A 55,981-nucleotide genomic window follows, 5' to 3' on the forward strand; every position below is an offset into this window, starting at 1 on the left:
CCGACGCTCTGCGGATAGTAGACGGGGATGTGCTTGTAGACGGCGGCCTTGCCGAGGCTCATGAAGAAGCCGAGCACGACAGTGACAGCGATGAAGGCGAGCGGGCCGATCTCGAAATGGAAGGGGATCGGCCCGCTGATGCCGCGCACGACGTAGTCTGCCGAGGGGAGAGACAGAACGAGAGTCGCGACGGCACAAACGCTGAAGGTCGAGTAGAGCACGGTGCGGGCGCCGATGCGGTCGGAAAGCACGCCGCCATAGGCGCGGAAGATGCTGGCGGGGATCGAATAGGCGGCACCGATCATGCCGGCGGTGGCGATGCCGAAGCTGTAGACGCCGATGAGGTAGCGCGGCAGCCAGAGCGACAACGCCACGAACGCGCCGAAGGAGAAGAAGTAGTAGAAGGCGAAGCGCCATACCTGCAGGTTCTTCAGCGGCGCGAATTCCTGCCAGAAGTTTCTCGCGGGCGCGGCCTTGCCGGCGCGGCGTTCGCGGATAACCGGATCGTCGCCGGTCGTGAACCAGAAGACGACGGCCATGACGACCAGCGCCGCCGCCCAGATCAGCGCCACCGACTGCCAGCCCCAGGACAGGAGCACGAAGGGCGCGGCAAATTTCGTCACCGCGGCACCGACATTGCCGACGCCGAAAATGCCGAGCGCGGTGCCTTGTTTTCCGGCCGGGAAGAAACGCGAGACATAGGCGACGCCGACGGCGAAGGAGCCGCCGGCAAGCCCGACACCGAGGGCCGCGATCAGCATCTGCTGATAGGTATTCGCGAAAGCGAGCAGGAAGGTCGCGACCGCCGCGGCGAGCATGGTCATGGTGTAGACCAGGCGGCCGCCATAGCGGTCGGTCCAGACGCCAAGCACCATGCGCACGAGCGAGCCGGTGAGGATCGGCGTTCCGACGAGCAGGCCGAACTCGGTCTCGTTCAGGCCGAGTTCTTGCTTGATGCGCACGCCGATGATGGAAAAGATCGTCCACACCGCAAAGCACACGGTGAAGGCGATGGTGGACATAAGGAGCGCCTGCCGGGAGCTACTGTCCTGGCTGGGCGCGGCTGGGAGGTTTGCGGTCATGGTCGGCTCCGGTTTGCAGCGTGTGGGAGGCGCCGCGTGTTGTGTCGATCAGAGGCGAGGTATCAGCGGGGCGAGCCCGGGACTTGCGCACTCACTTGCGGGCTTTTGCCTTCGGTTTGGTGATTGGCGGGAAACAGCAGGAGCGCGGCTGTGAAGAGCGCCGCCGTCAGCGCGCTGCTCACCAGGAAATCGCGACGGGTGAAATCCTTGAGCGAGAATCCGATCCGTTTGGTCATCGTTGTCTCCGGTCCAAAACGAAAAAGCTGCCGTCCAGGCCTCTCGCGTCCATGGGATCGCGTGGTGACCTGAGCGGCAGCTTTGCCTGTAGCGCCCGCCATTGGACGCCTGTTCCATTGCCCGCGAGGGGCTCGATTATTTCAAAGCACGAAGCGTGCCAGTTTTACGCGGAAGCGGAATTTCAAGGAAAATCAACGCAGTGGGAGCTTTGACCTTCGACCGGGCCGATCGGGAGCGCGGTTAAACATTGATCAACGGCATAGACACGCAGCATAAATTTTGTGCAATGCACAAGAATGGCGCGCAAATGATCAGGCGCGTTTCTGGCCGGCGATGTAGGCGTCGATCCGATCCGGATCAAAGATCTGGCCGTCGAAGAACCCGTCCGGGCCGAGCACAAGGCTCGCACCGGCCGAGCCAACCGGTGTCGCGACCTTCAGCGCGCCCTCGACCTTGGCATTGGCGCCGGGGAGCGCCACGCCAAGCGGCTTCAGCGCCGAGCGATAGAGGTCGGGCCGGTAGCAGTCGCGGGCGATGGCGAGGTTTTGCGGCGTATGCGGCAACTGCCCCCAGCGCACCATCTGCGTATAGAACCAGAGCGCGTGGCTCTTCCACGGGAAATTCGCCGCCTTGTCGAAGGGCAGGAAGAAAGCCTCGACGCGCCGCTCCGCGCCGCCGCCGAGCTGAAGGCGTCCGGTGAGCGCCGGCATCTGGATCGCCTCCGGCTGCCCGAGGAAGGCGGGCCTCGCCATCAGCGCTGCCAGCTCGCCGCGGTTTGCCGGGTCCTGGCACCAGCGGGCGGAATGATGCAGCGCTCTCAGCAGCGCCGCCAGCGCGTCCGGGTTCTGCTGCGCCCACACCTTGCGCACGCCGATCACCTTTTCCGGACTGTTGCGCCACAGCAGCGCCTTGACGGTGACGATACGGCCGGTGCCGGCGGCGACGGCAGCGCTGTTCCAGGGCTCGCCGACGCAATAGCCGTCGATGCGGCCGGCGGCCAACGCGTCGGCCATGAAGGGCGGCGGCACGATGACGATCTCGATGTCGCGGTCGGGATCGATACCGCAGGCGGCGAGCCAATAGCGCAGCTCGTAATTGTGCCCGGAATGCGGGTGAACGACGGCGAATCGCAACGGCTCGCGGCCGGCCCGCTCGCGGATCAGCGCGCCGAGCGCCGCCCCGGCGCGCGCCGGATCGAGGTCGGGCGCGGCGCCATGCGCCTCCATGCCCTCCCACACCGCGTTTGACACCGTGATGCAATTGCCGCCGAGCCCGAGCGAGAAGGGTACGACGGTTTCGGAGGCAAGTGGCGTGAGGCCGAGGCTGCAGGCGAGCGGCATCGGGCCAAGCATGTGGGCGACATCGAAATGGCCGACGGCGATGCGGTCGCGGATATTGGCCCACGAAGTCTCGCGATGCAGATTGAGCTCGACGCCTTCGCGCGCGGCAAAGCCCATCTCGCCGGCCGCGACCAGGACGGCGCTGTCGAAGAGCGGCATGAAGCCGGCGGTGATCTGATGCGCGGCAGTCATGCTCATTCGCCCTCCAGCGGATCCAGCAATCCCGCCGCTGTCACCAGGCTCTGGGCGATCTCGGCGATCTTGCGGTTCTGGTTCATGGCGGTCTTGCGCAGAAGCGCGTAAGCCGCCTCTTCGCTCAAGCCGCGCGACTTCATCAAGATGCCCTTGGCCCGGTCGATGACCTTGCGGCTCTCGAGCTCGCTGCGCGCCTCCTCCAACTCGCGCGCCATGCGCGAGAAAGCGTTGAAGCGGCTGATCGCCATGCCGAGGATCGGCTTGATGCGCTCCTTCCTCAGCCCGTCGACGACATAGGCGGAGACGCCGGCATCGACCGCTGCTTCGATCGAAGCCTGGTCGGAGCGGTCGACGAACATGGCGATCGGCCGTTTCACCGCGCGCGACAGCTGGAACATGTTCTCCAGCATGTCGCGATTGGGGTTTTCGAGGTCGATGACGATGACATCCGGCTCGATCTCGGCGATCCGCCTGGCGATGCCGGCGACGTCATGGACCAAAGTGACGTGCTGATAGCCGGCGTCACGCAATCCCGCCTCGATGATCGAAGCGCGGATGCGGTTCTCGTCGATAACAAGGATGGTCAACGAACCGGCTGGCATGCGCCTATTGTGCAGCCAGGCCGGAATTGTGCAATGCGGCAGTGTGGATGGGCTGCACAATTCGACGCTGGCAAGCTGCAGGGCGCCGATAAAGTCGGTGACCTGTGATGCAACAGAGTGTGCAAGGCCATTCACCTTCTGGTGAATGAGCCAGGCGGCAACGGAACTTTCGTGAATTTGTCTTGTTCATTTCCTGAGCAATTGGCCCGGGAGGACTTCCATATGGAAAATCCGAGATCAACGGCAAAGATAGCCGGCCATCCGATCCATCCAATGCTGGTCACGATCCCGATAGCCTGTTTTGTCGGGGCGCTGCTGACCGACATAACCTATTGGCGGACGGCGGAAATGACATGGGCCAACTTCTCGGCCTGGCTGATTACCGTTGGCGTCATTGTCGGAATCCTGGCGGCGATTGCGGGACTGACCGATTTTCTTTGGGGACGCGAGATACGCGCCCAACCGACCGCCTGGCTGCATATGGGCGGCAATTTTGTGGCGCTGGTGCTTGCCTTCTTCAATATGCTCATCCACACGCGCGACGCCTGGACCTCCGTTGTGCCGACGGGGCTGATCCTGTCGGCGCTGGTGGTGATCATTCTGATCTTCACCGGCTGGCTCGGCTGGGCGCTGGTTTATCGCCATCATGTGGGAGTGGCCGATGAGACAGCTTGATGGATGCGCCAAATGGACAGCGGCGGCGCTGTTATGCGCGGCCGCCTTGGGCGCTGCAGGTTGCAGCGACAATGACAACACGGACCCAAAGGATCAGATCGGTCCAAATCCGAAGCTGCCGGAGATTACCCAGTACCTCTTCCCGCCTATGCACCTGGCTTCGGTGGTTGGCTGGAAGAATGACGAAAAGCCCACGGTCACGAAAGGCCTGCAAATCCAGGCGCTGGCCAAGGGCCTGCAGCATCCGCGCTCGCTTTACATGCTGCCCAATGGCGACATCCTGGTCGTGGAATCGACGGCGCCGCCCGAAGCGACGGCCAAGCGGCCAAAGGATATCGTCATGGATTGGGTCGAATCCTGGGTTACCTCGGGCGGCGACACCGGGCCGAGCAATCGCATCACCTTGCTGCGCGACACCAATGGTGACGGCGTGCCGGAATACCAGGGTGTATTCCTCGACCATCTCAATTCGCCGTTCGGCGTCGCCCTGGTCGGCAACGATCTTTACGTCGCCAACACGGATGCCATCGTGCGCTATCCCTATCAGCCCGGCGACACCAAGATCACCGCGCCGGGCAAGGTGCTGATGGAATTGCCGGGCGGACCGATCGACCACCATTGGACGAAGAGCCTTGTGGCGAGCCCTGACGGTTCGCTGCTCTATGTCGGCGTCGGCTCGAACAGCAATATCACCGAGAACGGCGTCCAGGCCGAAAAAGATCGTGCCGCGATCTGGGAGGTCGATCGCGCCACCGGCCGTGCACGCATCTTCGCCAGCGGACTGCGCAACCCCAACGGCTTGTCGTTCGAGCCGGAAAGCAAGGCTCTTTGGACGGTGGTCAACGAACGCGACGAGCTCGGCCCGAACCTGGTGCCGGACTACATGACCTCGGTCAAGGATGGCGCTTTCTACGGCTGGCCCTACAGCTATTACGGCCAGCATGTCGATCCGCGCGTCATGCCGCAACGACCCGACATGGTGGCGAAAGCCATCGCGCCGGACTACGCGCTGAGCTCGCACGTCGCGCCGCTGGGACTTGCGTTTTACACCGGGACCAGCCTGCCGCAATCCTATCGCGGCGGCGCCTTTGTCGGCGAGCATGGCAGCTGGAACCGCGGTCGCTTCAACGGCTACAAAGTGGTCTTCGTGCCGTTCAGCGGCGGCCATCCGAACGGCACGGCACAGGATGTCGTCACAGGCTTCCTCAATGACAAAGGCGAGGCGCGCGGCAGGCCGGTCGGCGTGGCCGTCGACAAGTCCGGGGCATTGCTGATCGCCGACGATGTGGGCAACACAGTGTGGCGCGTGACCGCGGCAGCACCCGGATCGACTTAGAGCTCTAGAGCCAGCCGAACTATCCTTGGTCCGGCTTATCGGCCGTGCGGCTTCTGCAGCACGTCGAATTGCGGGTTGGTCTCCGAAAAGATCGGCAAGGCTGCTGCTCCCAGCACCGAGGTGTCTTTGCCGGCGGCGCCGACCAGGACGCGCGGTGTGACGCGGGCGCGGGTCGAACTCACCGAGAGATGCAGCGGCTCGAGCCGGTCGGCCAATTCTTCGATGACCGGCAGCGGCATGAAACCGCCCAGAACTATGGTTTCAGGGTCGAGCGCCAGCTCAAGCACATCAATCGCCTGCCGCAGCGGATCGATCGCTCCCGCGATCCAGGATTCGAGCCGGCTGTCGCCGCGGGCCAGCAACTCCTGCAGCAGGTCGGGAGAGGCGTGGTCGGGGTCGGGAAGGTCGAGCTTTTCGTAGGCCGCGCGCAGTGAGACATAGCGCTCAAGGCAACCGCGCTTGCCGCAGTCGCAAGGCAAGCCCTCGGGCTTGACGATGATGTGGCCGATCTCGCCGGCATTGTGGCGGCTGCCCTTGTAGAGATGGCCGTCGAGGAAGAGGCCGGCGCCAAGCCCCGTTCCGATGAACAGGTATACGAAGCTGTCGAGGTTGCGGGCAACGCCGTAGAGCCGTTCGCCGATTGCCGCCGCGGTGGCGTCGTTTTCGACGGTGACGGCGATGCCGGTCAGCCGTTGCAATTCTTCCGCCACAGGAAAATCGTTCCAGCCGGGCAGGGCGGTCGGGCCGACCGAGGTCATGCCCTCGACGCCGAACGGGCCGGGCATCGCCATGCCGATGCCGAAAAGCCGCGTCCGGTCCAGGCCGGAACTGGCGATCAGCTCGCCGGCGACGGCGGCAAGCAAAGGCATCGCCTCGGCAGGCGTCGGCTGGTCGACGCTTTTTTCGACGCGGGCGCGCATGGTGCCGGAGAGGTCGGTAACGATGCCGACGGCAAGCTGGTGGTCAAGCTGCAGGCCGATCGAATAGCCGCCGTCGGGATTGATGGAGTAGGGCACGGCCGGCTGGCCGCGCGCGCCCTTGAGCGTTGCTTGCGGGCGCAGCACCCCGGCCATTTCCAATTCCTCGACGATGTTGGAAATGGTTTGCGACGACAGCGCCGTCAGCCTGGCGATCGCCGCCCGCGACAGCGAGCCGTTGGTGCGGATCGCCTCGATCACCACGCGGCGGTTGTGCGATTTGGCCTGTTCGAGATTGGTGCCGGAGATGGCTTTCTTGAGCGTCATGAGATACTTGCCAGTCACGGCAAGTGTATAAGGCCGCTTTAGAAAATCAAGTTGATTTAATTATGCGGCTGCGAAAGCCGACGATCAACGCCTCCAACCGGCAAGATTGCCCACACCCGGCCCGCCCGCGACCAATTGGGCAGGAACGATCTCGGACCTGACGCATTTTGCTTCGCGTCAGCAGCCGAGGGAATTCATGCGCATTGCCCATGTCGCGCCGCTCTATGAGTCCGTGCCGCCAAGGCTCTATGGCGGCACGGAGCGCATCGTCTTCTATCTCACCGAAGCGCTGGTGGAATTGGGACACGACGTGACGCTGTTCGCGAGCGGCGACAGCGAGACCTCGGCGCGGCTGGTGTCGGGTCGCGACCAGGCGATACGGCTCGACCAGCGGCCGAAGAAATCGGAGATCGCCGCGCATCTTGCGATGCTTGCCGACGTGCGCGAGCGCGCCGGCGAGTTCGATGTCATCCACTTCCACCTCAGCCATTTCCAGCATTTTCCCTTCTTCGAGCACATGGCAGGGCGAACGGTGACGACACCGCACGGCCGGCTCGACTATGTCGATCTCGCGCCGGCCTACAAGCGCTTCCCGCGCTTTCCGATGATCTCGATTTCGCACAGCCAGAAGAAGGGGTTGCCGGAGGCCAATTTCATCGCAACGATCCACCACGGCATCCCGGTCGATGCCTATGCACCGACATATGACGCGCCCGCCGGCGAGCCTTATCTGGCTTTTCTGGGGCGGCTTTCGCGCGACAAGCGGCCCGATCGCGCAATCGAGATCGCGCGCCGTTCGGGACTGAAGCTGAAGCTGGCGGCCAAGATCGGCGATGACGACCGCGCTTATTTCCACGACGAGGTCGAGGCGCTCATCGACGGCGACCGTATCGACTATCTCGGCGAGATTACCGAAGACAAGAAGGCGGCGTTCCTCGGCAACGCGGCAGGTCTGCTCTTTCCCATCGACTGGCCGGAGCCGTTCGGCCTTGCCCCGATCGAGGCCATGGCCTGCGGCACGCCGGTGATCGCCTGGAAGGAAGGCGCTCTGCCGGAGATCATCGACCAGGGCGTGACCGGCTTCGTCGTGGATTCGGTCGACGCCGCCGTGGCGGCGGTACCGTCCCTTGTCCAGCTCGACAGGCGAAATGTCAGGGCGGTCTTCGAAAAGCGGTTTTCGGCCACCAGAATGGCGCGCGACTACCTAGCTGCCTATATGCGGCTGACCGGCGCCAGGGAAGCGAAGGCCTCCTGATCGGCACTGCCTTTGGGGTGGGACAGAAATGAAGAGGTGACGAATGATGGAGCTCGACGAGCGCAAGCTCGATCCCGCCGTGGCCCTTGCCTCGCTGGACGAAACGGCGCCGCGCGAGCCGCACCGGCTGTTCGCGCTCAAGCAAGGCGATTGTTTTACCGTCGCCGATGCCTATGGCGACATCAGGGGCTCCGGCGACGGTTTCTTCCGCGACGACACCCGCATCCTGTCCGAGTTTCGGCTGACCGTCGGCGGCAGGCAGATGTCGCTGCTCGGCGCCTCGCTCAGCCAGGACAATGTGCTGTTCACCTCCAACCTGACCAACCTGCCGATCCAGAGTGCTGCCGGCCGCGACATTCCGCAAGGCGCGATCCACATCGAGCGCGTCAGGCTGATCTGGCAGGACCGGCTGTTCGAGCGCATCACGCTTTCCAACTACAGCCGCGAACATTCGACCATCGTCGTCTCGTTGCATTTCGCCGCCGACTTCCGCGACATGTTCGAAGTGCGTGGCTCGACACGGCCGAAACGCGGAACAACGCATGTGGCTAAGACCGACAAGATGTCGGTGCTGCTTGGCTATGACGGTCTCGACGGGCTGCCGCGGCTGTCGGCGATATCGTTCTCGCAGACGCCCGACCAACTGAGCGACAATCGCGCCGACTTCCTGATCGCGGTGACCAAACGCAGCAGCAAGGTGCTCTATGTCGAGGTCGGTCCGGAGGCTTCCGAAACGCCCAGCCGTGATCGGTTCCGCGCGGCTGCCGCCCGCGCGCGCTTCGGCATGCGCGCCAAGCGCCGGCACGGCGCCACGGTGCGCAGCTCCGGCCGCGTCTTCAACGACTGGGTCGAGCGTGCTCGCGCCGATGTGGCGCTGCTCACCACCGAGCTTTCGACCGGGCCTTATCCTTATGCCGGCATCCCGTGGTTTTCGACAGCCTTCGGCCGCGACGGCGTGATCTCCGGGCTGCAGATGCTGTGGCTCAATCCCGGCCTGGCGCGCGGCGTGCTGGCTTTCCTGGCCGAGCATCAGGCGACCGAGACATCGCCGTTCAGCGATTCCCAGCCGGGCAAGATCATGCACGAGACGCGCAAGGGCGAGATGGCGGCGCTGCTCGAGCTTCCCTTCGGCCGCTATTATGGCGGCGTCGACACGACCCCGCTCTACATCCATCTCGCCTGCGCCTATGCCGACCGAACCGGCGATATGGCTTTCATCGACAAGCTCTGGCCGTCGCTCAAGGCCGCGGCCGAATGGACGGAGGAGGCAAGCCGCGCGACAGGTTTCGTCACTTATCAGCGCGCCGCCGGGTCCGGGCTCGCCAACCAGGGCTGGAAGGACAGTTTCGACTCCGTCTTCCATGCCGACGGCCGCATGCCCAAGGGGCCGATCGCGCTGGTCGAGGTGCAGGGTTATGTCTTTGCAGCATTCCGCGGCCTCGCGGCACTCGCGCGCCGCCGCGGCGAATACGCGCAAGCCGAGCACTGGGAGGGCCGCGCCGAAGAAATACGGATCGCCGTCGAACGTGACTTCTGGATGGATGATCTCAGCTTTTACGCCATTGCCATCGACGGCGAGGGCGAGCCTTGCAAGGTGCGAACTTCCAATGCCGGGCATCTGCTCTATGCAGGCCTGCCTCAGCCGGAGCGGGCGAAAATGGTCGCAGACCAGTTGCTGTCGGCTTCGTTCCATTCGGGCTGGGGGCTGAGGACGCTCGCCGACGACGCGATTTTCTTCAATCCGATGTCTTACCACAACGGCTCGATCTGGCCGCATGACACGGCGCTCTGCGGTGTCGGCCTGGCGCGCTATGGCGAGCGCGACAGTGTGGTGCGGCTGATGAGCGGCACCTTCGAATCGGCCGTGCATTTCAACATGCGGCTGCCGGAACTGTTCTGCGGCTTCACCCGGGCGCCGGGCGAGGCGCCGATCGCCTATCCGGTCGCCTGCCTGCCGCAGGCCTGGTCGGCGGGCTCCTCCTTCATGTTGATGCAGGCCTGCCTCGGCCTGGAAATCGACGGCTGGCAGGGCGAACTCCACGTTACCAGGCCGCGGCTTCCGATCGGCATCGACACGCTCACGCTGCGGCATCTGGCCGTCGGCGACAAGGCGATCGATCTGACTTTCCAGCGCGTCGGCGACCGTGTCGTCGCCTTTCTGTCGGACCGGCATGAGGGCCTCGTGCCGCTGATCGTGCGGACCTAGAACAGACTTCTACAAGGGTACATCCTTCCACCGAAAAATGTCGGAACCCACGACCGGTTTGTGCGTTGCACACTCGAACCGGCGCACCGGTCCGCAGCCGGCAATACGAAAAAACAAAACTAGCGGACAGCCGGAGGCAACCTGGCATTTCAATGACACAATATGGCGTCGACCTTTTGTGGGTCCTTATCCTCGCAAGTCTCGGACTTTCCGCCCTCGCAGTTCTGATCTCCGCATCGCGGCACCGCAGCCAGCAATCAAAAGGCCCTGCGCCCGTCACCGGTGATGATGTCGCGTCGGAAGCCGCACGCAAGGTGCTGCGCGAATTCGAGAAGAACGGGCAATCGGTCGATGCGGCCCTGGTTACATGGTCGCCGGAGACATTGCGCAAGATCCTCGCCGAGGATCTGCCGGATGCTCAGGTCATCATTGTCTCCAACCGCGAGCCCTACATCCACAACGAACGGGACGGCGAGGTCGAATTGGTCGTGCCGGCGAGCGGCCTGGTCTCGGCACTGGAGCCGATCACGCGCGCCTGCGCCGGCACCTGGATCGCCTATGGCGGCGGCAGCGCCGATCGTCTGGTGGTCGATGAGCATGACCGGGTGCAGGTGCCGCCCGGCAACCCGTCCTACACGCTGCGCCGGGTCTGGCTGAGCGAGGAGGAATATCAGGGCTATTATCTGGGTTTCGCCAATGAGGGCCTGTGGCCGCTCTGCCATATCGCCTTCACCCGGCCGATCTTCCGCGAATCCGACTGGGAGGCCTATGAGGCCGCCAACCGCAAATTCGCCGATACAGTGGTTGCCGAGGCGCGCAACGAGCGGCCGATCGTGCTGGTCCAGGATTACCATTTCGCGCTCATGCCGCGCATGATCCGAGAGCGGCTGCCGGAGGCGATCGTCATCACCTTCTGGCACATCCCGTGGCCGAATTCGGAAGTGTTCAGCATCTGCCCCTGGCGTGAACGCATCCTGGATGGCCTGCTCGGCAGCTCGATCATCGGCTTCCATACCCAGTTCCACGCCAACAACTTCACCGAGAGCGTCGACCGCTTCATGGAAAGCCGGATCGAGAGGGCGGATGCCGCCGTATCCTATGGCGGCCAGACGACCCTGGTGCATGCCTATCCGATCTCGATCGAATGGCCGGTCGAACTGCTGAGGAGCTTGCCGCCGATCGAGGCGTGCCGCGCGCGCGTCCGCGAGCGGTTCGGCATTCCGGCGGATGCCAAGCTGTGCGTCGGCGTCGAGCGCCTGGACTATACCAAAGGCATTCTCGACCGCTTCCATGCGCTGGAGGAATTGTTCATCCGCCACCCCGAAATGATCGGCAAGGTGGTGTTCCTGCAGATCGCCGCGCCCAGCCGAGGCACGTTGCCGGCCTACAGGCAGTTGCATGACGAATGCATGCGCTTTGCCGACGAGCTCAACGAGCGCTACGGCAATGGGACCTACCGACCGCTCGTGCTGGTGGCCGAGCATCACGCCCAGAAGGGCGTGTACGAAATCTACCGCGCCGCCGACATCTGCCTGGTCACCAGCCTGCATGACGGCATGAACCTGGTCGCCAAGGAGTTCGTCGCCGCGCGTGACGACGAGCAGGGCGTGCTTCTGCTCAGCACGTTTGCCGGCGCTTCGCGCGAATTGCTCGAGGCGCTGATCGTCAACCCCTACGACGCGGCGATGATGAGCGAGACCATGCTGCAAGCGCTGACCATGGGGGCCGACGAACAGCGCGAGCGCATGCGGCGCATGCGCGAGATCGTTCGCGACAACAATGTCTACCGCTGGGCCGGCAGCATGCTGCTCGATGCGTCGCGGCTGCGCAAGCGCGGCGAACTCGACCGGGTCACGGCATTATCCGACCGGCAGGCCAACACCAATGGCGACAATGTCGTCTCCATATTCGAGCGCAAGCAGGCAGCCGGTTTCCGATGAAAAGCGAGACAGACTTGACGCCACGCCTGCCGGAGGGCCGATGGGCCCTGTTCCTCGACATCGACGGCACGCTGCTGGAGCACGCAGCCCATCCGGACAGCGTGTCCGTCAGCGCTGAGCTTCGCCTGCTTCTGGAGATGATCGAGGCCCGGCTGGGTGGCGCGCTGGCGTTCATCACCGGCCGGTCAATAGCGGCGGTGGATCGGCTGTTCGATCCCCTGAAGCTGCGTATTGCCGGGCTCTACGGATTGGAGCACAGGCTCACCCCGGACGGGGAAATCGAGGCTGCGGACGAGCCTGCCGATATGGCGGCGCTCGCAGACGAGATCGAACTGGAGCTGGCGAGCAAGGCCGTCTATGTCGAGCGCAAAGGCCCGGTGCTTGCCATCCATACGCGGGCGGCGCCGCATCTGCTGGCACGCGCGACGCAGCTGGTCGAGGCAGCGCTTGCCCGCCTGCCAAAGGGGTATCGGGTCATCGCCGGCAATGCGGGCGTCGAGTTGATGCCGCTCGAAGCGGCCAAGGGCGCGGCGATCCGGCGCTTCATGCAGCTTGATCCTTTCACCGGCCGGCGCCCGGTATTCCTCGGCGACGACACTTCCGACGAAAACGGCTTTGAGACCGTCAACGCCGCGGGAGGGATCTCGATCCGGGTCAAGCCGCAGGGCGAGACCACGGCCCGCTTTGCCATCGCCGACGTCATTGGCGCGCTTGCCTGGCTCGAGGCCAATTTCGGCGATGCGGCAGACGAGGCCGGTCGCGACAATCTCGTCGCCTAGAGCAATTCCAGGAAAAAGGGCTGCATCTTGGCCCCATCGTCGAGCGCGGACGTGCCGCTGTTTGAAGTCGCTAGCGTCGAACCAGCGACCATCGAAAATGCCATGGCGCCAAAGCAGATCATCTTGGCATTTATGGTGTAATCTTCCTGTTGCCTTCAGATGGCTCAAGCAACGATCAGAAATCGAACGGCAGGTCCGGATGAATGTTCCAGGTTTTCATGCGAAAGGGATGTGCCAGGCAAAATATTACCATTGAATAACTTCGAATTCCTTCAGAATATTTTCGTATGCAATCTGAATTTCCGTCAATTCCTGTCCGTGGGCTTCGAGCGCATGCGTGACACGGTCTCGCGCTCGGCGCGCTTGGAGCGCATGGGCGGCAGGCCACGGTCGATCAGGTCCATGTCCTCCAGCACCATGTCGCCCATGCGCTTGAAGGCGACGTCGAGGGCGCCGGCACGGTGGGCGGAACGCAGGAAGCCTGGCAGGGTGCGCACGGGATGGTCCTTGGCCAGCGGCTCTTCCGGGAAGACGTCGCTGGCGGCGACGATATGGCCGCTCTTCACCGCCGCCATCAGCGCCGGGAAATCGACAACGCCGGCGCGGCTGAGCAGGATGAAGGCTGCTCCTTTACGCATTTTCGCAAAGGCGTCGGCACCGAGAAAGCCCTGGTTCTCGCTGGTTACCGAGGCGACGACGAAAACGAAGTCGCTGGTCGACAGAACCTCGTCCAGCGAAGCCGGCTCGACGCCATTGTCGACCAGGATCGACGGCGGCAGCCAAGGGTCATAGACCTTTGTGCGCGTGCGGAAACCGCTGAGCAGGCGGTTCAGCGCCCGCCCGAGATCGCCGAAGCCGATGATGCCGACATCGGCGCCGGAGAGCAGTCTCGCCGTTTGGTTGCCGTCGCCGCCCCACAATTCATTGCCTTGCCGGAAGGCGAGGTCGGCATCGACGATATTGCGGGCGAGGTTGAGCGCCATGGCGAGGCCGAGCTCGGCGACCGGCTCGGCAAAGACCAGGCCCGTCGTGACCACATGGATGCCGCGCGCGAACAGCGTCTCATAAGGCATGTTGTTGACGAGGTTGGTCTCGACGTTGAAGAGGCAGCGCAGGGCCTTCAACTTCTCCAGCGTCTCGGCAGCGATCGGCGGCTGGCCGATGATGTAGCGGGCCTCAGCCAGCACTTCTGCCGGCAGATCGGCCAGGTCTTCCGGTGTCGTCTCGACGATGCGATAGTTCTTGCGCAGGCGCGCCAACTGCGGCGGCGTGAAGATCAGGTCGAGCGTGCGGGGTTCGGGTACGCTGATAACCAGCGGCAAGCTGCTGTCGGACATGGTATATTCCTCCCGGCGCCATCCTGACGGCGCCACACACAAACTAATGTTACTCCCGATTAAACGATTTACAACTGCGAAAAATCGATTTATCGATTACATTAGCAAGGCAGCACAGGGTTGCCTGCCCTCGGGAGGAGGAGAATGGCGCAACAGCAAGGCCAGCAGCGGCGTCCGTCGATTCACGACGTGGCAAGCCATGCCGGCGTGTCCGCCGCCACCGTTTCCAAGGTGCTTTCGGGCGTCACCACGGTGAAGCCGGAAAATGCGCAGCGCGTCCTCGATGCCGTTGAACTCCTCGGCTACCGCGTCGATCCGCTCGCCTCCGACATGCGCAGGGCCAAGCGCCGCATCATCGGCGCCATCATGCCGGAGTTCGAAAGCGAATTCTTCGGCCAGATGGTCAGCGAGCTCGAAGGGCTGGCCGAACAGCGCGGCTACACGCTCGTCGCCGCCTCCAGCCGCGAATCGGAAGCGCGCGAGAAGGAGATCCTCGCCCGCATGCATGACTGGCGCGTCGCCGGCGTCGTGCTGGCGCCGGTGCGCAACGAGCACGGGCCGGCAGCCGATTTCATGAAGGCGAACCGCATGACCGGCGTGCTGATCGACCGCGTGCTTGCCGACGATGCCTTCGACACCGTCTCGGCCGACAGCGCCGCCGCAAGTGCGGAAGTGGCGCGCGCGCTGGTCGGCAAGGGACACCGCCACATCCTCGTCGTCGGCCTTGGCCAGCAGGCGGCGACGGTGCGCGCCCGTCTCGAAGGGTTTCGCAACACGGCGCTTCAGCTTGCGCCGGACATCCGCATCGACGTCGTGCTTTGCGAAAGCGACGTCGAGCCTTTGCGGACGCTGCTTCGCGACTATTTCACCAAGGCCGCGGATGGCGGCGAACGCCCGACGGCGGTCTATTCGCTGTTCCTGAAAGGCACGCTGGTGGCGCTATCGGAGTTCCGGCGGCGCGGCTGGCATTGCCCGGACGATATCTCGCTGGTCGGCTTCGATGACGCCGAATGGATGCAGGTGACATGGCCGGCGATCGCCGCCGTGGTGCAGCCGGTACGCGACATCGCCGGCAATGCGATGGAGGTCTTGTTTCGCAGGATCGAAGGCGAGGGCGGCCCGCCAAGGGCGCGGCTCGAACCCTGCAAGGTGTTGATGCGGGAATCCGTTGGCTCGCCAGGCAGCGGCCCGCATTCCGGGGGAGGAGACGGACAATAGCCCCCATTGTCGTCAACGGAAGCAGAGCGCCGGCCCTGGCCGAGGCATCCGGCGCACAAGATCGACGGAGGATCAAAATGACATCTCTTATCCTGAAGATAAATCGATTTACCCTTGCCCTTACCCTGGGCGTGGCGCTGGCGTTCTCGGCGATAGGCGCCGCCAAGGCAGAGGATGGCGAATATGGCGTGCTGATGAAGACGCTGGCCAATCCGTTCTGGGGCGCGATGGCCCAGGGCGTCGCGGACGGCGCCAAGGAAGCCGGCGTGAAATACTTCCAGCAGGCGGCCGAAAGCGACCAGGCGGCCGAGCCGCAGCTCAATCTGTGCAACACGATGCTGGAGCGCAAGCCGGTGGCGATGATCACCGCCGCCATCAACTCGACCAATCTGCTCCCTTGCCTGAAGTCGGCGCAGGACGCCGGCATCAAGATCGTCGACCTCGACAACAATCTAGACCAGGCGGTGCTCGACAAGGAAGGAGTGAAGGTCACCTTCCATATCGGTTCCGACAATGTCGCGGCCGGCGCGCAAGGTGCCGAATATCTCGTCTCCAAGCTCGGCAAGGATGCCAAGGGTCCGGTGCTGGTGATCGAGGGCCTATCGGGCAACATCACCGGCGAGAAACGCGCCAAGGGGTTTGCCGACAAGCTCAAGGAACTGGCGCCGGGGCTGCAGATTGTCGCCTCGCTGCCGGGTGACTGGGACCGCGGCAAGGCGGCCTCGATCGCCACCGACACGCTGACGGCGCATCCAGACCTGGTCGCCATCTTCTGCGCCAATGACGGTATGGCGCTGGGCGCTGTCGAATCTGTCTACGCGGCGGGCAAGGGTCAGCAGGTGACGATGATCGGCGTCGACGGCAATGTCGATGCGGTGAAGTCGATCAAGGAAGGCCGCCTCAACGCTTCCGTCGCGCAGCTACCCTATCTGGTCGGCAAGCAGGCGGTGGAAAACGTCAAGAAGGCGCTGGCCGGCGAGAAGGTCGAGGAGAGCATCGCGGTGCCCACCCTGGTGTTGACCAAAGACGTGCTCGACGCCGGCAAGGAGCCGATGCTGCAGTATGTGAAGTAAGAATGGAGGGGAGTAGGGAAGTAAGGCAGTAGGGGAGTAGGGGAAGGGCCGGTTGTGCTCCTCCGAGAGGACCCAGCCTTCTTACTTCCCTACTCCCCTACTGACCTACTCCCTTATTCCCCTACCCGAAGGGTGCAAAATGGCTTCCGAAATGGCGCAGCCCGGGTTTTGGGCCCGATTGCAGCGCGCATCCGTCGAACGGCTCCACATCAGGCTGGAATCGCTGCTGGTGCTGGTGGCGCTGAGCGCGGCGATGGCGCTGCTGTCGCCCTATTTCCTGTCGCTCAGCAACTTCCTCAACATTCTCTTGGCAACATCGACAATCGGCGTGCTGGCAATCGCCGCCACCTTCGTCATCGGTTCCGGCGGACTCGACCTGTCGCTCGGCTCGGTGATGGGGCTGGCCGGCGTCGCCGGCGCCTTCGTCGCCGTCAATCTCGGCTGGCCGTCGGTGTTCGCGGTCGCGGCTTGCATCCTCGCCGGCGCGATCGCGGGCTATATCAACGGGCAATTGGTCACCCGCGCCTTCGTGCCGGCTTTCATCGTCACGCTCGGCATGCTGGGCCTGGCGCGCGGCCTGGCGCTTGTCATCTCGCAGGGCAGGGCGATCTACGGGCTGCCGCCCGAGATCGTCTACATCGGGCAAGGCAGGCCGCTCGGCATCCCGATGCCAGTCATCATCTTCGTGCTGACGGCGGTTGTCGCGCATTGCGCGCTCGCCTATACGCGCTTCGGCCGCCACACGTTGGCGCTGGGCGACAGCGAGGGCGCGGCGCGCGCGGCCGGCATCCGCGTCGAGCAGCATCGCCGCATCATCTACACCTTGTCCGGGGCGCTTGCCGGGCTCGCGGGTCTCTTGTTCACCGCCCGTGTCAATGCCGGCGATCCGACCGCCGGCATCAATTACGAACTGACCGCCATCACTGCGGCGATTATCGGCGGCACCAATCTGTTCGGCGGCCGCGCCTCGATCCTCGGCACCATGATCGGCGCCTTGATCATGGGCGTGCTGCAGAACGGGCTGACGCTGCTTGCGGTGCAGTCCTACTACCAGCAGATGGCGATCGGCGCGGTGCTGATCCTCGCCGTCTTCATCGACCAGTACCAGGTCCGCAAGGAGTCGCGCGTATGACGCTTCTCTCGCTCCACGGCATCCGCAAGAGTTTCGGCGCCGTCGACGTGCTGCATGGCGTCGACCTGTCGGTTGCGGCCGGCGAGGTGGTCGGCCTGGTCGGCGACAACGGCGCCGGCAAATCGACATTGATGAAGACCATCACCGGCATCTACCGCGCCGACACCGGCTCGATCGAGTTCGACGGCAGGGACATCCTTGCGCTCGATCCCGGCCAGCGGCGCCGGCTCGGCATCGAGATGATCTACCAGGACCTGTCGCTGGCCAGGCAGCAGGACGTGGCGTCGAACATCTTTCTCGGCCGCGAGCCGACCAAGCGGCTGTTCGGCCTGATCCCGGGCTTCGTCGACAAAAGCGAGATGGATCGCCAGGCGTCGAAGATGATCGAGCGGTTGGGCGCGCATCTGCCGTCAATAAACCGGTCGGTCGGTTCGTTCTCCGGCGGCCAGCAGCAGACGGTGGCGATTGCCCGCGCGCTGACCTTCAACCCGAAGCTGGTCATCATGGACGAGCCGACGGCGGCGCTCGCCGTGCGCGAGGTGCAGAGCGTGCTCGACCTGATCCGGCGGCTGAAGTCGGAAGGGATCGCGGTCATCCTGATCTCGCACCGGCTGAACGACGTGCTGTCGGTTACCGACCGCATCGTCGTGCTGCGTCATGGCCGCGCCGACGCCGATCTGGTCACCGCCAGGACCAACATGAACGAAGTCGTCAGCCGCATTGTCGGCGGCGGCGATATCAGCGCCGCGGCGGCGCACGAACAACGAGGCTGACATGAACACTTTCGGACTGCACACTTTCGCCATCGCCCCGGTCTGGGACCTTGCCCGCATCGAGCCGCAGATGGACCGGCTGAAGGAGCTCGGCATTAGCCTGATGGAGATCCCGCTGCTGCGTCCGGAGGAGATCGACACCAAGCGCACGCGCGGCTTCGCCAGCCACTATGGCGTCGAGCTGATCCCCTCGCTCGGCCTGCCGCGCGCGCTCGACGTGGTCGAGCGGCCGGAAGAGGCGCTCGACTTCCTGCAGCCGGCGTTCAAGGTCTGCAACGAGGTCGGCAGCGAGGCGCTTGGCGGCGTCACCTACGGCACGATCGGCAAGACCACCGGCCGGGCGCCGACGCAAAGGGAGATCGACGGCATGTGCCGCTTCCTCGAACGGGCGGCGAAGGCAGCCAAGGCACGCAGCCTGAAGCTCGGCATCGAGCCCTGCAACCGCTATGAGACGCATCTCATCAACCGCGGCATCGATGCGGCGCGGATCATCGAGCGGGTCGGCGCCGACAACATCTTCATCCATCTCGACACCTATCACATGCATATCGAGGAAGAGAGCTTTGCTTCCGGTTTCGAGGCGGCCGCACCCTTCCTCGGCTATGTGCATGTGTCGGAGGCCAATCGCGGCGTGCCGGGGCGCGGCATGCTCAACTGGGCGGCCTGCATGAAGGCGATCGCCGACATCGGCTATGAGGGCGCGATCACGCTGGAAAGCATGAACCATGTCGACGTCGACATTGCCGGCGGGCTGGCGGTGTGGCGGCCGGTGGCGGAAGACCCGCGCGACGTCATCGAGGTCGGCCTGCCGTTCCTGCGCGAGGAAGCGAGGAAGGCCGGTCTGACTTTGGGGTAGCGGCGCCGCGGCACGGAACGAAGGAGACACGTCTCGATTTACCGAACCAAACGTCCTTTGCAATGCAAGCTTCGGAGGATCAGGGATCGTGGCATTCGTAAGCGTCGGCGGCATCACGCTGCACTACCGCCACATTGAGGCACGAGGTACTGCTCGTCCGATCATTTTCATCAATGCACTCGGCACGGACTTCAGGATCTGGGACGAAATCGTCTCGTTGCTGGGCAGTGAAATGCCGATGGTCGTCTATGACAAGCGCGGCCATGGGCTCTCGGACATTGGCAGCGGCGTGCGCTCCATCGACGACCATGTCGATGACCTGAGCGCCCTCATCGATCACCTTGGCTTCGACAAGATCACGCTGTTCGGACTGTCGGCCGGCGGCGTGATCGCGCAGGGCCTTTATGCCCGCCGTCCCGAACTCGTCGAGGCGCTGATCCTCAGCGACACCGCCCATAAGATCGGCACCGCCGAGAGCTGGAACACGCGCATTGCGACGATCGAGCGCGACGGCATCGGGGCGATCGCCGACGGGGTGCTCAAGGGATGGTTCACGCCGCATTTCCACGCCACGCGCGCGGCCGAGCTTGCAGGTTGCCGCAACATGCTGACCAGGCAGGCGCTGCCCGGTTACATCGGCACGTGCATTGCGGTTCGCGACGCCGATTTTACGGAGGCCGCGCGACGCATCGCGGTGCCGACGCTCTGTATAGTCGGCGACCAGGACGGCTCGACGCCGCCCGCCCTCGTGCGCTCGCTGGCCGAGCTCATTCCCGGCGCGCGCTTCGAAGTGATCCAGGACGCCGGCCATATCATTTGCATCGAGCAGCCGAAGGTGCTGGCCAACCTTATCCGCGACTTCGAAGCCTCACTCGCCAATCGGAGAGGCTAACGTCGTCTCTCGGCGAGCCGGTTGGCGTCAAACCCGCTCCAGCGCGATCGCGATGCCCTGGCCGACGCCGATGCACATGGTGGCCAAAGCATAGCGGCCGCCGCGCTCGCGAAGCTCGATCGCGGCGGTGCCGGTGATGCGGGCGCCCGACATGCCGAGCGGATGGCCAAGCGCGATGGCGCCGCCATTCGGATTGACATGCGCGGCGTCCTCGCCAATGCCGAGCTGGCGCAGCACCGCGATGCCCTGCGAGGCGAAGGCTTCGTTTAGCTCGACGACATCGAACTGGTTCGGACTCATACCGAGGCGGGCACAAAGTTTCTTGGTGGCCGGCGCCGGTCCGATGCCCATGATGCGCGGCGCCACGCCGGCGACGGCGCCGCCGAGAATGCAGGCGATCGGGGTCAGGCCATATTTCTTCACGGCGGCTTCCGAGGCGACGACCAGCGCCGCCGCGCCATCATTGACACCCGAGGCATTGCCGGCCGTCACCGTGCCGCCCTGCCGGAACGGCGTCGGCAATTTGGCCAGCGCCTCGATCGTGGTGCCGGCGCGGGGATGCTCGTCCTTGCCAACAACGACCGGCTCGCCCTTCTTTTGCGCGATCGTCACCGGCGTGATCTCTTTCGCCAGGCGGCCGTTGGCTTGAGCGGCGATGGCCTTGTCCTGGCTGCGAACGGCAAAGGCATCCTGGTCGGCGCGCGAGATCGAAAATTCCTCGGCGACGTTCTCGCCGGTTTCCGGCATGGAATCGACGCCGTACTGTTTCTTCATCAGCGGGTTGACGAAGCGCCAGCCGATGGTCGTGTCGTAGATCTCGGCATTGCGCGAGAAGGCGGCGTCTGCCTTCGGCATGACGAAGGGCGCGCGGCTCATCGATTCGACGCCGCCGGCTATCATCAGCTCCGCCTCGCCGGCCTTGATGGCGCGCGCGGCAATGGTGACGGCGTCCATGCCCGAGCCGCAGAGACGATTGACGGTCGAGCCGGGGATGGCCTGGGGCAGGCCGGCGAGCAGCAGCGCCATGCGCGCCACATTGCGGTTGTCCTCGCCGGCCTGGTTGGCGCAGCCAAAGACGATGTCGTCGACTTGAGCCCAGTCGATGCCCGGATTGCGCTCCATAAGAGCCTTCAGCGGGATGGCGGCAAGATCGTCGGCGCGCACCGAGGACAGCGCGCCGCCGAAACGACCGATCGGCGTGCGGATGTAATCGCAGATGAAGGCCTCGGCCATCCTATGCAGCTTTCCCTTTGGCGGTTCCCGCATGCGCCGTCCTGGTGCGGGCCTGCAGGTCGCGTAATGTCTTCAGCTCGAGTTCCGTCGGCGCCGCCGTTTCGTCAAGCGGCTCGGCGAACTTAACCGTCCAGCCACAGGTTGCCTGCACCTGCTCGCGGGTCACGCCGCGATGCAGCGACACTACGGTGAATTCCTTGGTGATGGGGTCGGGCTTCCAGACGGCGAGGTCGGTGATCAGCAGCGTCGGGCCGGCGGTGTCGATGCCGAGCCGTTTGCGGTGATCGCCGCCGTCGCCATGGCCAAAGGAGGTGAGGAAGTCAATCTTTTCCACCATGGCGCGCTTCGACTGCGCCATGGTGATGTAGACCTGCCTCGCCGAAGTGGCGATCTCAGGCGCGCCGCCGCCGCCGGGAAGCCGGGTCTTGGGATGCGCATAGTCGCCGATGACGGTGGTGTTGATGTTGCCGAATTTGTCGAGCTGAGCCGCACCGAGGAAGCCGATCGAGATACGGCCCCCCTGCAGCCAGTAGCGGAACATCTCCGGCACCGCCACCGTGGTGACCGCCGTCTTGCACAATTCGCCGTCGCCGATAGACAGCGGCAATACGTCGGGCGCGGTGCCGATGGTGCCGCTTTCGTAGATCAGGGTGATATCTGGCGCATGCGTCAGCCGGGCGACATTGCAGGCGGCAGAAGGCGCGCCGATGCCGACGAAGCAGACGTCGTCATTCTTCAGCGCGCGACTTGCAGCAATCGTCATCATCTCGTTCGGAGTGAAGCCGGGGCCGTCGCTCATGCCGCTGACCTCAAATGCTCGACGCGGGCGGCAAAGTCGTCCGCAGTGCTTTCAATGACGTTCTTCTGCATCCAGGCCCGGAAGCGGTCGCGGTCGGCGGCAATCTCGTCCCATTCGAGATAGGCGGCGTTGTCGCGCGCGTAATAGCCGTACGTGTAGGAAGGATGCGAGCCGCCCGGCACCACCGAGATCGCCGCAATCGTCCAGCTTGGCAGCACGGTGAGGTTGGGGTGGAGGTCGTCGAAATTATCGACCACTTCCTCGACCGTCACCACGGCGCGCTTGGCCGCCAGCACCGCCTCCTTCTGGATGCCGATGATGCCTTCGACCAGCACGTTGCCCTTGCGATCGGCCTTTTGCGCATGGATGAAGCTGACGTCGGGCCGGATCGCGGGAACGGCCGCCAGCTCTTCGCCGGTGAACGGACAGGTGACAAACCGGATGTTCGGATTGACCGCCGGCAGCCCGGCGCCGCGATAGCCGCGAAACACCGCGCAGGGCAGGCCGGCGGCGCCAGCCTCATAGGCATTCGCCATGCCAGCGTGGCTGTGCTCCTCGACCTCGATCGGGCGTGGAAAACCGTTCTCGATGGCGTCGCGTGCGCGCCGCAGCAGGCCGACGCCGGGGTTGCCAAGATAGGAGAAGACGATCTTCCTCGCCATGCCCATGCCGATCATCTGATCGTAGATCAGGTCGGGCGTCATGCGGATCAGGGTGAGGTCCCGAAAGCCTTGGCGGATCGCCTCATGCGCGGCCGCTGTCGGGATCAGATGGGTGAAGCCCTCGAAGGCGACCGCGTCGCCATCGTGCAAATTCTGCGCGACGGCCTCTTTCAGCGGCAGGAATTTTACCATCGCCCATGTCCCAAGTCGCAGCGAAGAATTCCCTTCGTCTAGCAAACTCCTGCGCGCTTGGCGAACGAGCACCTTCCATGGACCCTGATGGGAAATGATGGTGTGGGCCTTGGCTGAGGTCCCGACCATGGCGTTATATCCAGTCCTCGACGGGAGGAATGGATGGCAGGCATGGGTTTCGAACCGGATGTGAAGGTTCGCGCCAGGGAATACCGGATCGGCTGCATCGGCGCCGGCATGATCATGGCCGAATGCCATCTCGCGGCCTACGCGCAAGCCGGCTTTCCTGTGGTGGCGATCGCGTCGCGCACCAAGGCCAATGCCGAAAAGGTCGCCGCCCGCTGGGCGATCCCGACCGTGCACGACACGCCGGAGCAGTTGATCGAGGACGCAGAAGTCGAGATCGTCGATCTGGCCTTCCCGCCGGACCAGCAGCCGGCGCTGATCCGACACGCTCTGACGCAGAAACACGTCAAGGCGATCCTGGCACAGAAGCCGCTGGCGCTGTCGGTCGAGGAAGCGATCAAACTGCGCGACGAGGCGGCTGCATCGGGAAAGATCCTCTCGGTCAACCAGAACATGCGCTACGACCAGTCGATGCGCGTGCTGAAGCAGATCATCGACAGCGGCGCGCTCGGCGAGATCGTGTTTGCGCAGATCGACATGCATGCGATCCCGCACTGGCAGACTTTCCTTGCCGGCTACGACCGGCTGACGCTCGCCAATATGAGCGTGCATCATCTAGACGTGCTGCGCTTCCTGTTCGGCGATCCGGACGAGATCACCACGCTGACGCGCAAGGACCCGCGCACGACGTTTGAACATTCCGATGGCATCACGGTTTCGACGCTGCGATTCGCGTCCGGCGTGCTCGCCGTGTCGCTGGAGGATGTCTGGTCCGGCCCGCGTCAGGAAGGCTATCATGACGACCAGCACATCGCCTGGCGTGTCGACGGCACCAAGGGCGTGGCCAAGGGCACGATCGGCTGGCCGAAGAGCGTGGCTTCGACGCTGACCTACGCCTCGACCGAAACGACTGATGGAGAGTGGGTCAGCCCGAGCTGGGACACGATGTGGTTTCCGCACGCATTCATCGGCGTGATGGAGCAACTTCAATACGCGCTGAAGACGGGCACGCCGCCGGCATTGTCGGTCGCCGACAACGTCAAGACCATGGCGCTGGTCGAGGCCGGCTACCGCTCGATGGCGCAGGCTCGCACGATCAGGCTGTCCGAAATCCCTGTCGATTAAACGACTAATAGACAGGCAACTGAATCGCTTACCGGGAGGACTTCACCTCATGATGCAGGCAGGTATCTTCACAGGCTATTTTCCTTACGAGCTGGAGGAATCAGCCAGGCGCATTCGCGCGCTCGGTTTCAACACGGTGCAGCTCGACCTGCATTTCAAGGATATCGATCTGTCGGCCGGTGAGATCACCGGGGACAAGGCGCGCAAGGTGCGCGACACGTTTCGCGACCACAATCTGCCGGTATGCTGCATCTCGGGCTACACCAACATCATCCATCCCGACAAATCCGAGCGCGAAAGGCGGCTTGGCTATCTGAAGGAGATCATCCGCAACGCGCGCGACTTCGGCTCGCCTTACGTGATCTCGGAGACCGGCACCTACAACACCGAATCCGACTGGGTGCATCACCCCAGGAACAAGACCGAGGAAGGGTTCGAGGAATGCCGCAAGGTGATTTCCGACCTTGCCCAGACGGCCTACGACCACGGCGCGGTGTTCCTGCTCGAGACCTATGTCAACAATGTCGTCGGCTCGGTCGAAGAGACGGTGAAGATGTTCGCGCAGGTCGATCATCCCGGGCTCGGCCTGCTGATGGATCCGACCAATTATTTCGAGGCGTACAACATCGACCGCATGGACCAGGTGCTGAACCAGGTGTTCGACACGCTGACCGACAAGATCAGGATCGCGCATGCCAAGGATGTCAAGCGCTCGGGCGGCGACAAATCGGAGAAGCACGCCGATATCGGCGACGCGGACGCGCATGAGGGACTGACCTTCCGCGGCGTCGGCGAGATCGAATTGCCGGCGCCCGGGCTCGGCGCGCTCAACTACGATCTTTATCTGAAGCGGCTCAGCGAAAAGCATCCAAACATCCCGGTCATCATCGAGCATCTAACCGAGGACGACGTGCCGCGCGCCAAGACATTTCTGGATGGGAAATTCCGCGCCAACGGCCTTTGAGGCTGAGCGGGAGAAGACGATGGCGATGACGGCCAGCACCAAACGCGACTACAGCCTTGTCGGCCAGAGCACACGGATTGCGATCGAGACCGGGCTTGCCTCGGCCGAGTGGTACCATACCGATGTGCCGCGCAAGGTTATGAAGGAGTTGATGCAGCGCTCCGACGGGCCGGCGATCCGCGATACGATGATCTGGCTTGCCGCGATCCTGGGCTCTGCCGCCGGCATCGTCTGGTTCTGGGGCACGTGGTGGGTGGTGCCGTTCCTGTTCGTCTACGGCGTGCTCTACGGCTCGTCGAGCGACTCGCGCTGGCACGAATGCGGCCACGGCACGGCTTTTCGAACGCGCTGGATGAACGATGTCGTCTACCACATCGCCTCGTTCATGCTGATGCGCAACCCGGTGCAGTGGCGCTGGAGCCATGCCCGCCATCACACCGACACCATCATCGTCGGCCGCGACGCCGAGATCGCCGTCATGCGGCCGCCGGACCTGCTGAAGGCGGCGCTGGCTTTCACCGGCATCCTCGACTTCCGCTATTCACTGCCGACGCTGCTGCGGCAGGCGTTCGGCAAGCTGTCGGACGACGAGAAAAGCTACGTTCCGGAGACGGAGCAGAGCAAGGCGGTAACGGCCGCCCGCTGGCACATGGTCGTGTATGTCGCGACGATCGCTCTCGCGATCGCGCTTGGGTCATGGCTGCCGCTGGTGCTGATCGGCCTGCCGCGCCTTTACGGCATGTGGCACATGGTGATGACCGGACTGCTGCAGCATATCGGACTCGCCGACAACGTCACCGATCACCGGCTGAACACGCGCACCGTCTACATGAACCCGATCAGCCGCTTCATCTACTGGAACATGAACTACCATGTCGAGCATCACATGTTCCCGATGGTGCCCTATCACGCGCTGCCGAAGCTGCATGAATTGATCAAGCACGATTTGCCGGAGCCGAACCCGTCGATCTGGCATGCCTATCGCGAGGCCTGGCCGGTGCTGCTCAGGCAGCTGAAATACGAGGACTATTACCTCAAGCGCGAATTGCCGCCGACGGCCAAGCCCTATCGCGGCGAGTTCCACGAGGTCGATATGTCGGCGGCGGCCGAATAGCGGGACGGGACTGCGAGGAAACGAAAATGGCCGATTGGGTCGAGGCGTGTGCGGTGGAGGACGTCGAGGAAGAGGACGTCATCCGCTTCGACCATGGCGGCCGCAGCTTCGCGATCTACCGCTCGCCGGACGACGAGTTCTTCGCCACTGACGGGTTTTGCACGCATGAGAAGGCGCATCTGGCCGACGGGCTGGTGATGGACGACATCATCGAATGCCCCAAGCACAATGGCCGCTTCAACTACAAGACCGGCCAGGCCAAGGGAGCGCCGGTCTGCGTCAACCTCAAGACCTATCCGGTCAAGGTCGAGGCCGGTAAGGTGATGATCGCGATCGATTGATCGCCCGCCCAAGCCACAAGGATTCAGATACGATGAGCCGAAAGAGACCGACCGTCGCCGACCTGCGCGCCATGAAAGGCAAGCGCCAGCTGACCATGCTGCGCGTGCTGACGATGGACGAGGCGGAGGCCGCCGAACGGGCAGGGGTCGACATCGTCTCGGTGCCGCCGGAACTGGTGCTCAATCCGCAATATCGCGATGCCGCGCCCAGCCTGTTCACCATGCCGGGCGACAATTTCTTCGAGATCGGCACGGCCGACGATTTCCTGCGCTGGGCCTTCCGCCTCTACAAGGCCAGCGCCGATGCGGTCTATTGCAGCGCCGGATACGCGACCATCAAGCGGATGGCGGACGACGCGATCCCGGTAATCGGCCATGTTGGCCTGATCCCGTCGCGCGCGACCTGGACCGGCGGCTTCAAGGCCGTCGGCAAGACCGCCGACACGGCCATGCAGGTGTTCGAGGCGGTGAAGCAGCTGGAGGCGGCCGGCGCGGTCGGCGCCGAGATCGAGGTGGTGCCGGTCGAGGTGGCCAAGGCCATCTCCGAGCGCACTTCGCTGATCATGCTGTCGATGGGGGCTGGAACCGGCTGCGATGCGCAATATCTGTTCGCCGACGACATTCTCGGCCAGAACAGGGGCCACATGCCCCGCCATTCCAAGGTCTATCGCAACTTCGCCGCCGAGTATGACCGGCTGCAGGCGGAGCGGGTGGCGGCATTCTCCGAATATGTCGCGGACGTCAACAGCGGCGCCTATCCGGAAGACAGGCATATCGTGCGCATGGATCCGAACGAGCTCAGCCTCTTCATGAAGAGGGTGGACGGAAAGGCCTGAGTTGCCAGGCTTGCCGCGGCTAGGCCTGCCATGCGCCGTTGGCGAGCGCAGCGTGCAGCGCTTCGGCGTCCGTGCCCAACGGCCTGTCTTCCTTGAGCGTCGCAACATGCGTGCGCACCGCGGCATGGATCACACCGGTCGCCGGCGCCAGCGTCGGGCCTTCGCGCAGATCGGCGGCTTGCGCGGCCGCCATCAGCTCGAAGGCGATCAGCCGCCGCCACAGCGCGACCATGTCGGCGCATTTGGCAACCGTAAGCGGGGTCTGAGCCGCGTGGTCCTCGACCCCTTCCGACACCGGCAGGAAATCGAGCATCACCGGATTGGCCTTGTGGCGGATGCCGGCCAGGATCGCCGTCACCGTCTTTTGCAACGGCACGAAGCCGGCCGACGCGCCGCCGATCGGCGACAGATATTTCGGCAGGCCGTTGCGGCCCGAACCGGTGAGCTGGATGAAGCGGGCGGCGCAGGCGGCCGCGGCCTGCGCGATGGCGAGGCCTAGCGTCTCGAAGGCAAGCGACAATGATGCGGTGTGGAAATTGCCGGTCGACAGCACCAGCGCGTCATCGGCGAGCACCAGCGGGTTGTCGGCCGCCGCGTTGAGCTCGATCTCGACAGCAAGCCTTGCATGATCGATCGCCTGGATCAGCGCGCCGTGGATCGAGGGCATGCAGCGGATCGACAGCGGGTCCTGCAAGGTGGTGGGAGGCGGCGCCTCGTCGCGGGCGAGCAGGTCGCGCAAAGCCCTCGCCGCCAGCTGCTGGCAGGCGGCCGGCCGCGCCAGATGCAGGCGCGGGTCGAGGATGGTGCGGTTGGCGCCGATGCCTTCCATGGTCAGCGCGCCGGCCTGCTGCTGCTGGTCCAGTGCCGACAGCGCATCGGTCAGCGCCAGCGCGCCGGCGCCGGTGGAGACCGCCGAGGCGTTGATCAGCGACAGGCCGTCCTTGGGCGCCAGACTGACCGGCACGAGACGCGCCATCATCAGCGCCTTGGCGGAAGGCATGCGCCGGCCCTGGTATTCGGCTTCGCCTTCGCCGATCAGCATGCGTGCGATCGCCGTCATCAACACCAGGTCGCCGGCGCCGATCGAGCCGAGCGACGGCATCACCGGATGGACACCGGCATTGAGGGCTTCGACAAGCGCGATGAATACGCGCGGCGACAGACCGGAGCCGCCCGCCGACAGCATGGCGAGGCGGGCAAACATTGCCGCCCGCACCATCTGGACCGGCAACGCCTCGCCGACAGCGGCGCTGCGGCCTTCGAGAAGCTGGCGCTGGAAAGCGGCGGCGTCGCCTGCAACGGCCGTGCCGAGATTGGCGCCGAGGCCGGTGTTCAGCCCATAGATCTGCTGGCCGGCGGCGGCCGCGTCGTCTAGCACCTTGCGGGCTTGGCCCAGCTTTTCGATGACAGTTGCCGTGACCTCGATCTTGCATCCCTCGCGCGCGGCGGCCGCCACGTCCTCGATGCTGACACCGGCGCCGGTGAGGACGAGCGGGGTCATGCGAAGCGCAACCTCTGGCCGATGCCTTGCCGGCCGGCTTTGGCCAGCATCGCCTTGCCGAGCGCGATGTCGGAGAGCGACAGGCCGCGATGCCAGAACAGGATCGTCTCGTCGTCACTTTCACGTCCGGGCTTCAGGCCGGCGGCGATCTGGCCGAGCTCGGCATGCAGCGTGTTTTCGCTCAAGCGTCCGGTCTCGACATGGGCGCGCAGCGAGCCGAACTTGCCGCCCTTGCACTGGCCCCAGTCGTCGACGACCAGCTTCTGCATGATGTCGGTGAGCGACAGTTCCACCGCGCTCATCGTGCCGTACGGCATGACCAGCGCACCGCGCTTGATCCATTCGGTCTTGAGCAGCGGCTGCGGCTCGGGCAGGCGCGAAGCCTCGACGACGATGTCGGCGCCTTCGACGCAGCTTCTCCAGTCGGCGACTGCCGTGACCGTCTTGCCGAGGTCGGCCGAGAGTTTGGCGGCAAAGCCGTCGCGGCTTTCGGGCCGGCGCGAATGGACGCGGATCTCGTCGAAATCGAAGAGATGGTCGAGCAGGCGCACGTTCCAGCAGGCGGTGCCGCGCGCGCCGATATGGCCGAGCACCCTGGAATTCCTGCGCGCCAGATGCTTGGCGCCGATCGCGGTGACGGCGCCGGTGCGCATGTCGGTGATGACGGTGGCATCAAGGATGGCGCGCGGCGTGCCGGTGCGCGGGTCGAACAGGTTCAGGATGCCGAATTCAGACGGCAGGCCTTGCTGGTAATTGTCTACGTAGTCGCCGACGATCTTGACGCCGGCCGCATCGAGCGGCGCCACATAGCCGCGCAGCACGTTGAAATGGCCGTGGAAGGACGGGTCGGGCTCGAGGTGGACGCGCGGCTCGATCACCGTCTGGCCGTTGCCTTGCGCGATGAGGCCGGCCTCGACCGCATCGATGATCTCGGCGTCGGTCATCGCCAGCGCTTCGATATCGAGCGCGTTGAGGTAGTCGATATAGATGGGCTTCATGCATTTCCCTCGGCCACCGCATCCATAACAGGCCGCGACGCCGCACGAAAGTTTGTTGGTTAAACTTCTGGACTGGACCAGGTCTCTATACCGGGCGGTAAACTTTCTCAGCGGTGTTCCAGAAGATGTCCGCCTCGGCCGTCGCGCCATGCTTTGCCACCGCGTCCCGGTGCGCCTTGATCAGCTCGGCGTGGCTGGTCCACAGCTTCTCGATCGGGAAGTTCGAGCCGAACATCAGCCGATCGCTGCCGAGGATTTCTATCGCATTGTCGACGATATAGGCGATTAGCTGCGGATCGTTGCGGTGCACGAAGGTGCCGAGCCCCGACAGCTTGGCGTAGAGATTGCCCGCAGCGGAGAGCGTGCGCAGGCCGGCCTTCCACGCCTCGGTTGTTTCCGGCGCCATACTGGTCAGCATGCCGGCGTGGGTGAGGATGAAATTGGTTTCGGGGTTCTCGCCGACCAGCGTCAGACCGTCCTGCATCTGCGCCGGGAAGAGCTGCAGGTCGAAGGAGAGGCCATAATCCTTGAGCCGCGCCACATTGGCGCGCACCTTGGGATCGATCACCTGGTCGGCGGAGGCGGCGAAGCGAAACGCCGGCGTCTCGTGCCAGTGGAGCTGCATGCGCACGCCGCGCAGCAGCGGATATTTCTTCAGCCGATCGATTTGCGGCCGCACGTCGTCGACCGTCATGTCGGCATAGCCGACGATGGCGTGCGGCCAGCCGGTCTCGTCGGCTGTCTTCTGCAGGAAGGCGACTTCCTTCTCGAAGTCCTCCTTGGCCCAGTTGGTCTGGACATAGACGGCCTTCTCGACGCCGGAGCCTTGCTGGTCTTCGAGGAATTCCTCGATCGGATAGTCGCGGCGGATCGGCTCGTAGGGGCCGAAGATGCGCGGCACCATCGGCCCAACCAGCCACGGCTGGTCCTGCTGGCGCCAGATGTGGAAATGCGCGTCGATGGCTTTCTGCATCACGAGACCCTTTTCCAGATGGCGTCGGCCGCCGGGGCAGGGCGGGCGAGCGACAGGATGAAATTGCTGAGGCTCTTCAGGGACGAGCCGTCGACCAGATCGTCGAGCACCGGCAGCATCGCTTGAAGCGCTGCCGTCGCCGGCTTGAAGCGCGGATCGCCGGCCAACGGCGTCGCCAGCGACAGCCGGAAAGCGCGGACGCTCAGGCGGTGCATCGCGGTTTCAAGTTCGGCATGGTCGCCGCGCTCCAGCGCATCCGACAGGATCACCACCGCCGCACCCCGTGCAAAGGCCGAAAACCGTGGCACCGAGAGGAAGGCAAGCAAGGTCGGCCCCATGCGCGTGCCGCCGTCCCAGTCGTCGACCTGGGCTGCCGCGCGCGCGAGCGCCTGGTCGCGGTCGCGGATGCGCAGCGCCGAGGTGATGCGGGTAAGCCGCGTGCCGAAAGTGAAGACCTCGGCGCGGCCGGCGCCTTGCACCGCGGCATGGGCCAGCTTCAGGTAATCGGCGGTGTGCAGTTTCATCGAGCCGGAGACATCGATGAGCAGCAGCAGTTTGCGCGGAACGATCTGGCGGCGGCGCAGCAGCGGCCAGGGGATGTCGCCATCGGCGCTGACGATCTCGCTCAGCGAGCGGCGAAGGTCGAGCGTGCCGCGCGAGCGGGTCCGGGCGGTGCGGAACGAGCGCCGGGCGGGCAGGGCGGACGCAAGCTTGCGGCGGAATGAGCCAAGGTCATCGAGGTCGCGTTGAAAATCGCGGCTGCTTAGCCGTTCGAGCGCCGAAGACAGCTCGCCGCCTTTCTCCTGGCGAACGATCTGTTTTTCTTCTTCGCGTGTGCCGCGATCGTCCTTGATGCGGGTTTCCTGGTCATCTTCGCCTTCGATCAAAGGCTTGGCGTCGCCGTAGAAGTAGCTGCGGAAATGCGCCTCGAATTCGCCGCGGCGGTCGGGCGAGGGCGCCAGCGTCGCAAGAGCTGCCTCGCGAATGTCGTTCATCGAGCGCGGGCCAAGCAGGGTGACCGCCTGCATGAAGCTGGTGACTTGCTCCGGCGCGATGGCGAAGGCGTGACGGCGCAGCAGTCTGGCGAAGCCGAGGAAGGGCGTGGTCGGACGAGGCAAGCTTTCCCCACGCCTCATTCCTTCGCCCCCCTCTCTGTCCTGCCGGACATCTCCCCCTCAAGGGGGGAGATTGGCAGCTTGGGCGCTCCGCTCAATCCTGCAACGTTGAAGATTGGCGAAAGCCGGAATGACAGCTGATCTTCCCCCTTGTGGGGGAGATGTCCGGCAGGACAGAGGGGGGCGCTGTCCCGCCAGCGCTGCTGGTTAGGCGGACGATGCCGGTTCGTCTTCGGCTCGGTCAGATAACGCGTCACCCCAAAGCCTCCTCGACGATCCTCCCCAGCTCCGGCGCAATCGCCGACAAATCCTCCTCGTCCTTGATCAGCACGCCGATGGCGCGGCGGAAGGCTTGCGGCCATGGGCTGCCGCCTTTTTCGAGGATGGTGGCGGCGTTTGCCCATTCGACCGCTTCGGCGATGCCAGGCGGCTTGGCCAGCGGGCGGGCGCGGATTTGCTGTACGGCATTTGCCACCGCGCGCGCGGTGGCCTCGGCGACATCGCCGGCGCGCAGCATGATGATCTCGGCCTCGCGCGCGGCGTCGGGATAGCCGATCCAGTGATAGACGCAGCGCCGGCGCAGCGCTTCGGCGAGCTCGCGGGTGCGGTTCGAGGTCAGAATGACGATCGGCTGCGTCGCGGCGCGGATGGTGCCGCGCTCGGGAATGCTGATCTGGAAGTCCGACAGGAATTCCAGCAGCAGCGCCTCGAATTCATGATCGGAGCGGTCGATCTCGTCGACCAGCAGCACGCGCTGCTCGGGCGCGCGCAGCACCTGCAGCAGCGGACGGGCAATCAGAAAGCGGTCGTCATAGATGTCGATCTCGTGCTCGCCGGCATGGCGGATGGCGAGCAGCTGGCGCTGGTAATTCCATTCATAGAGCGCATGCGCCGCGTCGATGCCTTCATAGCATTGCAAGCGCACCAATTCGCGGCCGAGCAGTTCGGCGACCGCCTTCGCGGCTTCGGTCTTGCCGACGCCAGGCGCGCCTTCGAGCAGCAGCGGCTTGCCGAGGCGGATCGCCAGGAAGATGGCGGTTGCGAGGCCGTCGTCGGCGAGATAGCGCAAAGCGGCAAGCCGCGCGGCTACGGCCTCCGGCGAGGTCGCGACAGTCTCGGCGTTCACCTCTGGCATCTGCGGCCCTTAGCTCGCGGCCTGCGCCTTCAGCGCGCGCAAAATGCGCTCGGGCGTGATCGGCAGCGTGTCGATGCGCACACCGACGGCGTCGAAGACCGCGTTGGCGATGGCCGGGATCTGAGGGTTGGCGCACATCTCGCCAGGGCCCTTGGCGCCGAACGGCCCATCGGCGGAAGGACGCTCCAGCACGATGATCTCGGTCTCGGCCAGATCGCCGGGTCCGGGCATCAGATACTGGTTGAAGTCGGTGCCGCCATGATCGCGGCTCGGATAGTAGGGCTCGGTGGTCTCGTAAAGCGCGTGGCTGATGCCCATCCAGGAGCCGCCGACCAGCTGCTGCTCGACCATCTTCGGGTTGAGCGCGCGGCCGATCTCGAAGACGTTCTTCACTGTCAGTACGGTCACTTCGCCCGTCTCGTCGTCGACCTCGACCTCGGCCACCGTGCAGGCATGGGCGTAGCAGGTCGACGGCTTCATCGCGCCGGTCTCCTTCTCCGGATAGGAGCGCGGGATCAGGAACATGCCGCGGCCGGAGATCGAGCGGCCGCGCTTGAAATGCGCCGACAGCGCGACATCGAAGATCGAGATCGATTTCTGCGGCGCGCCCTTGACTAGGATGTTGCCCTGGCCGTCGGTCTCAAGATCGGAGGCGTTCACCTCCAACTCCTCGGCGGCCACTTCCAGCATCACCTGGCGGGCTTCCTTGGCCGCCTGGATGACGGCATTGCCGGCGCGGTGCGTGCCGCGCGAGGCGAAGGTGCCCATGCAGTGCGGGCCGGTGTCGGTATCGGCGGTGTCGATGACGACGCGGTCGGTCGGCACGCCGATCGTCTCGGCGCAGATCTGCGCCATGATCTGCTTCATGCCTTGACCCAGATCGACGCTGGACAGCGTCACCATGAAATTGCCGGTCGGCGTCGAATGCACCAGCGCCTGGGTCGGGTCGCCGCCGAGGTTCATGCCGGTCGGGTAGTTGATCGCGGCGACGCCGCGTCCACGCCGGATCGCCATCTCAGGCTCCCTTCCTGTAGGAGGACATCGCCATGTATTTCTCCGCCACCGGCCAGTTGGCGGCGCGCGAGGCTTCCTGCATGCACTCGATCAGCGCTGCCCCCTCGGTCGGCTGGCGATGCGCCTTCGTGTCGCCGTCGCGATAGGCATTGATGAAGCGGAATTCGAGCGGATCCAGGCCGATCAGCCGCGCCAGCTTGTCCATCTGCACTTCGAGGGCGAAGTCGCCGATGGTGACGCCGAAGCCGCGCATGGCCGACGAAGGAGTGCGGTTGGTGTAGACGCAATACGTATCGATCCAGACATTCGGGATCGTGTAGGGCCCGGGATAGTGCGCAGCACCCTTCTGCGCGCCATAGGGCGAATGGCGCGAATAGGCGCCGGCATCGGTGTAGCCGGTGACCTTGCGGGCGACGATGCGGCCGTCCTTCATGACGCCGTCCTTGACGACGATTTTTTCGGCGGCGCGCGGCGACGAAATCTGCATCTCCTCTTCGCGGCTGTAGATAAAACAGACCGGGCGTCCGGTTAGCTTGGCGCCGAGGATGGCGATCGGCTCGACGATGACGTCGACCTTGCCGCCAAAGCCGCCGCCGACGGTGCCGCCGACGAAGTGGAGCTTGCTGCCCGGCATCTGCAGGATGATCGAGGTGTTGTCGAGGGTGAAGAACATCGCCTGCGTGTTGGTGTAGCAGGTGAAGCGGTCATTGCCCTCCGGCGTCACCACGCAGCCGGTGGTCTCGGTCGGCGCATGCTCGATCGGCGAAGACTGGTAGGACTGTTCGAGGATGTGGTCGGCCTGGGCAAAACCTGCCTCGACATCGCCGAAGCGCACCTTGCGGCATTCGCCGCTGTCGTAGAGGTAATAGTTCTGGCCGTGATATTCGTTGACCAGCGGCGCGCCGGGCTTCAGCGCTTCCTCCATGTCGAAGACGGCCGGCAGCACCTCGTAATCCACCTTGACCTTGGCGGCTGCCTCCTGCGCGGCGCGCTCGGTCTCGGCCAGCACCGCCACCACGGCCTCGCCCTTCCAGCGCACCTTGCCGTCGGCGAGCACCGTCTCGTCCTCGGGGCCGATCTGGATCAGGATCAGGATGGTGTAGACATTGTGCGGCACGTCCCTGGCGGTCAGAACCTTCACCACACCCGGATGCTTCTCGGCTTCGGAGGTGTCGATCGAGCGGATGCGGGCATGGTGGTGCGGACTGCGCACCATCTTCAGGTGCAGCATGCCCGGAAAATTGCGGTCGGCGAAATAGGTGGTCCTGCCGGTGACATGGCCTGGCGAATCCAGCCGCGGCCGCGGCTGGCCGATCTCGTGGAGGCCGTCCTTGCGGACATCGGCGAAATAATTTTTGCGCAGTTCCATCTTGCTTCCCTCAGGCCGCGTTCTGCGAATTGGTGCGCGCGGCGGTCAGCACAGCCTGGATGATCGGCTCGTAGCCGGTACAGCGGCAGATATTGCCGGACAGCGCCTCGACCACATCTTGGCGGCTCGGGTTCGGCGTGCGGTCGAGCAGCACTTTTGCGGCCATGATCATGCCCGGCGTGCAGAAGCCGCATTGGGTGGCGAAGGCGTCGAGGAAGGCGCGCTGCAGCGGATGCAGCACGCCGGCCTCGGCGAGGCCGGCGGTTGTTATGATGGCCGCTCCGTTGCAGGTCTCGGCCAGCGTCAGGCAGGAGAGCCGCAGTTCACCGTCGATGATGACCGAACAGGCGCCGCAGGTGCCCTGATGGCAGCCGCCTTTTGGCGAGGTGTCGCCGATCTTGTCGCGCAAGGCGTTGAGCAGCGCAGTGCCGCTGTCGACGAATTCGGCCTTTTCCGAACCGTTGAGCGTGAACTGGACCGGGACCTTCGCCATTCTTCCTCCTTGCGCGCCTGCCCCGAAGGGCAAGCGCGCGCCCCCCGACAGCTTAGACTTTGATTTGATTGAGCAGCAGCCGGCCAAGATGCACCGGCAGGACTTCCGCGCGATACCAGGAGCTGGCGATCGGATCGGTGATCGGCGAGGTGCCTTCGCCGGCGGCGGCTACCGCCGGCGCGATTTCGTCGGCCGTCAGCTTGCGACCCAACAGCGCCTGTTCAGCTGCCCTGGCGCGCATCGGCCGGTCGGCCATGCAACCGAGCGCAATGCGCGCCGAGGCAACCGTGCCGTCGCTTGCCTGCTGCAGCATCGCGGCGATGCTCAGCACCGAAATGCCTTTCGGCTTGACCCGCGAGACTTTCAGGAAGCGGAAGCCTTTCTCCGGCGGCAGGGCAAAGGTGACCGCAGTGACGATGGCGCGGCTGCTCTCGCGTTCGGCCAGGAAGGTCTCGACCGGCACTTCGCCGCCTTCGCCTATGACCGTCGCATCGAGCGCCAGCAGCGCGACGGCGAAGTCGCCATAGGGTGCCGGCGCGAACAAATTGCCGCCGACGGTCGCCATGTTGCGGATCGCCGGGCCGCCGACGGCGCGCGCGGCCGGCGCGAGCACGGCAAGTTCGGGATGGCGGGCAACCGCCGCCAAGGTGACCGAGGCGCCGAGCCGCGCCTTGCCGCCGGAAATGCCGATCTGCGACAGGCTCGGCTCGGAGACGCGCACAAGGCGGGAGACGGAAACATCGCCTTCATTCGCCGCGCGCAAGACCAGTGTGCCGCCGCCGAGGTAGCGTGTGCCAGACGCCTGCAAAGCCGCGTTGGCGTCCTTCACGGTCGAGAAGGTCTGCAGCGCAAGCGTCATGGCGACCTCCTCCAGCCTTCAGTTCCGGCCGGCAAAGTGGCTCTTCAAGGCATTGAAGCCGCCCTGGAAGACATTGGCGCCCATGCCTTCGGCGAGCTTGTCGGCCTCTTCCGGAGCGGCGTCGAAGCTTGCCGACCATTCGGCGTAGGTGCGGTTGCTGTCGGTGACGCGCCTCAGTTGCAGCGTCGCCTTGTGGTTGGTGATCGGCTGCGGCGTCTCCAGGATGGAGTAGCTGACCAGGAAATTGTCATCGGAAAAGTCGAGCAGCTTTTCGCGGATGCGGGCGCCGCTGGCGAGCTTGAAGTTGCGGACGCAGCCGATCTCGGAGGCGTCCTTGCCGTCCTCGATATGACTTTCGACCATGCGCGGATGCCAGCCGGGCAAGCCGTTGAAGTCGCGGATCCTCGCCCAGACCTCTTCGACCGGCGCGTCGATGACGCTGGAAATGGTTACTTTCGCCATGGCTCGTTCCCTCGCAAAGATGGGACAAGGTTAGGGCCGTGAGCGCTTGCGCGCTTATCAATGCGTCTTGGACGCCTATCAATCAGTCTGAAAATAACCGGCTCTTTGCCGGGTCAGGCCATCGCCCGCGCTGCCTCGCGATAGAGCGTCGGCGGCACGCCGACATGATCGCGGAAGAAGCGCGAGAAATTGCCCTGGGTGGTGAAACCGAGATTGCAGGCGACCGAGATAAGCGGCTCCTCAGAGCACTGCAGCTGGCGCACGGCTTCCTCCATGCGCAGCGTGTTCCAGTAGACGTTGGGCGTCAAATTGGTCTGTTCCTTGAACAGGGCGAAGAAATGCGGCCGCGACAGGCCGACGCGGCGCGCGACGTCGTCGAAGCAGATGCGCTCGCACACATTGGCCTTCATCAGCTGGATCGCCTTGCGGACGCGGAAATCCTGCATGGTATTGAGGCGGCAGCGCGCGACCTGCGCCGAGGCGTCGGCGGCATCGAGCACGCTGTCGATGAAGCGCTCGATCTCGTAATTGGCGACGTCGTCGATGCTCTCATTATCGGTGAGATGATCGAGCAGGTTTGCCGCCGCGTGATGCAGCCAGGGCTCGAGCGTGATCGCGGCCTGCGCAAACAGCGGCGCCGACGACGGCAGGTCCCGGCGCCGGCGCGCCCAGTCGGGATCGATGTAGAAGGCAAGGAACAGGCCGGGTCTGCCGTCATGCGAAAGCGCGTGACTGTGCGGCTGGAAGGAATTGATGCCGGCAGCGGTCGACGGTCCCAGCCGCACCGTCTCGCGGCCGATGGTCATTTCGCCGGCCGTGCCTTCCAGCCAGATGATGAGATGCGCCTCGCCATGGGCATGGGTGACGAAGTCGTTGGCGACATTCAGAACAGAAACATGTCCGAACCGGCCCCAATAGAGCCTGATCGCGTCCGTCATGGGTATAATTCCTCCCGCAGGCGACTGGCCTCCCTTCGCCTACAAGGAGATTGTGCGGCTGAGTTTCGGGTTGCGTCAAGACAGGAAGGCGCGAGGCCTGCCCCGGGGGCGGCCACCGAGCGGGATTTTCAGACTGAGCGATAGGGGTCGCCGAAGGCGACGGATGAGGGGTGCTCCAGGGAACACCAGCGTCTCACTCCGCTGGAACACCCCTTGTCCCACAAGGGGGAAAGGGGGAACGTTGCGCTTCAGTCGCTGCGGCGGAAGTTGCGGATGCGGTCGAACAGCACCGCCAGAAGAATGGCGCCGCCGATGAAAGTGCCTTGCCAGAAGGCGTTGATGCCCAGCAGGCCGAGGCTGTTGCGGATCACCTCGATCAGCGCCGCGCCGACAATGGCGCCGAAGGCGGTGCCGACGCCGCCGGCGAGGTTGGCGCCGCCGATGACGGTGGCGGCGATGACCTGCAGCTCCATGCCGGTGCCGATGTTGGTGGTGACAGCGCCCAGCCAGCCGGTCTCGATGATGCCGGCAATACCCGCCGACAGCGCCGAGATCATGTAGACCGCGACCTTGATCTGCTTGACCGGAACGCCGGTCAGCGTCGCCGCATGCTCGTTGCCGCCGATGGCGAAGATGTGCCGGCCGAACTTGGTCCAGCGCAGGATGAAGCCGGTGATCAGCGCCAGCAGGATCATGTAGAGGACCGGGTTGGCGATGCCGAACAGCCAGGCGCCGCCGCCCAGTGACAAAAGCTTGGCGTGGTCCGGCCCGAACTGGAAGACGACGGTGTTGTTGGAGGCGACCATGGCCAGGCTGCGCGCGATCGACAGCATGCCGAGCGTCACCACGAAGGGCGGGAAGCCGAGATAGGCGATCAGGATGCCGTTGAAGGCGCCGATGACAAGCGCGGTGAGGATCGAGGCCAGGATGCCGATCTCGATCGAATAGCCGGCATGCATGGTGACGGCCAGCACCATCGAGCACAGGCAAAGCACCGAGCCGACCGAAAGGTCGATGCCGCCGGTGATGATGACGAAGGTCATGCCGAGCGCCACGATGGCGACGAAGGTGATGTTGCGGGTGATGTTGTAAAGGTTCTTCTGCGTGGCGAAGGCGTCGGTGGCGAAGGACAGGAACAGGCAGGCGAGGATGACCGCGATCACCACCCAGAAGGTCTGGCTGCCAAAGAGCCGCGACAGGAAAGTGTGCTGCTTCTGCGCGATCGTCTGATCAAGGGTGACTGCCATTATCGACCTTTCCTGCCGGCGGTGAAACGCGCCGGCGCCACGAGTTCCGCCGCTGTCATGCCAGCTGCTCGATGGCCCCGGTGATCAGCCCGGTGACCTCCTCCGGCGAACTGGAGGCGATCGTCTTGTCCGCCACCTTCCTGCCGCGCCGCATGACGATGACGCGGTCGGCGACATCGAAGACGTCGGGCATGCGGTGGCTGATCAAGACGACGGCGATGCCCTGGTCGCGCAGATGGCGGATCAGGTTGAGCACTTCGGCGACCTGCCTGACCGAGATCGCCGCGGTCGGCTCGTCCATCAGCACGATCTTGGCTTGCGACAGCATAGTGCGGGCGATCGCTACCGCCTGGCGCTGGCCGCCCGACATCTGCTTGACGAGATCGCGCGGCCGCGTCTCGGATTTCAGTTCGGCGAAGATCTGGCCGGCGCGCTTGTACATCGAGGCGTAATCGAGGATGCGGAACGGGCCGACACCTCGGCGCAATTCGCGGCCGAGATAGACGTTGGCGGCAGCGGTCAGATTGTTGCACAACGCCAGGTCCTGGTGGACGATCTCGATGCCGTGCTGGCGCGCCTCCACCGGCTTGTGCAGGACCAGTTCCTTGTCGTCCATGCGCATGGTGCCGTGGCTCGGGCGGAAATTGCCGGCGATCATCTTGACCAGCGTCGACTTGCCGGCGCCATTGTCGCCCATCAGGCCGACCACCTGTCCGGCCTCGATCGTCAGCGACACGTCGTTGACCGCCTGGATGGCGCCGAAATGCTTCGAGATGTTGGTGAGTTCGAGAACCGCCACCCGCCTTTTGCCTCCCCGTCTTCGTCCCGCGTCTATCCGCCGATCTTCAGGACGGCGCCGCGCTAATCCCGCTCGTCCAACTCCTCCCGAGCGGCCGCGATTGGTGCATTTAGGCGAAAGCCAATAGAGGCGTCAATCAACTGCCGGATGATTAATTTCGGAGCTCGTCGAAAAATCCGTTTTGTAGGACAAATAGGAATTGACCTTGGCGGCAAGCCGATATTAGCTAGCATCGGAGGAAAAATCTGCTCTTCGTCAACCCGGCTGTCGGGTAGAGGACGGGCAAGTGAGGATCCGGCAATGCCAGCGGTCAGTCGACCCGGCTGCGGATCGGCAAATGCTTATCGGCCCGGCTTAGACACGAGCGTTCGAGGCGATCGCGTGTCCCTGGCATCCGGCCGATCGGTGTGGCGGGCACGTCGTGTTCGTCTGTTTCAAGGGAGGACTGATATGAGGAAAACACTTTTGCTTGCCGCCGTCGCCGCCATGGCGCTGGGCGCCGGGCCGGCTTTGGCCAAGAAACAGCTCGTCATTGTGGTGAAGGGTCTCGACAATCCGTTCTTCGAAGCCATCCATCAAGGCTGCGAGAAGTGGAACAAGGAAAACGCCAGCGCCGAATATGAATGCTTCTACACCGGTCCGGCTTCGACCTCGGATGAGGCCGGCGAAGCCCAGATCGTGCAGGACATGCTGAGCAAGCCCGACACGGCGGCGATGGCGATTTCGCCGTCCAACGCGCCGCTGATCGCGCAGACGATCAAGACCGCCAATCCGTCGATCCCGATCATGACCGTCGACGCCGACCTGGCCAAGGAAGATGCGGCGCTCCGCAAGACCTATCTCGGCACCGACAACTATCTGATGGGCAAGAAAATCGGCGAATACATCAAGAAGGCCAAGCCGAATGGCGGCACGATCTGCACCGTCGAAGGCAATCCTGCCGCCGACAACATCCTGCGGCGCGCGCAAGGCATGCGTGATGCGCTGTCGGGCAAGGACGGCCTGTCGGCGCTCGCCGGCGAAGGCGGCTGGACCGAGGTTGCCGGCTGCCCGGTGTTCACCAATGACGACGGCGCCAAGGGCGTTCAGGCGATGACCGACATCCTCGCCGCCAATCCGAAGCTTGACGCTTTCGGCATCATGGGCGGCTGGCCGCTGTTCGGTGCCCCGCAGCCCTATCGCGACCTGTTCAAGCCGATGGCGGAGAAGATCGCCAAGAACGAGTTCGTCATCGGCGCCGCCGATACGATCGGCGACGAAGTGGCAATCGCCAAGGACGGGCTGGTCACCGCGCTGGTCGGCCAGCGGCCGTTCGAAATGGGCTACAAGGCGCCGTCGGTGATGATGGATCTGATTGCCGGCAAGAAGGTCGACGATCCGGTCTTCACCGGCCTCGACGAATGCACCAAGGATACGGTCGATACCTGTATCCAGAGGTAGTTTCTACCCCGGGGCGCCTGGCGAAGGGCGCCCCTTTCCTTTCGCTCGGGCCATGGATGCGGCGTTTGGGATGGGCGGCAAGCCCAGCCTTTCGCACGCCCGAAATTTCAGGTCCGGCAGATGTTTGCGGAGGCTTTTTGCCCGCGACGGGAGGCACCGGAACACGGATGCCGCAGCACAAATCGAGCAAGCGCCCGGCCGAGCCGGTCCAGCCCGCCGTGCGCCGGACCGACGCGACGCGTATTGCCGGCCTCAGCGTGCATGCCTCGCTGGCCGGCGAGATCGGCCTCAGGATCGTGCGTGGCGACTATCCGCCGGGCACCATCCTGCCCAATGAAGCCAAATGGTCTGAGACCTTCAACGTCAGCCGTTCGGCGGTGCGCGAAGCGATCAAGATGCTGATGGCCAAGAGCCTGCTCGCGTCGCGGCCGAAGATCGGCAGCTGGGTCGAGCCGAGGGAGCGCTGGAACCTGCTCGACCGCGACGTGCTCGCCTGGTACGCGACCTCGCCCGACCGTGAAGTGTTCCTGAGGACGGTGCAGGAATTCCGCCACATCATCGAGCCCGAGGCTGCCGCCTTTGCCGCGGTGCGGCGCAGCGACGAGCAGATGGCCGAGATCAGCGAGGCCTGCCGCGAGATGGGCGAGGCGACGCATCTGCAGGAGCGGACGCGGGCAGACACGCGTTTCCACCTCGCCATTTTGAGAGCTTCGGGCAACGAGCTTTTGGTGCCGCTCGGCGTGCTGATCGAATCGGCGCTCGACCACCTGTTCGTCTTTGTCACGCGCGAGCATAGCGACCAGAGACGGGCGCAGGCCCTGCACGAAGCAATAGAGAGAAACGTTCGCCTGCAGCGTCCGGTTGCCGCCAGGAGCGCCGTGCACAGGCTGCTCGCCAACACCGACGAGGTGATCGAACGCTCGCGCCGCTGAGGCGAGGGCGGCTTTGCTAAGGCCTCAGATCTTCTGCTTCACACCATCCTTCGACGGCATCAGGTCGACGCCGTTCAGCTTGCCGATATGGGTGGCCAGCATCGGCACGAACTGCTCGGCAGGCCCGGCGGCGAAGGCCGTCGCAAACGAGTTCTTGGTGGCGTTGCCGAGCGGGTTGGCGATGCCGGCGGCGCCCGCCATGGATTCCAGATAGGTCAAATCCTTGAAAGCATTGGCGATGGAGAATTTGTGCGCATCGCGGTCGCCTTCCAGCGTCCAGCGCATGAAGGTCTGGTAGAAGCCGCAATCCATGCGGCCGTTGCGAATGACGCTGTCGAAGCGCGGCGGCGAGATGCCGACCTTCTGCGCCAGGGCGAGCGCCTCCGAATAGATCGCCGCGTAACCCAGCGAAATGAAATTGTTGAGCAGCTTCATGCGATGGCCGTCGCCGGTGTCGCCGATGTGGACGATGCGGCCGGCCCAGGTTTCGATCACCGGCTTCACCTTGGCAAAGACGGCGTCGGGTGCGCCGACCATGGCGTCGAGCGTGCCTTCCCAGGCCTCCTTCGGCGTGCGGCTGAGAGGAGAGTCAACATAATCAACACCAAGCGCGTTGAGTTCGGCGGCTAAAGCCACCGTAGACGTCGGATCGGATGTCGAGCAGTCGACCACCACCGAGCCCTTCTTCAGGCCTTCCTTTAGTCCGTCAGCGCCGCGGATGATCGCCTCGACCTCACGCGAGCCGGTGACGCAGATGAAGACAATGTCGGACGACGCCGCCACCTCGCGAGAGGTGGCTGCTTCCCTGGCGCCGCGGCCGAGCAGGTCGTCGGCCGGCTTGCGGTTCTTGCGGCCAAGAAAGGTCAGCGGGTAGCCCTTGTCGACGATGTTCTTGGCGATGCCGTGCCCCATCAGGCCGAGACCGATAAAGCCGATGGTTTCGCGAGCGTCGGTCGTGGTCATGTCGTTGGTCCTGTCCTTGTGATGATCGCGCCGGCGCAATCGGCCGGCGAACGATTTGCCCTGGGAGAGTTTTCGCGCATCGCCGTTGGCAGGCGATTGCGGAGCGCCATATTGTCTGACAATACACATAATCCCCAAGCGATGTGGAGAGCAAAATGACGAAGCGGATCATGTTCACCGGCGGCAGCGGCAAGGCTGGGCATCACGTCGTGCAATATCTGGTCGAGCATGGCTGCCAGGTGCTCAACATCGACACCAAACCGCTCGACAATCCGAAGGTGCGCACGCTGATCACCGACATCACCGCCAGCGGCCAGGTGTTCAACGCGCTGTCGAGCTATATGGGCCTGCACGAATTCGATCCGTCGCTGCGCGCGCAGCCGGTCGATGCCGTGGTGCATTTCGCGGCGATCCCGCGCATCATGATCACGCCCGACAACGAGGTGTTCCGCATCAATGCGATGGGCACCTATAACGTCATCGAAGCGGCGGTGAAGCTCGGCATCCGCAAGGTGATCATCGCTTCCTCGGAGACGACCTACGGGCTGGTCTTCGCCAACGAGCCACGCAATCCGACACATTTCCCGCTCGACGAGGAGTATGACGTCGACCCGATGGACAGCTATGCGCTGTCGAAGATCGTCAACGAGAAGACAGCGCGGGCCTTTGCGCTGCGCAGCGGCTTCGACATCTATGCGCTGCGCATCGGCAATGTCATCGAGCCGCATGAATATTCGCTGTTTCCGAAATGGTTCGCCGACCCGGGTTTCCGCAAGCGCATCGCCTGGAGCTATATCGACGCCCGCGACCTCGGCCAGATCACCCTGCGCGCCATCGAGAAGGACGGGCTGGGCTATCAGGTGTTCAACGCCGCCAATGACGACACGTCGTCGGACCTGCCGACGGCCGAACTGCTGAAGCGCTTCTACCCCGGGGTGCCGGTCAAGGCCGAACTCGGCGAATATGAGACGTTGCTTTCGAACCGCAAGGCGCGGGACGTGCTCGGTTTCCGGCCCGAACACAGCTGGCGCAAATACGTCAAAACGGCTTGAGAGGAGAGCGAAATCGCGCCTGAGTTGTGCACAGCCGCGCGCTCTGCTTGACAGCTTTCGAAAAGCGGACTTTCTGGAGTAATGCGGGACGCGAAGCCGAACAACGAAAAAAAGCCGACCAAAGCGGCGTCCGCCGATCGCCCGGCAGGTGTTCGCCGGCCCGGCGCACCGCGTATCCCAGGCGCCAGCGTGCACGCCTCACTGGCCAGCGAGATCGGTCTGCGGATCGTTCGCGGCGACTATCCGCCGGGCACCATCCTGCCCAATGAAGCGAAATGGTCGGAAACCTTCGACGTCAGCCGCTCGGCGGTGCGCGAAGCGATCAAGATGCTTATGGCCAAGAGCCTGCTGGCTTCGCGGCCCAAAATCGGCAGCTGGGTCGAGCCCAGGGAGCGCTGGAACCTGCTCGACCGCGATGTGCTCGCCTGGTACGCGACCTCGCCGGACCGCGAAGTGTTTTTGAGGACGGTGCAGGAATTCCGCCACATCATAGAGCCGGAGGCGACGGCATACGCGGCGATGCGGCGTACCGACGCGCAGATGGCCGAGATCAGCAAGGCCTGCCGCGAGATGGGCGAGGCAACCAATCTGCAGGAGCGGACGCGCGCCGACACGCGCTTCCACCTCGCCATTCTGAGAGCTTCGGGCAATGATCTGCTGGTGCCGCTCGGCGTCCTGATCGAATCCGCCTTCGACCATCTGTTCAGCTTCACGACACGGGAAATCGACGACCTGCAGCATGCCCAGAAGCTGCATGAGGCGATCGAGAAGAACATCCGCCTGCAGCGGCCGGGCGCGGCGCGCAACGCCGTTCGCAAGCTGCTTGCCAATACCGACGATGTCATCAAGTCGCGGTAGGCGTGTTGTTATTCAGGTGATGCCAGCCTGACCTGAACCTGGCTAGTCCTGCTTTTCGCGGCCGAAGGCGGCGCGCAGCTCGTCCTTTGCTTTTTCCAGCACCTTCTTGCGTGATTCCGGCAGGTTCTTGCCGGCGCGGTTGATGTAGAAATTCAACATCGACATGGCGGACTGGAACGGCTCGGCCTTGCGGCGGTGGCTGTGCTCGGCAGAGCGCTTGAGCGACGCGGCGATCGTCTTGGCATCGTCGGATTCGAATATGTGCTCCTCGAGGTCCAACGCATCGCTGTGCTCGGTCACGTCGGCCGACCATTTTTTCTTGGCAGTGGGCATGGTGAAACTCCTTCCTGGGGCACAACTCCGGGCGGCAGGGCGGGTTCCAGATGCTGGAGCCACGGATTTGCCGGTCTTGGCGCTGCTCGACATCGCAGATGTGCCGATACTGGTGTTGAACCGCGCTCGGACCGCGGACGGGAAACGCCTTGACGACAATTTCTGGAAACCTGGCCAGCAAATCCGGCATCGACAGCGGCTACGCATGGACGCGGCTCGCCATTTCGGTGCTGCTCGCCACGATCGGCTGTGTCGGCAGCTGGGCCGTGATCGTGGTGCTGCCCGCGGTCCAGGCCGAATTCAGCGTCGACCGCGCTGCCGCCTCGATGCCCTATACTGCGACCATGGTCGGCTTTGCCGCCGGCAATGTCCTGATCGGCCGCGTCGTCGACCGCCTTGGCTATTGGATCCCGGCGTTGTTCTCTTCGGTAGCGCTGGCCGCCGGCTTTGTGCTCGCGGCGCTGTCGCAGTCGATCCTGCAATTCGCCCTGGTCCAGGGGCTCTTCATCGGCGTCGGCACTTCGGCGATCTTCGGGCCGCTGATCGCCGACATCTCGCATTGGTTCAACCGCCGCCGCGGCGTCGCAATGACGGCGGCGGCGTCCGGCAACTATCTCGCCGGGGCCATCTGGCCGACGGCCATGCCCTATCTGATCCAGGGCCATGGCTGGCGTTTCACCTACGCGGCGATCGGCATCTTCTGCCTGGTGACCATGGTGCCGCTGGTGCTGATGCTGCGGCGCAGGGCGCCAAGGCAGATGGCGGCCGGCTCACCCGGCAGCAGGACGGTCCAACCGATCTCGCTGTCGCCGGCGGCGCTGCAAGTGCTGCTGGTCATTGCCGGCCTCGGCTGCTGCGTGGCGATGTCGATGCCGCAGGTGCATATCGTCGCTTATTGCATGGACCTTGGCTACGGCGTGGCGCATGGCGCGGACATGCTGTCGATCATGATGGCGGCGGGCGTCGTCAGCCGGCTTGCCTCCGGCTTCATCGCCGACCGGATCGGCGGCGTGAAGACGCTGCTCATCGGCTCGGTGCTGCAATGCCTGTCGCTGTTCTTCTACATCCCCTTCGATGGACTTGCCTCGCTCTACGTCGTGTCGCTGATGTTCGGGCTGTCGCAAGGCGGCATCGTGCCTTGCTATGCGATCATCGTGCGCGAATACATGCCCGCGAAAGAAGCCGGGCAGCGCATCGGCATCGTGATGATGGCGACGATTTTCGGCATGGCGCTCGGCGGCTGGATGTCAGGCTGGATCTACGATTTGACGGGCTCTTACGCCGCCGCGTTCCTCAACGGCATCGCCTGGAATCTTGTGAACATCGCCGCAATGCTTCTCCTGATGTGGAAAGCCAACCGAAGCGCGGCAGCGGTGGCCTGACGCTCGGGCTGCAAGTGTTGCCATGGCCCGTCCGCTTGACAATGGCGGGTGCCTGCGCGACCCAAGGCTAAAGCATGTCGCGTGGAAAAGGATTCACGCGCCAAGCTTTAGGTCTTTGATTTTAAGCATGTCTTTGCCGCGAACCCGCTGCACACTTTCGGGAGACATACTTTGAATGAGCCGGGTGGCGCGATGACACGGATGCCGACCTTGGTCTGCCGACCGCGCCTCGAATGCGCTGGAGCAGGGCGGTGACCAGGCCGCGTTCGCGCCGCGGCGGCGGCCGCCCGACCATTGCCGACGTGGCGCGCAAGGCCGGCGTTGGCGCCATCACCGTTTCCCGCGCCCTACGCGAGCCCGGACGGGTTTCGGAGGATCTGCGCCGGCAGATACAGGCCGCGGTCGACGAGCTCGGCTATGTTCCGGACCCCAATGCGCGCGCGCTGGCCTCGGCGCGCGCCGAGGTTTTTGGCGTGCTGGTGCCGTCGCTCACCAACAATGTCTTCGCCGAGGTGGTGCGCGGAATCTATGACAGCCTCTCGGACGGCCCGTTCCGCGTTCAGCTCGGCAACACGCATTACTCCGGCCTCGAGGAAGAGCGGCTGCTGCAGGTCTTCGGGTCGCAGCGTCCGGCGGCGCTGATCGTGGCCGGCATCGACCAGACCGCAGGATCGCGAAAGCTGCTGGAGCGCGCCGGCTGTCCGGTGGTGCAGGTGATGGAGACGGGACCCGATCCGGTCGACATGATGGTCGGCTTCTCGCATTTCGACGGCGGCCGCACGGCAACCGAGCACCTGATCGAGGTCGGTTACCGGCGCATCGGCTTCATCGGCGCGCGCATGGACCCGCGCTCGCAGCGGCGTCTTGCCGGCTACCGCGCGGCGATGGAGACGGCCGGCCTCTTCGACCCCCGTCTGATCACAACCACACCGTTGCTGTCGAGCGTCACCCTCGGCCGGGAGCTTCTGCGCGATGCATTGGCCAAGGTGCCGGCACTCGACGGCGTGTTCTGCAACAATGACGACATCGCGCTTGGCGTCCTGTTCGAATGCCACCGCGCTGCCATCGACGTGCCGAAGACGATCGGCATCATCGGCTTCAATGACCTCGACATGATGCAGGCGGCGTTTCCCTCGATTACCAGCGTTCGCACCTATCGCTACGAGATCGGCCGCCGAGCTGTAGCCATGGCGCTTGCTGCGATCGGCGGCAACAGGCCCCAGGATCGTGTCATAGACCTCGGCTTCGAACTCATGCGCCGCGAAAGCACGGCGCGCTGAGACACCGTCAATTCCATCAAAGATGATGCTTTACACTAACTGATGGTAGCGCTACCATTCGCAGGTACGATATCAGCCCGGCGGAGATCGGCGGCTGTTTATTATATATAAGCAACAGCTCAAGCTTGTTTATTATGTATAATATGATAGTTTGCTGAATTGCCTGGAAGGCACGGAAGAGGAGACAGCGGGGCGGCTTGGACCACCCGTCGAGCGCTCAAGCTGGCATGAGGGTGCCAGCGGACAGCGCGACCAACTTCAACAACAAGCAGAACTGCAATTGGGAGGAATACCGATGATCAAGTCACTCGTTGGCGGCGTCATTGCCGCCACTGCATTCGTCATGTTGAGCTCGTCGGCAATCGCCGCCGGCCCGGAAATCGTCAAGGGGCCGTCCGCCGAGCCCGACTGCTTCGCGCCCTGGGCTGCCGACACGCAGTTCTTCAAGTTCCCGAAGAAGGACGGTCCGTACCGCATCGCGCTCGCCAATGGCTATATCGCCAACACATGGCGCATCCAGATGATCCAGACGGCCAAGGCCTATGCGGCGCAGCCGGACGTTGCCAAGAAGCTGAAGGAATTCAAGGTCGTGTCGACCGGCGAGGATGTGCCGGCGCAGATTTCGGCGATCAACAACTTCATCGATTCCGGCTTCGACGCAATCGTCGTCAACGCCCAGAACCCGACAGCGTTCGGGCCCGTCATCAAGCGCGCCAAGGAAGCCGGCGTCGTGCTCGTCGCCTTCGACAACATCCTCGATACCAAGGATGCCATCAACGTCAATGTCGACCAGAAGGGGCTCGGCGAACTGTGGGGCAAATGGCTGGTCGATCATATACCAAGTGGCGGCAAGATTCTGGAAGTGCGCGGCGTTGCCGGCACGTCGGTCGATACCGATCGTCACAATGGCATCCATGAGGTACTGGACGGTTCGGGCAAGAAATGGGAAGTGACCGAAGTCGCCGGCAAGTGGGATGATCCGACCGCACAAAAGGTTACGGCTGACGCGATCGCAACCAACGGTCCCTTTGTCGGAATCACCGGCCAGGGCGGCGACACCGGCATCGTGCAGGCGATGATGGACGCCAAGCATCCGTTCGTTCCGTTCGGCGGCGAGACGGAAAACGGCTTCCGCAAATTCTGCGCAGCGCACGCGGGCGACGGGCTGAAATGCTCGTCTGCCGGCACCGGCCCGGCCCAGGTGGCGGTTGCCATCAAGACAGCGATCGCCGCGCTCGAAGGCAAGGTCGTGCCGCAGTCGGTCAAGCTGCCGCTGGCCATCGTCGAGGATCCGAACTTCAAGGCGGGTCAGGATTTCTTCCCTGATCAGTCCGACAATTTCTTCGTCGGCAACTCCTTCCCGACCTGCGGCATCAATTTCACGGCGCAGGAAATCATGGGCCAGACCAAGGAAAACAAGTAGTCTGACCGGGCCGACGCCGCGGCAAGAAGTCCGCGACGCCGGCCGCTCGACATCACTCGCGAAAACGGCCGGGGAGGGCTGATGGACGTCGCGGCTCCGCTCTTCCGCATGGAAGGCATATCCAAGCGCTATGGCGGTGTACGCGCCCTGGAAAAGGCCGACCTAACGGTTACGGCCGGCAGCATCCATGGCATCCTCGGCGAAAACGGCGCCGGCAAATCGACGCTGATCAAGGTTATGGCCGGCGTCGTCGCGCCGGACGAAGGTCACATGGCGCTCGATGGCCGCGACGTGACCTTCGCCTCGCCAGCAGCGGCAAACCAAGCCGGCATCGCCTGCATCTTCCAGGAATTGTCGCTCATCCCCGAGCTCAGCGTCGCCGACAACATCGTCATTTCCGACCCGCCGAAGCGCTTCGGCATGATCGACCGCAAGGCGCAGCGGCGCATCGCCGAACAGGCGCTGGCGCGCGCGGGCGCCTCCGACATCCATCCTTGCGCGTTGGTCAAGGACCTGCCGCTGTCGCGCCGGCAGATGGTCGAGATCGCCAAGGCGCTGGCCAGGAAACCGCGTATCCTGATCCTCGACGAGGCGACCTCGGCGCTGACGGCGGCGGATGTCGCCAAGGTCTTCGGCGTGCTGAAGCGACTGCGTGCGGAAGGGCTGGCGCTGCTCTACATCTCGCACCGCATGAACGAGATCGCCGAGCTCGCAGACCAGTGCACGGTGTTCCGCAACGGCCGCAACGTCGCCAGCTACGCCGCCGGCGCCAAGAGCGACAACGAAGTCGTCGAGCTGATGATTGGCCGTGAATACAGCCACATTTTTCCGCCGAAGCCGACCCGAGCCCAGTCCGGCGCGGTTCCGGTGCTGGAGGCACGAAATCTTTCCTGGAGCGGCCGGTTGGACAATATCTCGCTGTCGATCGGCAAAGGCGAGGTCGTCGGGCTGGGCGGCCTCGACGGGCAGGGCCAGCGCGAACTGCTGCTGGCTTTCTTCGGCGTGCTGCGCGGCCTTTCCGGCCAGATCCTGGTCGACGGCAAGCCGGTCTCGATCGGCAGCCCGTCGGACGCGAGCGGCGACCGTATCGGCATGGCGCTGATCCCCGAGGACCGCAAGACCGAGGGGCTGATGCTGCCGATGACGGTGCGCGAGAACCTTTCCTTCGCGGCGCTCGACAGGCTGTCGAAAGCAGGCGTCATCGACCGCGCCGCCGAGCAGCGGCTGATCGACGATATGGTCGGGCTGCTGGCGATCAAGACGGCGGGCCTCGACATCCCCGTCGGCGCGCTCTCCGGCGGCAACCAGCAGAAGGTGGTGATCGCCAAATGGCTGATGCGGCAGCCGCGCATCATCCTGCTCAACGATCCGACACGCGGCATCGACGTCGGCACCAAGCAGGAGCTCTACCAGTTGATGCGCAAGCTCGCGGATGCGGGTGCCGCGATCCTGTTCTATTCGACCGACTATGACGAGCTGATCGGCTGCTGCGACCGCGTGCTAGTGCTCTATGACGGCGCGGTCAAGCGGGAGCTGGTCGGCGCCGGGATCACCGAGCACGCGCTGATCGCCAGCGCGCTCAACATCCATGGCGAGGATGCCCGCTTGAGGCAAGGAGACGGCGCGTGAAGGGGGTCCCAGCGTGAAGGATTGGCACTACTGGCTCGCCGAACAACGCGGAACGCTGTTGGCTTTCGGTATCTTCATCGTCATGTTCGCCATCTACAGCGCGAACCATCCGGCCGGCTTCAGCGCCAATGTCGTGCAGACGGCCGCGAACAAGGGCGTGCTGCTTGCCTTCGTCGCCATGGCGCAGACGCTGGTGGTGATCACCGCCGGCATCGATCTTTCGGTCGGCATGATCTTCACGCTGACCAATTGCATGGCTTCCTGGCTGGTGATCGGCACCGGCCTCGAGACCACGCTCGGCGTGGTGGCGGTGCTCGGCACCGGGCTGCTTTGCGGCGCGGTCAACGGCGCCATCGTCATCTACGGGCGGCTGCAGCCGATCGTCGCCACCATCGCCACGGGCGCTGTCTATTTCGGGCTGGCGCTTTTGCTGCGACCGGTTCCCGGCGGGTCGGTCAATGAGGACCTTGCCGATTTCCTGACCGGCCGCTTCTTCGGCGTAGTGCCGGCGAGCCTGGTTGCGCTGCTCGCCGTCGTGCTCGTCGTATGGGTGCCGTTCAGCCGCTCCGAGCTCGGCCGTGCCGCCTATGCGGCGGGCTCGTCGGAGACGGCGGCCTATATGTCGGGCGTGCCGATCCGCAGGGGCAAGTTCCTGGCCTACGCGCTTGCCGGACTGCTCGCGGCGATCGGCGGCCTGTTCCTGACCTTCTTCACCTATACGGGCGAAGCGGCCTATGCGAGCGGCAATGCCTATACGCTGTTCTCCATCGCCGCGGTCGTGCTCGGCGGCGTTTCGCTGTTCGGCGGCAAGGGCAGCGCCATCGGCGCGATCTTCGGTGCGCTTGCCTTCCGCACCATCGGCGACCTTCTGTTCGTCTTCGATTTCGATCCGCTCTGGCAGCCGCTGTTTCAGGGCGTTATCCTGTTGATCGCGGTCAGCCTCGGCGCCTTCGCGCTGTTTCGGGTTCGCAACCGGCTGGAGTGGTTCCTGTGAGCGAAACGACGCTTGGCGGCATCGCCGGCCGCATGCCGAAATTCATCCGCCGCGCCGACCCGGCTGTGGTCACCGCCTTTGCCTGCATCGTGCTGCTGCTCTTGCTCGGCAGCCTCTATTCTCGCAGCTTCCTGTCGCCCGAATATCTGCTGCAGCAGCTCAAGGTCGCCGCGTTCCTCGGCGTCATCGCCACCGGCATGATGCTGGTCATCCTGCTCGGTCAGATCGACCTGTCGGTGCCATGGTCGGTGGCAACGGGCGCCATGATGGCATGTGCCGCCGCGGCCTATGGTCCGGTCGGCGTCGCCCTCGCCATCCCGTTCGGCATCCTGTGCGGCGTCGTGATCGGCATCGTCAACGGCGTCGGCGTCGCCTACCTGCGCATTCCCTCGATGATCATCACGTTAGCCACCAATGCCGTCGCGCAAGGGTTGATGGTGGTCTATACGGGCGGGTTCTCGCCGCAGGATTCGGCGACAGCGGCGATGCGCTATCTGGCGACCGGCTTTACCATTCCGGGGGTGCCCAATGCCGTCATCATCTGGGCGCTGATAGGGGCTGCGATGGTTTTCGTGCTGACCCGCACCAGCTTCGGCCGGGCGGTCTACGGCATCGGCAACCGCGAGCGCGCCGCCTATCTCTCCGGCATCGACACGCGCCGCGTCGTGATGATCGCCTTTGCGGTGTCGGGCGGGCTCTCGGCCTTCGGCGGAGTGCTCTTGGCGGGCTATGCCTCGAAGGCCGCACAGTCGATGGGCGATGCCTATCTCTTGCCGTCGATCGCCGCGGTGGTGCTCGGCGGCACCTCGATCCTCGGCGGGCGCGGGTCCTATCTCGGCACGGTCGCCGGAGTCATCCTGATCACGCTCTTACAGTCGATCCTCTCGGTCCTGCAGATGCCTGAGGCGGGGCGGCAGATCATCTACGGCGTCGTCATCGTCGCCATGCTTTTGCTCTACGGCCGCGCGCCGGCAAGCCGCTGACCATGGATGACAAGGCGGCAAGACCGCAGCCTGCGGAGGCTCGCATGAACGACGTCCGGTCGGCTCCGGCCATCGTGGTGATGGGCGTTGCCGGCTGCGGCAAGTCGGTCGTCGGCGAGGCGCTGGCCAGGGCGCTGGGCGCGGACTTCGTCGAAGGCGACAGGCTGCACCCGCCTGAAAACGTCGCCCGTATGGCAAGCGGCCAAGCGCTGAACGATGCCATGCGCGAAGGCTGGCTCGACGCTATCGGCGAGCGCACCGCTGCTTCCGTCACTGGGGGCCGAAAAGTGGTTGCCGCGTGCTCGGCGCTGAAGCGCAGCTATCGCAACCGGCTGCGCGGCTTTTCTCCCGGCGTTGTCTTTCTCTACCTGAAGATCGACCGCGAGGCTGCCTGGGGCCGGGTTGCGAGCCGCAAGGGTCATTTCATGCCGGCGAGCCTGGTCGACAGCCAGTTCGCGATCCTCGAAGAGCCGGCCGACGACGAGCGGGCGGTGACCGCGGACGCGACGCGTAGTGTCGCCGAGATCGTCACGAAAGCACTTGGTTAGCCAACATCATTGCCGAGTTCGGATTCATCCGGCCGCTCGGTGAGCCGGTTGGCGCCCGACCAGGACATCATCTGCTCCGGATGCAGCATCAGCGCTTCCAGAATGCGGTCGCGCTTGAGCAGGATGTAGCCCGCCTGCAGACCGAGATTCTTTGCCGCTGTTTCCTTTGCCGGCCGGGATGCGGGCTCGCCTGTGCCTGGCTTCAGTTCAGGGCTGACGATCGCCCGGTATTCACGAAACGGCACCGTCTCCAACGTCGCCATGGCAAACAGCGCCGCGCCGCCCCGCGCCGCGAAGTTTGCCGGCGCCGAGGCAAGATGCGTCCAGCCCCGTTCGCCGATGGCGGCCTCGGTGAAGGTGGAGCCGGCATGGATGGTGTTGGTCATCAGCACGACGCCATTCCCCTTCAGGATCTTCTGGATGCGCGTCGTGACCTGGTAGGCATCGGCACGCTCGAAGACGATGCGGCTTTTCAGGAAGCGGTTCTCGACCTTGACCAGCGGCGGGTTGAGCACATGCAGGCCGAACTTGCTCTCCGAGAAACCGTGGAAGTTGACGCTCACCTGATGCGCTTCGACGCCAGCCTCGAAGAGCGCGCGTTTGCCGATGATGGTCTGGGAGGTGAACTGATCGCACCAGACAATGGCGCCGCGGCCGCGCCGCAAGGCTTCGCGCAGACCGTCGAGGCCTTCCAGCCGGATGGACGGCAACCAGCGCCGGCCAGGCACGAGATGGGCGGCGAGGATCAGCCGGCGGCGGTGGGCGGCGGCGAGATGGCCCTTGAAAAGGTCTTGCGCATCGATGCCGTGGCCGAGCACCGCTTGTGTCGCGGCGGCGTAGCGCGCGAAGTCCTTGCGGAAATGCCGTTTGCGCCTCAGTGTCGAGACAAAGGTGCAAATCGGCGCCCACCAGGCCACCGGCAGAAGCGCCGCCACGCCGAGATAGAAGCCGAACAGCAGGCTTTCGCGCAGGTCCCTGTTGGAGAAGCCGCGCAACTTGCCCGGACGGACCAGCTTGCGGCTGAAGAAGCGGACGGATTCGCCGCGCTCCGGCACCAGCACATCAGCGATGATTTCGGTGTGATAGATGCTGGCGGAGGATGGCTTCCGCTTGGCTTTGCGCGAATTACCAAGCCAAGGCAGCCTCATGCGTCAGAGCCCTGTTGCATCGTCTTCAGCGCTTTACCGGGTCCGCCGCTGACGCGCAACCGGCGGGGTCGGACAGGCGACTTTAAAGCATGTCGCGTGAAGGGTCACGCAACATGCTTTAAGCCTTTGATCTTAAGCATGTCTTTGTCCCGAAATCGCTGCACACTTTCGGGAGATATGCTTTAGATCTGCGAGGTCAGTTCGGCCGGGAAATCGTCGTTGTCGGCGTCGCGCATGGCGGCGAGGCTGCGATTGTCGAGCACCTCGGCGATCGCCTGGCGCACTTCCAGCATCATATGGCGGACCTGGCACGTCGCCTCGTCGCAATCCTCGCAGCGCTGGTACTGAGTGCGGCTGGCGCAGGGGATCGGCGCCAGCGGGCCGTCGAGGACGCGCACGACATGGCCGATCTTGATCTCCGAAGCGGGGCGGGCGAGGCGATAGCCGCCTTCCTTGCCCTTGCGGCTCTGGACGAAGCCGGCATTGCGCAGTTCGCCAAGGATGGCATCCAGGAATTTCTTCGGGATATTGTTGGCGACGGCGATGTCG

At 64.4% G+C, this 55,981-nt stretch carries 54 protein-coding genes (2 of these 54 only partly in view); 28 read left to right on the forward strand and 26 right to left on the reverse strand.

The features are described from left to right. The 4 genes from FJ974_RS12185 to FJ974_RS12200 all read right to left on the reverse strand — a co-directional run. A protein-coding gene (locus tag FJ974_RS12185) for an MFS transporter (RefSeq protein WP_140535068.1) crosses the window boundary here: on the reverse strand, positions 1–1,082 show its 5' portion. It extends 220 nt beyond the left edge of the window; the window shows 1,082 of its 1,302 coding nt (coding positions 1–1,082); the start codon lies at positions 1,080–1,082; the stop codon falls past the left edge of the window. Between the two features lie 62 nt (positions 1,083–1,144). After that, positions 1,145–1,318, reverse strand: coding sequence for a twin-arginine translocation signal domain-containing protein (locus FJ974_RS12190; protein ID WP_140535071.1), 174 nt, complete (start codon positions 1,316–1,318; stop codon positions 1,145–1,147). Between the two features lie 312 nt (positions 1,319–1,630). Next, positions 1,631–2,851 carry a CmpA/NrtA family ABC transporter substrate-binding protein gene (locus FJ974_RS12195; RefSeq protein WP_181177202.1) on the reverse strand — a complete coding sequence of 407 codons (1,221 nt, stop codon included), beginning with the start codon at positions 2,849–2,851 and terminating at the stop codon, positions 1,631–1,633. 2 nt (positions 2,852–2,853) lie between these two features. Beyond that, positions 2,854–3,456: an ANTAR domain-containing response regulator gene (locus tag FJ974_RS12200; protein ID WP_140535076.1), complete on the reverse strand. Its 603-nt coding sequence runs from the start codon at positions 3,454–3,456 to the stop codon at positions 2,854–2,856. Positions 3,457–3,678: 222 nt separating this feature from the next. Between FJ974_RS12200 and FJ974_RS12205 the strand changes: the two genes are divergently transcribed. Both FJ974_RS12205 and FJ974_RS12210 read left to right on the forward strand, forming a co-directional pair. Further along, a complete protein-coding gene (locus FJ974_RS12205; RefSeq protein ID WP_140535079.1) occupies positions 3,679–4,131 on the forward strand; it encodes a DUF2231 domain-containing protein in 453 nt (150 codons plus the stop codon). After that, entirely contained in the window at positions 4,118–5,467 is a 1,350-nt protein-coding gene (locus FJ974_RS12210; protein WP_140535082.1) for a PQQ-dependent sugar dehydrogenase, read from the forward strand. Before FJ974_RS12205 ends, FJ974_RS12210 begins: the two co-directional genes overlap by 14 nt. 35 nt (positions 5,468–5,502) lie before the next feature. On the opposite strand, the gene FJ974_RS12215 is transcribed toward FJ974_RS12210, so the two are convergent. After that, the gene (locus FJ974_RS12215) at positions 5,503–6,711 is read right to left on the reverse strand and encodes an ROK family transcriptional regulator (protein ID WP_140535085.1); all 1,209 of its coding nucleotides are present in this window, start codon (positions 6,709–6,711) and stop codon (positions 5,503–5,505) included. Between the two features lie 196 nt (positions 6,712–6,907). Between FJ974_RS12215 and FJ974_RS12220 the strand changes: the two genes are divergently transcribed. The 4 genes from FJ974_RS12220 (at position 6,908) to otsB (ending at position 12,891) form a co-directional block, all read left to right on the forward strand. Next, positions 6,908–7,966, forward strand: coding sequence for a glycosyltransferase family 4 protein (locus FJ974_RS12220; protein WP_140535088.1), 1,059 nt, complete (start codon positions 6,908–6,910; stop codon positions 7,964–7,966). Positions 7,967–8,009: 43 nt separating this feature from the next. Next, positions 8,010–10,172: an amylo-alpha-1,6-glucosidase gene (locus FJ974_RS12225; protein WP_140535091.1), complete on the forward strand. Its 2,163-nt coding sequence runs from the start codon at positions 8,010–8,012 to the stop codon at positions 10,170–10,172. A 152-nt stretch (positions 10,173–10,324) separates the two neighbouring features. After that, positions 10,325–12,112: an alpha,alpha-trehalose-phosphate synthase (UDP-forming) gene (locus FJ974_RS12230; RefSeq protein WP_140535093.1), complete on the forward strand. Its 1,788-nt coding sequence runs from the start codon at positions 10,325–10,327 to the stop codon at positions 12,110–12,112. After that, the gene (otsB, locus tag FJ974_RS12235) at positions 12,109–12,891 is read left to right on the forward strand and encodes a trehalose-phosphatase (RefSeq protein ID WP_140535096.1); all 783 of its coding nucleotides are present in this window, start codon (positions 12,109–12,111) and stop codon (positions 12,889–12,891) included. Before FJ974_RS12230 ends, otsB begins: the two co-directional genes overlap by 4 nt. 305 nt (positions 12,892–13,196) lie before the next feature. On the opposite strand, the gene FJ974_RS12240 is transcribed toward otsB, so the two are convergent. Then, positions 13,197–14,228, reverse strand: a complete 1,032-nt coding sequence (locus tag FJ974_RS12240; protein WP_140535098.1) for a hydroxyacid dehydrogenase — start codon at positions 14,226–14,228, stop codon at positions 13,197–13,199. 144 nt (positions 14,229–14,372) lie between these two features. Here FJ974_RS12240 and FJ974_RS12245 point away from each other — a divergent pair, with 144 nt between their 5' ends. From FJ974_RS12245 to pcaD, 6 genes are all read left to right on the forward strand, one after another. After that, entirely contained in the window at positions 14,373–15,446 is a 1,074-nt protein-coding gene (locus FJ974_RS12245) for a LacI family DNA-binding transcriptional regulator (protein WP_140535101.1), read from the forward strand. Between the two features lie 77 nt (positions 15,447–15,523). Beyond that, a complete protein-coding gene (locus tag FJ974_RS12250; protein WP_226891582.1) occupies positions 15,524–16,519 on the forward strand; it encodes a substrate-binding domain-containing protein in 996 nt (331 codons plus the stop codon). Between the two features lie 139 nt (positions 16,520–16,658). After that, the gene (locus FJ974_RS12255) at positions 16,659–17,651 is read left to right on the forward strand and encodes an ABC transporter permease (protein WP_140535103.1); all 993 of its coding nucleotides are present in this window, start codon (positions 16,659–16,661) and stop codon (positions 17,649–17,651) included. Beyond that, positions 17,648–18,424 carry an ATP-binding cassette domain-containing protein gene (locus FJ974_RS12260; protein WP_140535106.1) on the forward strand — a complete coding sequence of 259 codons (777 nt, stop codon included), beginning with the start codon at positions 17,648–17,650 and terminating at the stop codon, positions 18,422–18,424. The genes FJ974_RS12255 and FJ974_RS12260 overlap by 4 nt, the downstream gene beginning before the upstream one ends. 1 nt (position 18,425) lies before the next feature. Then, positions 18,426–19,280 (forward strand): sugar phosphate isomerase/epimerase family protein, encoded by an 855-nt coding sequence (locus tag FJ974_RS12265; RefSeq protein ID WP_140535108.1) that lies wholly within the window; start codon positions 18,426–18,428, stop codon positions 19,278–19,280. An 88-nt stretch (positions 19,281–19,368) separates the two neighbouring features. Beyond that, positions 19,369–20,172 carry a 3-oxoadipate enol-lactonase gene (pcaD, locus tag FJ974_RS12270; protein ID WP_140535111.1) on the forward strand — a complete coding sequence of 268 codons (804 nt, stop codon included), beginning with the start codon at positions 19,369–19,371 and terminating at the stop codon, positions 20,170–20,172. Positions 20,173–20,199: 27 nt separating this feature from the next. Here the strand turns inward: pcaD and pcaF are convergent, their stop codons facing one another. The 3 genes from pcaF to FJ974_RS12285 are packed head-to-tail and all read right to left on the reverse strand — an operon-like array spanning position 20,200 to position 23,058. Next, positions 20,200–21,405, reverse strand: a complete 1,206-nt coding sequence (gene pcaF / locus FJ974_RS12275; protein ID WP_140535113.1) for a 3-oxoadipyl-CoA thiolase — start codon at positions 21,403–21,405, stop codon at positions 20,200–20,202. A gap of 1 nt (position 21,406) precedes the next feature. Next, positions 21,407–22,204 carry a CoA-transferase subunit beta gene (locus FJ974_RS12280; protein ID WP_140535116.1) on the reverse strand — a complete coding sequence of 266 codons (798 nt, stop codon included), beginning with the start codon at positions 22,202–22,204 and terminating at the stop codon, positions 21,407–21,409. After that, entirely contained in the window at positions 22,201–23,058 is an 858-nt protein-coding gene (locus FJ974_RS12285; RefSeq protein WP_140535118.1) for a CoA transferase subunit A, read from the reverse strand. Before FJ974_RS12285 ends, FJ974_RS12280 begins: the two co-directional genes overlap by 4 nt. 162 nt (positions 23,059–23,220) lie before the next feature. On the opposite strand from FJ974_RS12285, the gene FJ974_RS12290 reads away from it, so the two are divergent. The 5 genes from FJ974_RS12290 to FJ974_RS12310 are packed head-to-tail and all read left to right on the forward strand — an operon-like array spanning position 23,221 to position 27,564. Beyond that, positions 23,221–24,309, forward strand: a complete 1,089-nt coding sequence (locus tag FJ974_RS12290) for a Gfo/Idh/MocA family protein (RefSeq protein WP_140535121.1) — start codon at positions 23,221–23,223, stop codon at positions 24,307–24,309. Positions 24,310–24,358: 49 nt separating this feature from the next. Continuing rightward, positions 24,359–25,273, forward strand: coding sequence for a sugar phosphate isomerase/epimerase family protein (locus FJ974_RS12295; RefSeq protein WP_140535124.1), 915 nt, complete (start codon positions 24,359–24,361; stop codon positions 25,271–25,273). Between the two features lie 25 nt (positions 25,274–25,298). Further along, positions 25,299–26,387, forward strand: coding sequence for a fatty acid desaturase family protein (locus FJ974_RS12300; protein ID WP_413468352.1), 1,089 nt, complete (start codon positions 25,299–25,301; stop codon positions 26,385–26,387). 26 nt (positions 26,388–26,413) lie between these two features. Beyond that, the gene (locus FJ974_RS12305; protein ID WP_140535129.1) at positions 26,414–26,728 is read left to right on the forward strand and encodes a MocE family 2Fe-2S type ferredoxin; all 315 of its coding nucleotides are present in this window, start codon (positions 26,414–26,416) and stop codon (positions 26,726–26,728) included. 32 nt (positions 26,729–26,760) lie between these two features. Continuing rightward, positions 26,761–27,564 carry a 3-methyl-2-oxobutanoate hydroxymethyltransferase gene (locus FJ974_RS12310; protein ID WP_140535131.1) on the forward strand — a complete coding sequence of 268 codons (804 nt, stop codon included), beginning with the start codon at positions 26,761–26,763 and terminating at the stop codon, positions 27,562–27,564. 19 nt (positions 27,565–27,583) lie between these two features. Here the strand turns inward: FJ974_RS12310 and FJ974_RS12315 are convergent, their stop codons facing one another. The 13 genes from FJ974_RS12315 to FJ974_RS12370 all read right to left on the reverse strand — a co-directional run bounded on the left by FJ974_RS12315 (position 27,584) and on the right by FJ974_RS12370 (position 40,467). Continuing rightward, positions 27,584–29,065 (reverse strand): HAL/PAL/TAL family ammonia-lyase, encoded by a 1,482-nt coding sequence (locus tag FJ974_RS12315; protein WP_140535134.1) that lies wholly within the window; start codon positions 29,063–29,065, stop codon positions 27,584–27,586. After that, positions 29,062–30,063, reverse strand: coding sequence for an ornithine cyclodeaminase family protein (locus tag FJ974_RS12320; protein ID WP_140535137.1), 1,002 nt, complete (start codon positions 30,061–30,063; stop codon positions 29,062–29,064). The genes FJ974_RS12315 and FJ974_RS12320 overlap by 4 nt, the downstream gene beginning before the upstream one ends. 85 nt (positions 30,064–30,148) lie before the next feature. After that, positions 30,149–31,036 carry an amidohydrolase family protein gene (locus tag FJ974_RS12325; RefSeq protein WP_181177196.1) on the reverse strand — a complete coding sequence of 296 codons (888 nt, stop codon included), beginning with the start codon at positions 31,034–31,036 and terminating at the stop codon, positions 30,149–30,151. Beyond that, entirely contained in the window at positions 31,036–32,172 is a 1,137-nt protein-coding gene (locus FJ974_RS12330) for a vWA domain-containing protein (RefSeq protein ID WP_140535142.1), read from the reverse strand. The genes FJ974_RS12325 and FJ974_RS12330 overlap by 1 nt, the downstream gene beginning before the upstream one ends. Positions 32,173–32,404: 232 nt before the next feature. After that, the gene (locus FJ974_RS12335; protein WP_140535145.1) at positions 32,405–33,286 is read right to left on the reverse strand and encodes an AAA family ATPase; all 882 of its coding nucleotides are present in this window, start codon (positions 33,284–33,286) and stop codon (positions 32,405–32,407) included. A gap of 9 nt (positions 33,287–33,295) precedes the next feature. Next, the gene (locus tag FJ974_RS30165; RefSeq protein ID WP_140535148.1) at positions 33,296–34,300 is read right to left on the reverse strand and encodes a xanthine dehydrogenase family protein molybdopterin-binding subunit; all 1,005 of its coding nucleotides are present in this window, start codon (positions 34,298–34,300) and stop codon (positions 33,296–33,298) included. Position 34,301: 1 nt separating this feature from the next. Then, positions 34,302–35,669 carry a xanthine dehydrogenase family protein molybdopterin-binding subunit gene (locus FJ974_RS30170; protein WP_140535150.1) on the reverse strand — a complete coding sequence of 456 codons (1,368 nt, stop codon included), beginning with the start codon at positions 35,667–35,669 and terminating at the stop codon, positions 34,302–34,304. Between the two features lie 10 nt (positions 35,670–35,679). Beyond that, positions 35,680–36,162 (reverse strand): (2Fe-2S)-binding protein, encoded by a 483-nt coding sequence (locus tag FJ974_RS12345; protein WP_140535154.1) that lies wholly within the window; start codon positions 36,160–36,162, stop codon positions 35,680–35,682. 52 nt (positions 36,163–36,214) lie between these two features. After that, a complete protein-coding gene (locus tag FJ974_RS12350) occupies positions 36,215–37,021 on the reverse strand; it encodes an FAD binding domain-containing protein (protein WP_140535157.1) in 807 nt (268 codons plus the stop codon). Between the two features lie 18 nt (positions 37,022–37,039). Beyond that, on the reverse strand, positions 37,040–37,483 hold the full coding sequence (locus tag FJ974_RS12355) for an SRPBCC family protein (protein ID WP_140535159.1): 444 nt from the start codon (positions 37,481–37,483) through the stop codon (positions 37,040–37,042). A 113-nt stretch (positions 37,484–37,596) separates the two neighbouring features. Then, positions 37,597–38,421: an AraC family transcriptional regulator gene (locus tag FJ974_RS12360; RefSeq protein ID WP_140535162.1), complete on the reverse strand. Its 825-nt coding sequence runs from the start codon at positions 38,419–38,421 to the stop codon at positions 37,597–37,599. 248 nt (positions 38,422–38,669) lie between these two features. Beyond that, a complete protein-coding gene (locus FJ974_RS12365) occupies positions 38,670–39,668 on the reverse strand; it encodes an ABC transporter permease (RefSeq protein ID WP_140535165.1) in 999 nt (332 codons plus the stop codon). Between the two features lie 55 nt (positions 39,669–39,723). After that, positions 39,724–40,467: an ATP-binding cassette domain-containing protein gene (locus tag FJ974_RS12370; protein ID WP_140535167.1), complete on the reverse strand. Its 744-nt coding sequence runs from the start codon at positions 40,465–40,467 to the stop codon at positions 39,724–39,726. Between the two features lie 450 nt (positions 40,468–40,917). Here FJ974_RS12370 and FJ974_RS12375 point away from each other — a divergent pair, with 450 nt between their 5' ends. Both FJ974_RS12375 and FJ974_RS12380 read left to right on the forward strand, forming a co-directional pair. Next, entirely contained in the window at positions 40,918–41,907 is a 990-nt protein-coding gene (locus FJ974_RS12375; protein ID WP_140535170.1) for a sugar-binding protein, read from the forward strand. A gap of 167 nt (positions 41,908–42,074) precedes the next feature. Next, entirely contained in the window at positions 42,075–42,839 is a 765-nt protein-coding gene (locus FJ974_RS12380) for a FadR/GntR family transcriptional regulator (protein WP_140535173.1), read from the forward strand. A gap of 24 nt (positions 42,840–42,863) precedes the next feature. Here the strand turns inward: FJ974_RS12380 and FJ974_RS12385 are convergent, their stop codons facing one another. Next, positions 42,864–43,802 (reverse strand): NAD(P)-dependent oxidoreductase, encoded by a 939-nt coding sequence (locus FJ974_RS12385; protein WP_140535176.1) that lies wholly within the window; start codon positions 43,800–43,802, stop codon positions 42,864–42,866. Positions 43,803–43,957: 155 nt separating this feature from the next. On the opposite strand from FJ974_RS12385, the gene FJ974_RS12390 reads away from it, so the two are divergent. Next, positions 43,958–44,854 (forward strand): NAD-dependent epimerase/dehydratase family protein, encoded by an 897-nt coding sequence (locus FJ974_RS12390; protein ID WP_140535179.1) that lies wholly within the window; start codon positions 43,958–43,960, stop codon positions 44,852–44,854. A gap of 81 nt (positions 44,855–44,935) precedes the next feature. Further along, positions 44,936–45,712 (forward strand): FadR/GntR family transcriptional regulator, encoded by a 777-nt coding sequence (locus FJ974_RS12395; RefSeq protein ID WP_140535182.1) that lies wholly within the window; start codon positions 44,936–44,938, stop codon positions 45,710–45,712. Between the two features lie 42 nt (positions 45,713–45,754). On the opposite strand, the gene FJ974_RS12400 is transcribed toward FJ974_RS12395, so the two are convergent. Continuing rightward, complete coding sequence (locus tag FJ974_RS12400; RefSeq protein WP_140535185.1) at positions 45,755–46,045, reverse strand: DUF3175 domain-containing protein; 291 nt, start codon at positions 46,043–46,045, stop codon at positions 45,755–45,757. A 149-nt stretch (positions 46,046–46,194) separates the two neighbouring features. On the opposite strand from FJ974_RS12400, the gene FJ974_RS12405 reads away from it, so the two are divergent. The 7 genes from FJ974_RS12405 (at position 46,195) to FJ974_RS12435 (ending at position 54,284) form a co-directional block, all read left to right on the forward strand. Next, the gene (locus FJ974_RS12405; RefSeq protein WP_181177197.1) at positions 46,195–47,427 is read left to right on the forward strand and encodes an MFS transporter; all 1,233 of its coding nucleotides are present in this window, start codon (positions 46,195–46,197) and stop codon (positions 47,425–47,427) included. A gap of 251 nt (positions 47,428–47,678) precedes the next feature. Then, on the forward strand, positions 47,679–48,707 hold the full coding sequence (locus FJ974_RS12410) for a LacI family DNA-binding transcriptional regulator (RefSeq protein ID WP_140535187.1): 1,029 nt from the start codon (positions 47,679–47,681) through the stop codon (positions 48,705–48,707). A gap of 295 nt (positions 48,708–49,002) precedes the next feature. Beyond that, the gene (locus FJ974_RS12415; RefSeq protein ID WP_140535190.1) at positions 49,003–50,130 is read left to right on the forward strand and encodes a sugar ABC transporter substrate-binding protein; all 1,128 of its coding nucleotides are present in this window, start codon (positions 49,003–49,005) and stop codon (positions 50,128–50,130) included. Positions 50,131–50,211: 81 nt separating this feature from the next. Then, positions 50,212–51,759, forward strand: coding sequence for a sugar ABC transporter ATP-binding protein (locus tag FJ974_RS12420; RefSeq protein WP_140535193.1), 1,548 nt, complete (start codon positions 50,212–50,214; stop codon positions 51,757–51,759). 13 nt (positions 51,760–51,772) lie between these two features. Then, positions 51,773–52,753 (forward strand): ABC transporter permease, encoded by a 981-nt coding sequence (locus tag FJ974_RS12425; RefSeq protein ID WP_140535196.1) that lies wholly within the window; start codon positions 51,773–51,775, stop codon positions 52,751–52,753. Beyond that, a complete protein-coding gene (locus tag FJ974_RS12430; protein ID WP_140535198.1) occupies positions 52,750–53,736 on the forward strand; it encodes an ABC transporter permease in 987 nt (328 codons plus the stop codon). The genes FJ974_RS12425 and FJ974_RS12430 overlap by 4 nt, the downstream gene beginning before the upstream one ends. A 44-nt stretch (positions 53,737–53,780) precedes the next feature. Beyond that, on the forward strand, positions 53,781–54,284 hold the full coding sequence (locus FJ974_RS12435; RefSeq protein ID WP_226891584.1) for a gluconokinase: 504 nt from the start codon (positions 53,781–53,783) through the stop codon (positions 54,282–54,284). On the opposite strand, the gene FJ974_RS12440 is transcribed toward FJ974_RS12435, so the two are convergent. After that, positions 54,281–55,432 carry a hypothetical protein gene (locus tag FJ974_RS12440; RefSeq protein ID WP_140535204.1) on the reverse strand — a complete coding sequence of 384 codons (1,152 nt, stop codon included), beginning with the start codon at positions 55,430–55,432 and terminating at the stop codon, positions 54,281–54,283. The two genes, FJ974_RS12435 and FJ974_RS12440, sit on opposite strands and share 4 nt — an antisense overlap. A gap of 182 nt (positions 55,433–55,614) precedes the next feature. Then, positions 55,615–55,981, reverse strand: the 3' portion of a protein-coding gene (locus FJ974_RS12445) for an RrF2 family transcriptional regulator (protein WP_040984137.1). The gene runs 83 nt beyond the window's last position; the window shows 367 of its 450 coding nt (coding positions 84–450); its start codon lies beyond the right edge, outside the window — the gene reads right to left on this strand; the stop codon is at positions 55,615–55,617.

Origin of the sequence: Mesorhizobium sp. B1-1-8, assembly GCF_006442795.2 — a bacterium.
Taxonomy (GTDB): Bacteria; Pseudomonadota; Alphaproteobacteria; order Rhizobiales; family Rhizobiaceae; genus Mesorhizobium.

Coding starts and splice junctions, on each gene's coding strand:
- FJ974_RS12295 (WP_140535124.1), top strand. CDS start 24,359: ATGATGCAGGCAGGTATCTTCACAGGCTATTTTCCTTACGAGCTGGAG.
- FJ974_RS12355 (WP_140535159.1), bottom strand. CDS start 37,483: ATGGCGAAAGTAACCATTTCCAGCGTCATCGACGCGCCGGTCGAAGAG.
- FJ974_RS12265 (WP_140535108.1), top strand. CDS start 18,426: ATGAACACTTTCGGACTGCACACTTTCGCCATCGCCCCGGTCTGGGAC.
- FJ974_RS12400 (WP_140535185.1), bottom strand. CDS start 46,045: ATGCCCACTGCCAAGAAAAAATGGTCGGCCGACGTGACCGAGCACAGC.
- FJ974_RS12380 (WP_140535173.1), top strand. CDS start 42,075: ATGCCGCAGCACAAATCGAGCAAGCGCCCGGCCGAGCCGGTCCAGCCC.
- FJ974_RS12215 (WP_140535085.1), bottom strand. CDS start 6,711: ATGACGCTCAAGAAAGCCATCTCCGGCACCAATCTCGAACAGGCCAAA.
- FJ974_RS12345 (WP_140535154.1), bottom strand. CDS start 36,162: ATGGCGAAGGTCCCGGTCCAGTTCACGCTCAACGGTTCGGAAAAGGCC.
- FJ974_RS12375 (WP_140535170.1), top strand. CDS start 40,918: ATGAGGAAAACACTTTTGCTTGCCGCCGTCGCCGCCATGGCGCTGGGC.
- FJ974_RS12280 (WP_140535116.1), bottom strand. CDS start 22,204: ATGAGCGACGGCCCCGGCTTCACTCCGAACGAGATGATGACGATTGCT.
- FJ974_RS12315 (WP_140535134.1), bottom strand. CDS start 29,065: ATGACCCCGCTCGTCCTCACCGGCGCCGGTGTCAGCATCGAGGACGTG.
- FJ974_RS12350 (WP_140535157.1), bottom strand. CDS start 37,021: ATGACGCTTGCGCTGCAGACCTTCTCGACCGTGAAGGACGCCAACGCG.
- FJ974_RS12415 (WP_140535190.1), top strand. CDS start 49,003: ATGATCAAGTCACTCGTTGGCGGCGTCATTGCCGCCACTGCATTCGTC.
- FJ974_RS12390 (WP_140535179.1), top strand. CDS start 43,958: ATGACGAAGCGGATCATGTTCACCGGCGGCAGCGGCAAGGCTGGGCAT.
- FJ974_RS30170 (WP_140535150.1), bottom strand. CDS start 35,669: ATGGAACTGCGCAAAAATTATTTCGCCGATGTCCGCAAGGACGGCCTC.
- FJ974_RS12250 (WP_226891582.1), top strand. CDS start 15,524: ATGACATCTCTTATCCTGAAGATAAATCGATTTACCCTTGCCCTTACC.
- pcaF (WP_140535113.1), bottom strand. CDS start 21,405: ATGGCCGAGGCCTTCATCTGCGATTACATCCGCACGCCGATCGGTCGT.
- FJ974_RS12330 (WP_140535142.1), bottom strand. CDS start 32,172: ATGAGGCGTGGGGAAAGCTTGCCTCGTCCGACCACGCCCTTCCTCGGC.
- FJ974_RS12305 (WP_140535129.1), top strand. CDS start 26,414: ATGGCCGATTGGGTCGAGGCGTGTGCGGTGGAGGACGTCGAGGAAGAG.
- FJ974_RS12395 (WP_140535182.1), top strand. CDS start 44,936: ATGCGGGACGCGAAGCCGAACAACGAAAAAAAGCCGACCAAAGCGGCG.
- FJ974_RS12190 (WP_140535071.1), bottom strand. CDS start 1,318: ATGACCAAACGGATCGGATTCTCGCTCAAGGATTTCACCCGTCGCGAT.
- otsB (WP_140535096.1), top strand. CDS start 12,109: ATGAAAAGCGAGACAGACTTGACGCCACGCCTGCCGGAGGGCCGATGG.
- FJ974_RS12290 (WP_140535121.1), top strand. CDS start 23,221: ATGGCAGGCATGGGTTTCGAACCGGATGTGAAGGTTCGCGCCAGGGAA.
- FJ974_RS12205 (WP_140535079.1), top strand. CDS start 3,679: ATGGAAAATCCGAGATCAACGGCAAAGATAGCCGGCCATCCGATCCAT.
- FJ974_RS12335 (WP_140535145.1), bottom strand. CDS start 33,286: ATGCCAGAGGTGAACGCCGAGACTGTCGCGACCTCGCCGGAGGCCGTA.
- FJ974_RS12230 (WP_140535093.1), top strand. CDS start 10,325: ATGACACAATATGGCGTCGACCTTTTGTGGGTCCTTATCCTCGCAAGT.
- FJ974_RS12440 (WP_140535204.1), bottom strand. CDS start 55,432: ATGAGGCTGCCTTGGCTTGGTAATTCGCGCAAAGCCAAGCGGAAGCCA.
- FJ974_RS12200 (WP_140535076.1), bottom strand. CDS start 3,456: ATGCCAGCCGGTTCGTTGACCATCCTTGTTATCGACGAGAACCGCATC.
- FJ974_RS12255 (WP_140535103.1), top strand. CDS start 16,659: ATGGCTTCCGAAATGGCGCAGCCCGGGTTTTGGGCCCGATTGCAGCGC.
- FJ974_RS12300 (WP_413468352.1), top strand. CDS start 25,299: ATGACGGCCAGCACCAAACGCGACTACAGCCTTGTCGGCCAGAGCACA.
- FJ974_RS12310 (WP_140535131.1), top strand. CDS start 26,761: ATGAGCCGAAAGAGACCGACCGTCGCCGACCTGCGCGCCATGAAAGGC.
- FJ974_RS12260 (WP_140535106.1), top strand. CDS start 17,648: ATGACGCTTCTCTCGCTCCACGGCATCCGCAAGAGTTTCGGCGCCGTC.
- FJ974_RS12225 (WP_140535091.1), top strand. CDS start 8,010: ATGATGGAGCTCGACGAGCGCAAGCTCGATCCCGCCGTGGCCCTTGCC.
- FJ974_RS30165 (WP_140535148.1), bottom strand. CDS start 34,300: ATGGCGATCCGGCGTGGACGCGGCGTCGCCGCGATCAACTACCCGACC.
- FJ974_RS12195 (WP_181177202.1), bottom strand. CDS start 2,851: ATGACTGCCGCGCATCAGATCACCGCCGGCTTCATGCCGCTCTTCGAC.
- FJ974_RS12220 (WP_140535088.1), top strand. CDS start 6,908: ATGCGCATTGCCCATGTCGCGCCGCTCTATGAGTCCGTGCCGCCAAGG.
- FJ974_RS12365 (WP_140535165.1), bottom strand. CDS start 39,668: ATGGCAGTCACCCTTGATCAGACGATCGCGCAGAAGCAGCACACTTTC.
- FJ974_RS12240 (WP_140535098.1), bottom strand. CDS start 14,228: ATGTCCGACAGCAGCTTGCCGCTGGTTATCAGCGTACCCGAACCCCGC.
- FJ974_RS12385 (WP_140535176.1), bottom strand. CDS start 43,802: ATGACCACGACCGACGCTCGCGAAACCATCGGCTTTATCGGTCTCGGC.
- FJ974_RS12285 (WP_140535118.1), bottom strand. CDS start 23,058: ATGGTAAAATTCCTGCCGCTGAAAGAGGCCGTCGCGCAGAATTTGCAC.
- FJ974_RS12325 (WP_181177196.1), bottom strand. CDS start 31,036: ATGCAGAAAGCCATCGACGCGCATTTCCACATCTGGCGCCAGCAGGAC.
- FJ974_RS12210 (WP_140535082.1), top strand. CDS start 4,118: ATGAGACAGCTTGATGGATGCGCCAAATGGACAGCGGCGGCGCTGTTA.
- FJ974_RS12360 (WP_140535162.1), bottom strand. CDS start 38,421: ATGACGGACGCGATCAGGCTCTATTGGGGCCGGTTCGGACATGTTTCT.
- FJ974_RS12435 (WP_226891584.1), top strand. CDS start 53,781: ATGAACGACGTCCGGTCGGCTCCGGCCATCGTGGTGATGGGCGTTGCC.
- FJ974_RS12420 (WP_140535193.1), top strand. CDS start 50,212: ATGGACGTCGCGGCTCCGCTCTTCCGCATGGAAGGCATATCCAAGCGC.
- FJ974_RS12245 (WP_140535101.1), top strand. CDS start 14,373: ATGGCGCAACAGCAAGGCCAGCAGCGGCGTCCGTCGATTCACGACGTG.
- FJ974_RS12320 (WP_140535137.1), bottom strand. CDS start 30,063: ATGAAGCCCATCTATATCGACTACCTCAACGCGCTCGATATCGAAGCG.